Annotated in this window: 47 protein-coding genes, 1 rRNA gene and 1 pseudogene; 23 read left to right on the forward strand and 26 right to left on the reverse strand. The window is 67.3% G+C overall.

The window, feature by feature from the left end:
* Nucleotides 1–4: 4 nt before the first annotated feature.
* The 7 genes from BMZ19_RS17600 (at nt 5) to ubiA (ending at nt 6,156) form a co-directional block, all read left to right on the forward strand.
* A complete protein-coding gene (locus BMZ19_RS17600; protein ID WP_090312887.1) occupies nt 5–475 on the forward strand; it encodes an arsenate reductase ArsC in 471 nt (156 codons plus the stop codon).
* A gap of 22 nt (nt 476–497) precedes the next feature.
* Nucleotides 498–1,211: an arsenical resistance protein ArsH gene (gene arsH / locus BMZ19_RS17605; RefSeq protein WP_090312888.1), complete on the forward strand. Its 714-nt coding sequence runs from the start codon at nt 498–500 to the stop codon at nt 1,209–1,211.
* A 20-nt stretch (nt 1,212–1,231) separates the two neighbouring features.
* Entirely contained in the window at nt 1,232–1,729 is a 498-nt protein-coding gene (locus tag BMZ19_RS17610; RefSeq protein WP_090312889.1) for a phosphatase domain-containing putative toxin, read from the forward strand.
* A gap of 30 nt (nt 1,730–1,759) precedes the next feature.
* Nucleotides 1,760–2,767 carry an ArsJ-associated glyceraldehyde-3-phosphate dehydrogenase gene (locus BMZ19_RS17615; protein ID WP_090312890.1) on the forward strand — a complete coding sequence of 336 codons (1,008 nt, stop codon included), beginning with the start codon at nt 1,760–1,762 and terminating at the stop codon, nt 2,765–2,767.
* A 173-nt stretch (nt 2,768–2,940) separates the two neighbouring features.
* Nucleotides 2,941–4,170: an organoarsenical effux MFS transporter ArsJ gene (gene arsJ, locus BMZ19_RS17620; RefSeq protein WP_090312891.1), complete on the forward strand. Its 1,230-nt coding sequence runs from the start codon at nt 2,941–2,943 to the stop codon at nt 4,168–4,170.
* A gap of 65 nt (nt 4,171–4,235) precedes the next feature.
* Nucleotides 4,236–5,159: a cation diffusion facilitator family transporter gene (locus BMZ19_RS17625; protein ID WP_090312892.1), complete on the forward strand. Its 924-nt coding sequence runs from the start codon at nt 4,236–4,238 to the stop codon at nt 5,157–5,159.
* Between the two features lie 106 nt (nt 5,160–5,265).
* A complete protein-coding gene (ubiA, locus tag BMZ19_RS17630; protein ID WP_090312893.1) occupies nt 5,266–6,156 on the forward strand; it encodes a 4-hydroxybenzoate octaprenyltransferase in 891 nt (296 codons plus the stop codon).
* Between the two features lie 50 nt (nt 6,157–6,206).
* Here ubiA and BMZ19_RS17635 read toward each other — a convergent pair whose 3' ends face one another.
* Complete coding sequence (locus BMZ19_RS17635; protein ID WP_090312894.1) at nt 6,207–6,611, reverse strand: COG4315 family predicted lipoprotein; 405 nt, start codon at nt 6,609–6,611, stop codon at nt 6,207–6,209.
* Nucleotides 6,612–6,854: 243 nt separating this feature from the next.
* On the opposite strand from BMZ19_RS17635, the gene phoB reads away from it, so the two are divergent.
* The 3 genes from phoB to BMZ19_RS17650 all read left to right on the forward strand — a co-directional run bounded on the left by phoB (nt 6,855) and on the right by BMZ19_RS17650 (nt 10,360).
* Nucleotides 6,855–7,544: a phosphate regulon transcriptional regulator PhoB gene (gene phoB / locus BMZ19_RS17640; protein WP_090312895.1), complete on the forward strand. Its 690-nt coding sequence runs from the start codon at nt 6,855–6,857 to the stop codon at nt 7,542–7,544.
* Between the two features lie 69 nt (nt 7,545–7,613).
* Complete coding sequence (gene phoR, locus BMZ19_RS17645; protein ID WP_090312896.1) at nt 7,614–8,915, forward strand: phosphate regulon sensor histidine kinase PhoR; 1,302 nt, start codon at nt 7,614–7,616, stop codon at nt 8,913–8,915.
* Between the two features lie 110 nt (nt 8,916–9,025).
* Nucleotides 9,026–10,360 (forward strand): hemolysin family protein, encoded by a 1,335-nt coding sequence (locus BMZ19_RS17650; protein WP_090312897.1) that lies wholly within the window; start codon nt 9,026–9,028, stop codon nt 10,358–10,360.
* Between the two features lie 35 nt (nt 10,361–10,395).
* On the opposite strand, the gene BMZ19_RS17655 is transcribed toward BMZ19_RS17650, so the two are convergent.
* The 6 genes from BMZ19_RS17655 to BMZ19_RS17680 form a co-directional block, all read right to left on the reverse strand.
* Nucleotides 10,396–11,355, reverse strand: a complete 960-nt coding sequence (locus BMZ19_RS17655) for a peptidoglycan DD-metalloendopeptidase family protein (RefSeq protein ID WP_090312898.1) — start codon at nt 11,353–11,355, stop codon at nt 10,396–10,398.
* Between the two features lie 192 nt (nt 11,356–11,547).
* Nucleotides 11,548–12,276 (reverse strand): phosphate signaling complex protein PhoU, encoded by a 729-nt coding sequence (gene phoU, locus BMZ19_RS17660; RefSeq protein WP_090312899.1) that lies wholly within the window; start codon nt 12,274–12,276, stop codon nt 11,548–11,550.
* 142 nt (nt 12,277–12,418) lie between these two features.
* Nucleotides 12,419–13,252: a phosphate ABC transporter ATP-binding protein PstB gene (pstB, locus tag BMZ19_RS17665; protein ID WP_090312900.1), complete on the reverse strand. Its 834-nt coding sequence runs from the start codon at nt 13,250–13,252 to the stop codon at nt 12,419–12,421.
* An 88-nt stretch (nt 13,253–13,340) separates the two neighbouring features.
* Nucleotides 13,341–14,957, reverse strand: coding sequence for a phosphate ABC transporter permease PstA (gene pstA, locus BMZ19_RS17670; RefSeq protein WP_425287182.1), 1,617 nt, complete (start codon nt 14,955–14,957; stop codon nt 13,341–13,343).
* Between the two features lie 81 nt (nt 14,958–15,038).
* The gene (locus BMZ19_RS17675) at nt 15,039–17,324 is read right to left on the reverse strand and encodes an ABC transporter permease subunit (RefSeq protein WP_090312901.1); all 2,286 of its coding nucleotides are present in this window, start codon (nt 17,322–17,324) and stop codon (nt 15,039–15,041) included.
* 138 nt (nt 17,325–17,462) lie between these two features.
* On the reverse strand, nt 17,463–18,431 hold the full coding sequence (locus tag BMZ19_RS17680) for a phosphate ABC transporter substrate-binding protein PstS family protein (protein WP_090312902.1): 969 nt from the start codon (nt 18,429–18,431) through the stop codon (nt 17,463–17,465).
* Between the two features lie 216 nt (nt 18,432–18,647).
* Here BMZ19_RS17680 and BMZ19_RS17685 point away from each other — a divergent pair, with 216 nt between their 5' ends.
* On the forward strand, nt 18,648–19,049 hold the full coding sequence (locus tag BMZ19_RS17685; RefSeq protein WP_090312903.1) for an acyl-CoA thioesterase: 402 nt from the start codon (nt 18,648–18,650) through the stop codon (nt 19,047–19,049).
* 122 nt (nt 19,050–19,171) lie between these two features.
* On the opposite strand, the gene BMZ19_RS17690 is transcribed toward BMZ19_RS17685, so the two are convergent.
* Nucleotides 19,172–20,269 carry a TRAP transporter substrate-binding protein gene (locus BMZ19_RS17690; protein ID WP_090312904.1) on the reverse strand — a complete coding sequence of 366 codons (1,098 nt, stop codon included), beginning with the start codon at nt 20,267–20,269 and terminating at the stop codon, nt 19,172–19,174.
* A 205-nt stretch (nt 20,270–20,474) separates the two neighbouring features.
* Between BMZ19_RS17690 and BMZ19_RS17695 the strand changes: the two genes are divergently transcribed.
* Both BMZ19_RS17695 and BMZ19_RS17700 read left to right on the forward strand, forming a co-directional pair.
* Nucleotides 20,475–21,020 carry a TRAP transporter small permease subunit gene (locus BMZ19_RS17695; protein WP_090312905.1) on the forward strand — a complete coding sequence of 182 codons (546 nt, stop codon included), beginning with the start codon at nt 20,475–20,477 and terminating at the stop codon, nt 21,018–21,020.
* Entirely contained in the window at nt 21,013–22,389 is a 1,377-nt protein-coding gene (locus BMZ19_RS17700) for a TRAP transporter large permease (RefSeq protein WP_090312906.1), read from the forward strand. The genes BMZ19_RS17695 and BMZ19_RS17700 overlap by 8 nt, the downstream gene beginning before the upstream one ends.
* 48 nt (nt 22,390–22,437) lie before the next feature.
* On the opposite strand, the gene aguA is transcribed toward BMZ19_RS17700, so the two are convergent.
* The 3 genes from aguA to BMZ19_RS17715 all read right to left on the reverse strand — a co-directional run bounded on the left by aguA (nt 22,438) and on the right by BMZ19_RS17715 (nt 26,131).
* Nucleotides 22,438–23,544, reverse strand: a complete 1,107-nt coding sequence (gene aguA, locus BMZ19_RS17705; RefSeq protein WP_090312907.1) for an agmatine deiminase — start codon at nt 23,542–23,544, stop codon at nt 22,438–22,440.
* A gap of 134 nt (nt 23,545–23,678) precedes the next feature.
* Nucleotides 23,679–24,560, reverse strand: a complete 882-nt coding sequence (gene aguB / locus BMZ19_RS17710; RefSeq protein WP_090312908.1) for an N-carbamoylputrescine amidase — start codon at nt 24,558–24,560, stop codon at nt 23,679–23,681.
* A gap of 194 nt (nt 24,561–24,754) precedes the next feature.
* A complete protein-coding gene (locus BMZ19_RS17715) occupies nt 24,755–26,131 on the reverse strand; it encodes a glutamine synthetase family protein (protein WP_090312909.1) in 1,377 nt (458 codons plus the stop codon).
* Nucleotides 26,132–26,397: 266 nt separating this feature from the next.
* On the opposite strand from BMZ19_RS17715, the gene BMZ19_RS17720 reads away from it, so the two are divergent.
* The 8 genes from BMZ19_RS17720 (at nt 26,398) to BMZ19_RS17755 (ending at nt 35,440) form a co-directional block, all read left to right on the forward strand.
* Nucleotides 26,398–27,150 (forward strand): gamma-glutamyl-gamma-aminobutyrate hydrolase family protein, encoded by a 753-nt coding sequence (locus BMZ19_RS17720; RefSeq protein ID WP_090312910.1) that lies wholly within the window; start codon nt 26,398–26,400, stop codon nt 27,148–27,150.
* 37 nt (nt 27,151–27,187) lie between these two features.
* Nucleotides 27,188–28,546: a glutamine synthetase family protein gene (locus BMZ19_RS17725; RefSeq protein ID WP_090312911.1), complete on the forward strand. Its 1,359-nt coding sequence runs from the start codon at nt 27,188–27,190 to the stop codon at nt 28,544–28,546.
* Between the two features lie 41 nt (nt 28,547–28,587).
* On the forward strand, nt 28,588–29,946 hold the full coding sequence (locus BMZ19_RS17730) for an aspartate aminotransferase family protein (RefSeq protein WP_090312912.1): 1,359 nt from the start codon (nt 28,588–28,590) through the stop codon (nt 29,944–29,946).
* 167 nt (nt 29,947–30,113) lie between these two features.
* Nucleotides 30,114–31,211: a polyamine ABC transporter substrate-binding protein gene (locus tag BMZ19_RS17735; protein ID WP_090312913.1), complete on the forward strand. Its 1,098-nt coding sequence runs from the start codon at nt 30,114–30,116 to the stop codon at nt 31,209–31,211.
* A 117-nt stretch (nt 31,212–31,328) separates the two neighbouring features.
* A complete protein-coding gene (locus BMZ19_RS17740; RefSeq protein WP_090312938.1) occupies nt 31,329–32,408 on the forward strand; it encodes a polyamine ABC transporter substrate-binding protein in 1,080 nt (359 codons plus the stop codon).
* 56 nt (nt 32,409–32,464) lie between these two features.
* Entirely contained in the window at nt 32,465–33,613 is a 1,149-nt protein-coding gene (locus BMZ19_RS17745) for an ABC transporter ATP-binding protein (protein WP_090312914.1), read from the forward strand.
* Nucleotides 33,614–33,630: 17 nt separating this feature from the next.
* Nucleotides 33,631–34,512, forward strand: coding sequence for an ABC transporter permease subunit (locus BMZ19_RS17750; protein WP_170847803.1), 882 nt, complete (start codon nt 33,631–33,633; stop codon nt 34,510–34,512).
* 82 nt (nt 34,513–34,594) lie between these two features.
* Complete coding sequence (locus tag BMZ19_RS17755) at nt 34,595–35,440, forward strand: ABC transporter permease subunit (RefSeq protein WP_090312916.1); 846 nt, start codon at nt 34,595–34,597, stop codon at nt 35,438–35,440.
* A gap of 134 nt (nt 35,441–35,574) precedes the next feature.
* Here BMZ19_RS17755 and BMZ19_RS17760 read toward each other — a convergent pair whose 3' ends face one another.
* The 9 genes from BMZ19_RS17760 to coxB form a co-directional block, all read right to left on the reverse strand.
* Nucleotides 35,575–36,207, reverse strand: a complete 633-nt coding sequence (locus BMZ19_RS17760; RefSeq protein WP_090312917.1) for an SCO family protein — start codon at nt 36,205–36,207, stop codon at nt 35,575–35,577.
* 75 nt (nt 36,208–36,282) lie between these two features.
* Nucleotides 36,283–37,182 carry a heme o synthase gene (gene cyoE, locus BMZ19_RS17765; RefSeq protein WP_090312918.1) on the reverse strand — a complete coding sequence of 300 codons (900 nt, stop codon included), beginning with the start codon at nt 37,180–37,182 and terminating at the stop codon, nt 36,283–36,285.
* Nucleotides 37,183–37,223: 41 nt separating this feature from the next.
* Nucleotides 37,224–38,291: a COX15/CtaA family protein gene (locus BMZ19_RS17770; protein ID WP_090312919.1), complete on the reverse strand. Its 1,068-nt coding sequence runs from the start codon at nt 38,289–38,291 to the stop codon at nt 37,224–37,226.
* 164 nt (nt 38,292–38,455) lie between these two features.
* Nucleotides 38,456–39,049 carry a hypothetical protein gene (locus BMZ19_RS17775; RefSeq protein ID WP_090312920.1) on the reverse strand — a complete coding sequence of 198 codons (594 nt, stop codon included), beginning with the start codon at nt 39,047–39,049 and terminating at the stop codon, nt 38,456–38,458.
* The gene (locus tag BMZ19_RS17780) at nt 39,027–39,755 is read right to left on the reverse strand and encodes an SURF1 family protein (RefSeq protein WP_170847804.1); all 729 of its coding nucleotides are present in this window, start codon (nt 39,753–39,755) and stop codon (nt 39,027–39,029) included. Before BMZ19_RS17780 ends, BMZ19_RS17775 begins: the two co-directional genes overlap by 23 nt.
* A gap of 37 nt (nt 39,756–39,792) precedes the next feature.
* Nucleotides 39,793–40,698 carry a cytochrome c oxidase subunit 3 gene (locus BMZ19_RS17785; RefSeq protein WP_090312922.1) on the reverse strand — a complete coding sequence of 302 codons (906 nt, stop codon included), beginning with the start codon at nt 40,696–40,698 and terminating at the stop codon, nt 39,793–39,795.
* Between the two features lie 90 nt (nt 40,699–40,788).
* On the reverse strand, nt 40,789–41,340 hold the full coding sequence (locus BMZ19_RS17790; protein ID WP_090312923.1) for a cytochrome c oxidase assembly protein: 552 nt from the start codon (nt 41,338–41,340) through the stop codon (nt 40,789–40,791).
* A 25-nt stretch (nt 41,341–41,365) separates the two neighbouring features.
* Nucleotides 41,366–42,961, reverse strand: coding sequence for a cytochrome c oxidase subunit I (gene ctaD, locus BMZ19_RS17795; protein WP_090312924.1), 1,596 nt, complete (start codon nt 42,959–42,961; stop codon nt 41,366–41,368).
* Nucleotides 42,962–42,966: 5 nt separating this feature from the next.
* On the reverse strand, nt 42,967–44,091 hold the full coding sequence (gene coxB / locus BMZ19_RS17800; RefSeq protein ID WP_090312925.1) for a cytochrome c oxidase subunit II: 1,125 nt from the start codon (nt 44,089–44,091) through the stop codon (nt 42,967–42,969).
* A 311-nt stretch (nt 44,092–44,402) separates the two neighbouring features.
* On the opposite strand from coxB, the gene BMZ19_RS17805 reads away from it, so the two are divergent.
* Nucleotides 44,403–45,044 carry a hypothetical protein gene (locus BMZ19_RS17805; RefSeq protein ID WP_090312926.1) on the forward strand — a complete coding sequence of 214 codons (642 nt, stop codon included), beginning with the start codon at nt 44,403–44,405 and terminating at the stop codon, nt 45,042–45,044.
* A gap of 43 nt (nt 45,045–45,087) precedes the next feature.
* Here BMZ19_RS17805 and BMZ19_RS17810 read toward each other — a convergent pair.
* The 5 genes and pseudogenes from BMZ19_RS17810 to BMZ19_RS17830 all read right to left on the reverse strand — a co-directional run bounded on the left by BMZ19_RS17810 (nt 45,088) and on the right by BMZ19_RS17830 (nt 50,180).
* Nucleotides 45,088–45,811 (reverse strand): annotated as a pseudogene (locus tag BMZ19_RS17810) (carbonic anhydrase).
* 136 nt (nt 45,812–45,947) lie between these two features.
* Complete coding sequence (locus BMZ19_RS17815) at nt 45,948–47,144, reverse strand: ABC transporter permease (protein WP_090312928.1); 1,197 nt, start codon at nt 47,142–47,144, stop codon at nt 45,948–45,950.
* Entirely contained in the window at nt 47,144–48,355 is a 1,212-nt protein-coding gene (locus BMZ19_RS17820; RefSeq protein ID WP_090312929.1) for an ABC transporter permease, read from the reverse strand. Before BMZ19_RS17820 ends, BMZ19_RS17815 begins: the two co-directional genes overlap by 1 nt.
* Nucleotides 48,355–49,041, reverse strand: a complete 687-nt coding sequence (locus tag BMZ19_RS17825; protein ID WP_090312930.1) for an ABC transporter ATP-binding protein — start codon at nt 49,039–49,041, stop codon at nt 48,355–48,357. Before BMZ19_RS17825 ends, BMZ19_RS17820 begins: the two co-directional genes overlap by 1 nt.
* A complete protein-coding gene (locus BMZ19_RS17830; RefSeq protein WP_090312931.1) occupies nt 49,038–50,180 on the reverse strand; it encodes an efflux RND transporter periplasmic adaptor subunit in 1,143 nt (380 codons plus the stop codon). The genes BMZ19_RS17825 and BMZ19_RS17830 overlap by 4 nt, the downstream gene beginning before the upstream one ends.
* A 193-nt stretch (nt 50,181–50,373) precedes the next feature.
* Between BMZ19_RS17830 and BMZ19_RS17835 the strand changes: the two genes are divergently transcribed.
* Nucleotides 50,374–51,291, forward strand: a complete 918-nt coding sequence (locus tag BMZ19_RS17835; protein WP_090312932.1) for a D-hexose-6-phosphate mutarotase — start codon at nt 50,374–50,376, stop codon at nt 51,289–51,291.
* Nucleotides 51,292–51,469: 178 nt separating this feature from the next.
* Here BMZ19_RS17835 and rrf read toward each other — a convergent pair.
* Nucleotides 51,470–51,585, reverse strand: a 5S ribosomal RNA gene (gene rrf, locus BMZ19_RS17840).
* Between the last annotated feature and the right edge of the window lie 164 nt (nt 51,586–51,749).

A 51,749-nucleotide genomic window follows, 5' to 3' on the forward strand; every position in this document is an offset into this window, starting at 1 on the left:
TCCCATGAAGGTTCTGTTCCTGTGCACGGCCAACAGTTGCCGCAGCATCCTCTGCGAAGCCCTGTTCAATCATCTGGCTCCGCCCGGCCTGCGCGCCTACAGCGCCGGCAGCGAGCCGAAGGGCTTCGTCCATCCGCTGACGCTGAAGGCGCTGGAGCGGTCGGGGGTGGCCTGCGACGGTCTGTCCAGCAAGTCCACTGAAGCGCATGCCGAGCTGCAACCCGACCTGGTCATCACCGTCTGCGACAAGGCTGCCGGCGAGGTCTGCCCGGTGCTCTTCGGCCCGGCGCTGCGCGCGCACTGGGGGTTGGCGGACCCTTCCGAGGTGGTGGGCAGCGATGCCGAAATCGCCGCCGCGTTCGACGCCACGGTCGCCCGGATCAAGACCCGCCTCCAGGCCTTTCTCGCCTTGCCGTTCGATCAGCTGGATGCCGATGCCCTGAGGGCCGAGCTGGTCCGTATCGGCAGCCTGTAACCCCTTGCCCCGGATGAACGCCATGCACGACGACCTACCCAACATCGATCCCGAACTGCTCGACCTGCCCGACCTGGACATGCTCGGCCTGCCGGCGCAGCCGCAACATCCGCCGCGCATCCTGCTGCTCTACGGCTCCAACCGCGAGCGCTCCTACAGCCGCCTGCTGGCCCAGGAAGCCGCGCGCCTGCTCCAGCGCTTCGGCGCCGAGACGCGCATCTTCGACCCGTCCGGCCTGCCGCTGCCGGACGATGCACCGGAGGACCACCCCAAGGTCCGCGAGCTGCGCGAGCTAGTGCTCTGGTCGGAAGGCCAGGTGTGGTGCTCGCCGGAGCGCCACGGCGCGATGAGCGCGGTGTTCAAGGCGCAGATCGACTGGATCCCGCTGACCATGGGCGCGATCCGTCCGAGCCAGGGCAAGACCCTGGCCCTGATGCAGGTCTGCGGCGGCTCGCAGTCGTTCAACGCGGTCAACCAGATGCGCGTGCTCGGTCGCTGGATGCGCATGTTCACCATCCCCAACCAGTCCTCGGTGGCCAAGGCCTTCCTCGAATTCGACGAAGCCGGTCGCATGAAGCCATCCGCCTACTACGACCGGGTGGTCGACGTGATGGAGGAACTGGTCAAGTTCACCCTGCTGCTGCGCGGACGCGCCGACTACCTGGTCGACCGCTACTCCGAACGCAAGGAGTCAGCCGAAGAGCTGTCCCGCCGCGTCAACCTGCGCACCCTCTGAACCTCCAAGGAAAACCCATCGTGTCCCATCCCTACGACATCCTCGGCGTCCCCGGCTGCTCCGGCCGACTGATCTTCACCCCGTGCCCGGGCAGCAAGGACACCAGCGTGGCTGACGCCCTGGACACCCTGCGCGCGGCCGGCGCCGAGGCGCTGATCACCCTGATGCCGGCCAGCGAGCTGGAGCAGAACCAGGCCGCCGAGCTGCCGGCGCTGTGCGCCGCGCGCGACCTGGAGTGGTTCCACCTGCCGGTGGCCGACGAGCAGGTGCCGCTGGACGATTTCGCCGCCGCCTGGGCGCAGGCGCGCGCGCGCATCGATACTCTGTTGAACGAAGGCCACAGCATCGCCATCCACTGCAAGGGCGGCTCGGGACGCACCGGGCTGATCGCCGCGCGCATCCTCATCGACCGCGGCCTGTCGCGCGCCGAGGCCGTGGCGCTGGTGCAGGCCCTGCGCCCCAAGGCGATCCAGCATCCGGCCCACGCGGCCTGGCTCGCCCAGTTCGACGCCGCATAAATCTTCACCGGGAAGAGAGAGAACAAGACCATGACCATCAAGGTAGGCATCAACGGCTTCGGCCGCATCGGACGTCTGGCCCTGCGCGCGGCTTGGGGCTGGCCGGAGCTGGAGTTCGTGCAGATCAACGACCCGGCCGCCGACGCGGCGACCCACGCCCATCTGCTCAACTTCGATTCGGTGCACGGCCGCTGGCAGCACGAGGCGGGCAGCGACGGCGACTGCATCGTCATCGAGGGCAAGCGCATCCAGGTCAGCCACAACAAGGCCATCGCCGACACCGACTGGTCGGGCTGCGACCTGGTGATCGAGGCCAGCGGCAAGATGACCAAGGTGGCCCTGCTGCAGGGTTATCTGGATCAGGGCGTCAAGCGCGTGGTGGTCAGCGCGCCGGTCAAGGAAGCCGGTGCCCTCAACGTGGTACTGGGGGTCAACGACCAGCTGTTCGACCCGACCGTACACCGCATCGTCACCGCCGCCTCCTGCACCACCAACTGCCTGGCCCCGGTGGTCAAGGTGCTGCACGAGGCGCTGGGCATCCGCCACGGCTCGATCACCACCATCCACGACCTGACCAACACCCAGAGCCTGCTCGACCAGCCGCACACCGACCTGCGTCGCGCCCGCGCCTCGCTGATGAGCCTGATCCCGACCACCACCGGCTCGGCCACCGCCATCGCCGAGATCTTCCCCGAGCTGCGCGGCAAGCTGAACGGCCACGCGGTGCGCGTGCCGCTGGCCAACGCCTCGCTGACCGACTGCGTGTTCGAGATGGAGCGCGCTACTACAGCCGAGGAGGTCAACGCCCTGCTCAAGGCCGCCGCCAGCGAAGGTCCACTGGTAGGCATCCTCGGCTACGAGGAGCGCCCGCTGGTGTCCATCGACTACCGCACCGACCCGCGCTCGTCGATCGTCGACGCGCTGTCGACCCTGGTGGTCAACGGCACCCAGGTGAAGGTCTACGCCTGGTACGACAACGAGTGGGGCTACGCCAACCGCACCGTGGAGCTGGCGCGCAAGGTCGGCCTGGCCCAGTAAGTCAGCGGGCGCGCCAAGGGCGTGCCGACGCGCCAGCGTGGGCACGCGCAAGCCAGGTCGCCTTGCCTGGCAGGAGGCGCGCCCTCGCGGCGTTGCGGGCCACAGGCCCGCCAAGAACTTCGCCCCGAGGTCGGGCCTCCCACCAACACGCCGAGCCGCAACCGGACTTCCCCATGCACGCCCTGTCCCGTCTTTCTCCCGAAATCCGCCAGTACCTGCTGGTCACCGGCAACTACTGGGCCTTCACCCTCACCGACGGCGCTCTGCGCATGCTGGTGGTGCTGCATTTCCACGGTCTCGGCTACAGCCCGCTGCAGATCGCCGCGCTGTTCCTGTTCTACGAGATCTTCGGCGTGGTCACCAACCTGGTCGGTGGCTGGCTGGGCGCCCATCTGGGCCTCAACCGCACCATGAACATCGGCCTGGGTCTGCAGGTCGCGGCGCTGCTGATGCTCACCGTGCCGGCGGCCATGCTCACGGTGCCCTGGGTGATGGCGGCGCAGGCGCTGTCCGGCATCGCCAAGGACCTCAACAAGATGAGCGCCAAGAGCTCGATCAAGCTGCTGGTCGCCGACTCCCAGCAGGGCACCCTGTACAAGTGGGTGGCGCTGCTCACCGGCTCGAAGAACGCCCTCAAGGGCGTCGGCTTCTTCCTCGGCGGCGCGCTGCTGACGGCGCTCGGCTTTGCCGGCGCGGTGCTGGCGATGGCGGCGGTGCTGGCGCTGATCTGGCTGGCCAGCCTGGTGACGCTGAAGAAGGATCTCGGCAAGGCGAAGAGCAAGCCGAAGTTCCGCGACCTGCTGTCGAAGAGCCGGGCGATCAACATCCTGTCTGCCGCGCGGTTGTTTTTGTTCGGCGCCCGCGACGTGTGGTTCGTGGTGGCCCTGCCGGTGTACCTGGCCAGCAGCTTCGGCTGGGACTTCTGGCAGGTCGGCGGCTTCCTCGCCGTGTGGGTGATCGGTTATGGCTTCGTGCAGTCGTTCGCCCCGTACTTCACCGGCAAGCGCCGCGGCAAGCTGCCGGACGGCCGCGCCGCATTCGTCTGGGCGGCGCTGCTGGCCGGTCTGCCGGCGGCCATCGCCCTGGGCCTCGGCAGCGCTCTGCCGGCACAGACGGTGCTGATCGGCGGCCTGCTGCTGTTCGGTGCGCTGTTCGCCATCAACTCCTCGCTGCACAGCTACCTGATCGTCAGCTATGCGAAGGAGGACGGGGTGTCGCTGGATGTCGGCTTCTACTACATGTCCAACGCGCTGGGCCGGTTGATCGGCACCCTGCTGTCCGGCTGGGTGTTCCAGGCCTGGGGGCTGGAGGCCTGCCTGTGGGTGTCCAGCGCCTTCGTGCTGCTCGCCGCGCTGATTTCCATCGGCCTGCCGCGACATGCCGCGGCCGCTCAGGCATCCTGAACCCAGACCAGCGGAGAGCCTGGACAGCCGCGCCCTTGCCGGGCGCGCGGGAACGGAGACGGCACATGGCGCACGCACATCCTCACCACGAGCACCACGCTCACGGCCACGCGCCGCAGCGCTACGACCGCGCCTTCGCCATCGGCATCGCGCTGAACCTCGGCTTCGTGCTGGTCGAGGCCTTCTATGGCTGGCAGGTGAACTCGCTGGCCCTGCTCGCCGATGCCGGGCACAACCTCAGCGACGTCGGCGGGCTGATCCTCGCCTGGGCGGCCCTGGCCGCCACCCGCCTGCGCCCCAACGATCGGCATACCTATGGCTGGCGGCGCGGCTCGATTCTCGCCAGCTTCGTCAACGCCTCGATCCTGCTGGTGGCCATGGGCTCGCTGGGCTGGGAGTCGATCCAGCGCCTGCAGCAGCCCGAGGCGATTGCCGGCGAGGTGGTGATGCTGGTGGCGGGTATCGGCGTGTTGGTCAACGCGATCACCGCCGCCCTGTTCTTCTCCGGCAGTCGCAGCGACCTCAATCTGCGCGGCGCCTTCCTGCACATGGCCGCCGACGCCCTGGTCTCGGTGGGCGTGGTGCTGGCCGGAGCGTTGTACCTGTGGCAAGGCTGGAGCTGGATCGACCCGCTGGTCAGCCTGGCGATTGCCGTGGCGATCGTGCTCGGCACCTGGTCGCTGTTCCGCCAGTCGCTGCACCTGCTGTTCGACGGCGTGCCGGAACAGGTCGACCTGCCGGCGCTGCGCGAGTATCTGCTGGCGCTGCCCGGGGTCTGTGACGTGCATGACCTGCATGTGTGGGCGATGAGCACCGCCGAGGTGGCGCTCACCGCGCACATGGCCATGAGTCCGCTGCCGGAGAATGACCAGTTCCTGCAACGCATCGCCCGCGAACTGCACGAGCACTTCGGCATCGACCACGCCACCCTGCAACTGGAGCGGGATCTCGGCTGCCCGCTGGGCTGCGCGCGGCCGAGGGCCGGCTGAGGCGCACGCGGCGGCAGGCTTCAGACCGGCCGCCATCCGCAGCGCGGCCAGGCGGAGACGCCAGGCCGTATAATCCCGCCCTTCGTCGTTCAGAACGAGGCCCGCGATGTCACTCTCCCTGCTCAAGCCCCTGGCCCGCCTGCACCCGCGCGCCCAGGACTTCATCGACCTGACGCGCCTGAACCGGCCGATCGGCATCTACCTGCTGCTGTGGCCGACCCTCACCGCGCTGTGGATCGCTGCAGGCGGCGTGCCGTCGCTGGCCAACCTGCTGATCTTCACCTTCGGCGTGATCCTCACCCGCTCGGCCGGTTGCGCGATCAACGACTTCGCCGACCGCCGCGTCGACGGCCACGTCGAGCGCACCCGCGAGCGTCCGCTGGCCAGCGGGCGGGTCACCCCACGCGAGGCGCTGCTGGTGTTCGCCGCGCTGATGGCGGTGGCCTTCGTGCTGGTGCTGCTGACCAACGCCGCCACCGTGTGGCTGTCGTGCGGCGCCCTGGCGCTGGCCGCGCTCTACCCGTTCATGAAGCGCTACACCTACTACCCGCAGGTGGTGCTCGGCGCGGCCTATTCCTGGGGCATCCTGATGACCTTCACCGCCGAGGCCGGCAGCCTGCCGGCAGCGGCCGGCCTGCTGTATCTGGCCAACCTGCTGTGGACGGTGGCCTACGACACCTACTACGCGATCACCGACCGCGACGACGACCTGCGCATCGGCGTGAAGTCCACCGCCATCCTGTTCGGCGACGCCGACCGCCCGATCATCGTCATCCTCCAGGGCCTCAGCCTGCTGTGCCTGCTGATGGCCGCGACGCGCTTCGAGCTGGGCCTGTACTTCCACCTCGGCCTCGCCGTGGCGGCCGGCTGCTTCGCCTGGGAGTACTGGAGCACCCGCTCGCGCGAGCGCATGGCCTGCTTCCATGCCTTCCTGCACAACCACTGGGCTGGCCTGGCGATCCTCGCCGGCACCATCGCCGACTACGCCCTGCGCTGACGCGCATCCTCCGGCGCCACGCGGCGCCGGAGGTGGCCGGGCGGTCCGGCCTAGTAGCCGCCGCTTTTAGTTGCCGCTGCCGGCTTGGCGACGTGCCAGACGTCCATCTTGCCGTCACCTAGCATGTCGCCGGGCTTCTGGTCCTGCTTGAAGGTGTACAGCGGCTTGCCGCCATAGGCCCACTGCCAGCTACCGTCGTCGCGCTTGAACGTGCTCCATTGCATGTCGCCCTTGTCGTCGGCGCTGGCTGCCAGCGGCGGCCAGTTGTCGGCGCAGGCGTCGTTGCAGCTGGACTTGCCCATGCTGTCCCTGTCGTTGGTGTAGAGGGTCATGCCCCGGGCGTCGACCAGCATGCCGTCCTTGACCATCGCCGGCTCGGCCGCCTGGACCTGCCCCAGCAGCGCAAACAGCGCGCCACCGGCGAGGGCCAGCAGGGTGGGGGGAATTCTGAGCATTGCAGCTATCCTCGGGTAGGATGGAACGACCTGGCGAAAGCCAAGATCACCGCACGGGCCGGCCCAGCCGACCACACCTGCAGGAGAATGACCCACCAGGCACCGCTTGCCGGCAGCCGCCGACAACCCTTCCAGCATAGTCGAGGCTGCTCGAACGCTCGCCGGCCGGCTCGCATGTAACACCACTGCAATAATTCCGTTATGTAATGCCCGGCATACCCACGGAATACAGAGACCGCTCCCATGGTTGGCAAATCCATCCTCATCGTTGACGACGAAGCACCGATCCGCGAAATGATCGCCGTCGCCCTGGAAATGGCCGGCTACGAGTGCCTCGAGGCGGAGAACAGCCAGCAGGCCCATGCGCTGATCGTCGACCGCAAGCCCGACCTGATCCTGCTCGACTGGATGCTGCCCGGCACCTCGGGCATCGAGCTGGCGCGGCGCCTCAAGCGCGACGAGCTGACCGCCGGCACGCCGATCATCATGCTCACCGCCAAGGGCGACGAGGACAACAAGATCCAGGGCCTGGAAGTCGGCGCCGACGACTACATCACCAAGCCGTTCTCGCCGCGCGAGCTGGTCGCCCGCCTCAAGGCCGTGCTGCGCCGCGCTGGCGCCAGCGACGGCGAGGTGCCGATCGAGGTCGGTGGGCTGGTCCTCGACCCGCTCAGCCACCGCGTCACCATCGACGGCAAGCCGGCCGAGATGGGACCGACCGAGTACCGCCTGCTGCAGTTCTTCATGACCCACCAGGAGCGCGCCTACACGCGCAGCCAGCTGCTCGACCAGGTGTGGGGCGGCAACGTCTACGTCGAGGAGCGCACCGTCGACGTGCATATCCGCCGCCTGCGCAAGGCCCTCGGCGAAACCTGCGAAAACCTGGTGCAGACGGTGCGCGGCACCGGCTATCGTTTCTCCACCAAGAGCTGACGGCTACGCCGCAGACCGCAGAACCGCCTTTGCCGCCCGTCCGGGCGGCCGCTTTACAAGGATCGCAAGGTGAAACAAGACTGGCGCGGCATCCTCATTCGCCGCCTGCTGTTGCTGATCGGCGCCTGCCTGCTGCTCGGCCTGATCACCGGCGAGTACGCCTGGGCGCTGGTCGCCGGCCTGAGCGCCTACCTGTACTGGAACCTGCGCCAGTTGCTGCGCCTGCACCACTGGCTGCAGCGCTCCGGTCCCGACGAGCTGCCGCCGGAGAGCTCCGGGGTGTGGGGCGAGGTGTTCGACGCCATCTACCACCTGCAGAAGCGCAACCAGCGCGCCCGCGGCCGCCTGCAGGCGGTGATCGACCGCGTGCAGGAGTCCACCGCGGCGCTCAAGGACGCGGTGATCATGCTCGACCGCCAGGGCAACCTGGAGTGGTGGAACCGCGCCGCCGGCACCCTGCTCGGCCTCAAGCGCAAGCAGGACGGCGGCCAGCCGATCACCAACCTGGTGCGCCATCCGCGCTTCAAGGAGTACTTCGAGCAGGAGAACTACCGCGAACCGCTGGAGCTGCCCTCGCCGGTCAACGACCATGTCCGTCTGCAGTTCCAGCTGACCCTGTACGGCAACGGCGAGCACCTGATGCTGGTGCGCGACGTGACCCGCGTCCACCAGCTCGAGCAGATGCGAAAGGACTTCGTCGCCAACGTCTCCCACGAGCTGCGCACACCGCTGACGGTGATCACCGGCTACCTGGAAACCCTCCTCGACAACGTCGACGAGGTCAATCCGCGCTGGCGGCGCGCCCTGCAACAGATGCAGCAGCAGGGTTCGCGCATGCAGAACCTGCTCAACGACCTGCTGCTGCTGGCCCGCCTGGAGGCGGCCGACTACCCGGCCGACAACAAGCCGGTGGCGGTCGACCTGCTGCTGCTGAGCATCCGCAACGACGCCCAGGCGCTGTCCGGCACCCGCAACCACCGCATCAGCCTCGACGCCGACGCGACGGTGAAGCTCAAGGGCAGCGAGACGGAGCTGCGCAGCGCGTTTTCCAACCTGGTGTTCAACGCGGTCAAGTACAGCCCGGACGGCGGCGAGATCCGCATCCGCTGGTGGGCCGACGCCGCCGGCGCCCACCTGAGCGTGCAGGACAGCGGCATCGGCATCGAGGCCCGTCACCTGCCGCGGCTGACCGAGCGCTTCTACCGGGTCGACGCCAGCCGCTCGATCAACACCGGCGGCACCGGCCTGGGCCTGGCCATCGTCAAGCACGTGCTGATCCACCACCGCGGCCAGCTGCAGATCGACAGCGTCATCGGCAAGGGCAGCACCTTCAGCTGCCACTTTCCGCCCGCGCAGGTGGTGCGCCGCTGAGCCACCACGGGCGCCCGGCGTCGCCCACAACCGGGCGCGCCGCCGGGCGAACTTGAAAGACCCGCCGCAGCCTCCCATGCTATGGGCTTTCCCCCGCCGAAAAGCCCTCCATGGACCCTTCCCCCAGCTACACCGCCGCCAGCTACTTCGCCGACTTCGGCCTCGTCCTGTTCGCCCTGTTCCTCGTCCTGCTCAACGGCTTCTTCGTCGCCGCCGAGTTCGCCATGGTCAAGCTGCGCGCTACTCGCGTTGAGAGCATCGCCTCCGAGCACGGCTGGCGCGGGCACATCCTGCGCACCGTGCACAATCAGCTCGACGCCTACCTGTCGGCCTGCCAGCTGGGCATCACCCTCGCCTCGCTGGGCCTCGGTTGGGTCGGCGAGCCGGCCTTCGCCCACCTGCTCGAGCCGCTGCTGGGCTATCTGGGCATCGCCTCGCCGGCGCTGGTGCACGGCATCGCCTTCTTCACCGCGTTCTTCATCATTTCCTACCTGCACATCGTGGTCGGCGAGCTGGCGCCCAAGTCGTGGGCGATCCGCCAGCCCGAGCGCCTGTCGCTGTGGACCGCCGCGCCGCTGTACGCCTTCTACTGGGCCATGTACCCGGCGATCTGGCTGCTCAACGCCAGCGCCAACGCCATCCTGCGCATCGCCGGGCAAGGCGAGCCGGGACCGCACCACGAGCACCACTACAGCAGCGACGAGCTGAAACTGATCCTCCACTCCAGCCGCGCCCGCGACCCCAGCGACCAGGGTATGCGCGTGCTGGCCTCGGCGATGGAGCTCGGCGAGCTGGAGGTGGTCGACTGGGCCAACTCGCGCGAGGACCTGGTCTGCCTGCACGCCGACGCCAGCCTCGATGAGATCCTCGCCGAAATCCGCCTGCACAAGTTCAGCCGCTACCCGGTGCAGGACGCCGAGCAGCAGTTCGTCGGCGTGCTGCACATCAAGGACCTGCTGCTGGCCCTGCCCGCCCTTGGCCAGAGCAGCGCCTTCGACCTGCATGGCCTGCTGCGCCCGCTGGAGCGGGTGTCGCGGCACATGCCGCTGGGCCGCCTGCTCGAGCAGTTCCGCCAGGGCGGCGCGCACTTCGCCCTGGTCGAGGAGGCCGACGGCAAGGTGGTCGGTTTCCTGACCATGGAGGACGTGCTCGAGGTGCTGGTCGGCGACATCCAGGACGAGCACCGCAAGACCGAGCGCGGCCTGCTCGCCTACCAGCCGGGCAAGCTGCTGGTGCGCGGCGACACGCCGCTGTTCAAGATCGAGCGCCTGCTCGAGGTGAGCCTCGACGACGTCGAGGCCGACACTTTGGCCGGGCTGGTCTACGACACCCTCAAGCGCCTGCCCACGGAAGACGAAAGCCTGGAAACCCACGGCCTGCGCATCATCGTCAAGAAGATGAAGGGGCCGAAGATCGTCATCGCCAAGGTGCTCAGGCTGGGTTGATCGGCCGCGCGGCGGCCGCGGACTTGCGGGTACGCTCAGTCGCGCGCGGAGCTCGCGCCGACCCAGCGATCCTCGCCGCCGACAGCGAAGTTGGGCAGGCTGTCGACCGGCTGGGCGAACTGGAAGGGAATCGACTCCACCGCCAGGCCGACGTTGCGCTGCACCACGAAGTGCAGGTGCGGACCGCTGCTGCGCCCGGTGTTGCCGGAGCGGGCGATCGGCGCACCGGCGCGCACCCGCTGCCCCACACCGACCTGCACCGAGCCCTGCTGCAGGTGCAGGTAGACGCCCATGGTGCCGTCGTCGTGGAGGATGCGCACATGGTTGCCGCCGGGATTGGGCGCGGCGCCGGCCTGGTTGTTGAGGGTGGCCACCACCATGCCGTCGCGCGCGGCGAGAATCGGCGTGCCTTCCGGCATGGCGATGTCCACCGCATAGCGGCCCTTGGGCGTGAAATGGCTGTACTTGCCATTGGCGCCCTGGCTCTGGCGGTACGGCCCGCCGCGCCAGGGCAGCGGATAGCGGTGTGGCTTGGGCAGCAGGCGCGGATCGCCGAGGGCGTGGCTGAGCCTGGGCGTGTAGCGCAGCGGCTGGGCTGGATCGCGCGGTGCCAGGGTCAGCAGGCGGATCTGGCTGCGCGGCGGCAGGATCCAGCGCAGCGGCCGGTCCGGCACGCCCGAGGCGTTGGCGACATCCTCCAGGCGCAGCTCGATCTCCACCGGCGCGAACATCTCGTTGTGCACCCGCAGGGTTTCGCCGCCGGCGTGCTTGTGGGTATCCAGATGCACCCGGTAGTCCAGCGGATCGTCGAGCACCGGCAGCGCGCCCTGCGGGCGACTGCCGGGCGCGGCGAGCTGGAACACCCGCGCGCCAGGGCTGGCCTGGTCGCTGTAGGTGACCACGCCATTGGCGTCGACGTGCTTGTAGACGGTCAGCGCGCTGACCGGAGCGGCCAGGCCGAGCAGGAGGGGCAACAGGAGCAGACGGGCAGGCATTATGGCACGCTGTCAGCAGATCGGGATCGGGCAAGCCTACAGGCAGCGGCGCGCCGCGGCGAGTCGCGCAGGCGCGGGTTGTGACCGGCCTCGCGCCCGGTGGCGGGGCATTCTGGCCCTGGCTTGACCCAGGTCAAGCCAGGGCCAGCGGCCGGAGCCGCACCAGGCGCCGGCCGCTGGCGACGCGAGCTGTCAGGCCTTGTCGTCGGCCGCCGCGGCCGGGCCCTGCTTGGCCAGGCCGGTGTGGCGCACGTCGGTGCCGCGCACCAGGTAGATCACCAGCTCGGCGATGTTGCGTGCGTGGTCGCCGATGCGCTCCAGCGAACGCAGCGCCCAGATCACGCTGAGCACGCGGGAGATCGAGCGCGGGTCTTCCATCATGTAGGTGGCCAGCTCGCGCAGGGCGCTCTTGTACTCGCGGTCGACGATCTTGTCGTACTGGGCCACCGACAGGGCCAGGTCGGCGTCGAAGCGGGCGAAGGCGTCCAGCGCCTCCTGGACCATCTTGCGCACCTGCTCGCCGATGTGGCGGATCTCGACGTAGCCGCGCGGCGCCTGGCCATCCTCGCACAGCTCGATGGCGCGCTTGGCGATCTTGGTGGCCTCGTCGCCGATGCGCTCGAGGTCGATCACCGACTTGGAGATGCTGATGATCAGGCGCAGGTCGGAGGCCGCCGGCTGGCGGCGGGCGAGGATGCGCACGCACTCCTCGTCGATGTCGCGCTCCATCTGGTTGATCTGCGCGTCGACCTCGCGCACCTGCTGGGCCAGGCCGGAGTCGGCGTCGACCAGCGCGTTGACCGCGTCGGTGACCTGCTTCTCCACCAGGCCGCCCATGGCCAGCAGGTGGCTGCGGATCTCCTCCAGCTCGGCGTTGAACTGGGCGGAGATGTGATGGGTAAGGCTGTCCTTGTTGATCATGTGCGAACCCTCGATGAAGCCGAATACGTTGGTAGGTGAAGTGGCCCTTGGAAAATCGTGTCGGGCAAGGAGGCGACGCGCAGACAGTACAATCAGTACGGCAAGCGTCGCCGACGCAGCCCGGCGCGATTTGCCATGGCCACTAGCCGTAGCGACCGGTGATGTAGTCTTCGGTCTGCTTCTTCGCCGGGTTGGTGAACAGGGTATCGGTGTCGCCCAGCTCGATCAGCTTGCCCATGTACATGAACGCGGTGTAGTCGGAAACCCGCGCCGCCTGCTGCATGTTGTGGGTGACGATGACGATGGTGTACTTGCTCTTCAGCTCGTGGATCAGCTCCTCGACCTTGAGGGTGGAGATCGGATCGAGCGCCGAGCAGGGTTCGTCGAGCAGCAGCACTTCCGGCTGCACCGCCACGGTACGGGCGATCACCAGGCGCTGCTGCTGGCCGCCGGAGAGACCCAGCGCCGAGTCGTGCAGGCGGTCCTTGACCTCGTCCCACAGCGCGGCGCTCTTCAGCGCCCACTCCACGGTCTCGTCGAGCACGCGTTTCTGGTTGATGCCCTGCAGGCGCAGGCCGTAGACCACGTTCTCGTAGATGCTCTTGGGGAACGGGTTGGGCTTCTGGAACACCATGCCGACGCGGCGGCGCAGCTCGGCGACGTCGACGCTCTTGGCGTAGATGTTGTGACCGTCGAGGCGGATCTCGCCGTCGACCCGGCAGCCGTCGACCAGATCGTTCATGCGGTTGAAGGTGCGCAGCAGGGTCGACTTGCCGCAACCGGACGGGCCGATGAAGGCGGTGACGCGGTTCTTCGGGATGTTCAGGCTGACGTCGAACAGCGCCTGCTTGTCGCCGTAGAACAGGTTGAGGCCGGGCACCTCGAGGGCCACCGGCTCGCTGGCCAGGTCGAGGGTCTGCTTCTTGCGGCCGAGGGCGCCGATGTCGATGCCGTGGCTGTGGGATTCGTGTTGCATGGGGTGTGCTCCACCGTTAACTCGGGTTCACCCGCAGGAGCGAACACTGCGGGCCATTGCGCGAGCGTCGCCCGCGCCTGTGTCGGTCTTAGTGATCCAGCGCCTTGTACTTCTCGCGCAGTTGGTTGCGGATGTACACCGCGCTCAGGTTGAGCAGGGCGATCACCAGCACCAGCAGCAGCGCGGTGGCGTACACCAGCGGGCGGGCGGCCTCGACGTTGGGGCTCTGGAAGCCGACGTCGTAGATGTGGAAGCCCAGGTGCATGATCTTTTGGTCGAGGTGCAGGTACGGGTAGTTGCCGTCCACCGGCAGGCTCGGCGCCAGCTTGACCACGCCGACCAGCATCAGCGGGGCCACTTCGCCGGCGGCGCGGGCCACGGCGAGGATCAGGCCGGTCATCATCGCCGGGCTGGCCATCGGCAGCACCACCTTCCACAGGGTCTCGGCCTTGGTCGCGCCGAGCGCCAGCGAACCTTCGCGCAGAGCCCGCGGGATGCGCGCCAGACCTTCCTCGGTGGCGACGATCACCACCGGCACGGCGAGGATCGCCAGGGTCAGCGAGGCCCACAGCAGGCCCGGGGTGCCGAAGGTCGGTGCCGGCGCCGCCTCGGGGAAGAACAGCCGGTCGATCGAGCCGCCCAGCACGTAGACGAAGAAGCCCAGACCGAACACGCCGTAGACGATCGCCGGCACGCCGGCCAGGTTGTTCACCGCGATGCGGATGATGCGAGTCAGCAGGCCCTGCTTGGCGTACTCGCGCAGGTAGATCGCTGCCAGCACGCCGAACGGGGTAACAATCACCGCCATGATCAGGGTCATCATCACGGTACCGAAGATCGCCGGGAAGATGCCGCCCTCGGTGTTGGCCTCGCGCGGCTCGTCGCTGACGAACTCCCACAGCTTGGCGAAGTAGAAGCCCAGCTTGTCGAAGGTGCCCATGCCGTTCGGCTGGTAGGCGCGCACCACCTTACCCAGGCTCAGCTCCAGCTCGCGACCGTCGACGGTCTTGACCATGATGCTGTCGCGATTGAACTGCTGCTGCAGGTCGATCAGCTGGCTTTCCAGCACCTTGTATTCGGCATCCCACTGGGCGCGCTCGGCGTCCAGGTCGGCCTGGGCAGCGGCGTCCAGGCGACCTTCCAGCTCCAGCCGGCGGGTCTGCAGGCGCAGGCGCTCGAGGCCGGCGTTGATGCGGCCGATGTCCTTCTTCTCGAGGCGGGCGATCTGCGCGTGCAGTTCGTCGACACGCTGGATGCGCGCCTGCAGCTCGGCCCAGGCGGCGTCGCCCTCGGCCACCGGCTTGCCGCCTTCCTTGACGCCCAGCAGGTAGCCGTAGAAGTTGCCCCACTCGCGGCGCTCGAGCACCATCAGCTGTTCGGGGGTGTGCGACTCATGCAGCCACTCGCCGACCACCCAGTTGAAGTCGGCGCCGAACACCTCGCGGTTGCCGACCTTGAGCAGCTCGCGGGTCATGAACTCGCCGCCCGCGGCATCCACCGGCAGGCCGCTGGCCGCCAGACGGGCCCGCGGCACTTCCTCGGCCTGCACCAGCTCGCCGGCGATCAGCTTGGCCGCCTGGCCGGGCACACGGTATTCGGCTTCCAGCACGTCGGCCGGCCAGAAGTGGCCGAGACCGCGCACGGCAATCACCGCCAGCAGACCGAGGGTCATGATCACCGCGATGGAGACGCCACCGCCGGTCATCCACACCCAGGGCGTGCCGCTCTTGAACCAGGCTTTGAGGTTTTTCTGTTTCACGTTCACGGACGTCTACCTTCCCGAGTCTTAGAGCGAGGCGTATTTCTTGCGCAGGCGGGTGCGAATCAGCTCCGCCAGGGTATTCATCACGAAGGTGAAGGTCAGCAGCACCAGCGCGGCGAGGAACAGCACGCGGTAGTGGCTGCCGCCGACCTCCGACTCCGGCATCTCCACCGCCACGTTGGCGGCCAGGGTGCGCAGGCCTTCGAAGATGTTCATTTCCATGATCGGCGTGTTGCCAGTGGCCATCAGCACGATCATGGTCTCGCCCACCGCGCGGCCCATGCCGATCATCAGCGCCGAGAAGATGCCCGGGCTGGCGGTGAGGATCACCACGCGGGTCAGGGTCTGCCACGGCGTGGCGCCGAGCGCCAGGGAGCCGAGGGTCAGGCTCTTCGGCACACTGAACACGGCGTCTTCGGCGATCGAATAGATATTGGGGATCACCGCGAAGCCCATGGCCAGACCGACCACCAGGGCGTTGCGCTGGTCGAAGGGGATGCCCAGGTCGTTGGACAGCCACAGGCGCATGTCGCCGGCGAAGAACCAGTTCTCCAGGTGGCCGCTCATGCCCAGCGACAAGGCGCCGACGGCGATGATCACCGGAATCAGCAGCGCCGCTTCCCAGCCGTCCGGCACGCGCAGACGGATGCTTTCCGGCAGGCGGCTCCACAGCCAGGCGGCGAGGATGATGCCGACCGGGGTCAGCAGCAGCAGGCTGAAGATGCCCGGCAGGTGGCCCTCGACGTAGGGGGCGAGGAACAGGCCGGCGAAGAAGCCGAGGATCACCGTCGGCAGCGCCTCCATCAGCTCGATCACCGGCTTGACCTTGCGGCGCATCGCCGGGGCCATGAAATAGGCGGTGTAGATCGCCGCGCAGATCGCCAACGGGGCGGCCAGCAGCATGGCGTAGAAGGCCGCCTTGAGGGTACCGAAGGCCAGCGGCGCGAGGCTCAGCTTGGGTTCGAAGTCGGTGTTGGCCGAGGTCGACTGCCAGACGTACTTGGGTTCGTCGTAGCTCTCGTACCAGACCTTGTTCCACAACGCGCTCCACGACACTTCCGGGTGCGGGTTGTCGATCACGAAGCGCTGCAGCTGGCCGTTGCTCTCCACCAGCACGCGACTGGCGCGCGGCGACAGCGCGGCGACCGCACTGCCCTCGGCGACCCGCTCGGTGAGCAGGGTGCGGTGCGCGGTGCTGTGGAAGATGCCCAGGGTGCCCTCGGCGTCCAGGGCGAGGAAGCCCTTGCGGCGCTCCTCGGCGAGGATCTGGGTCACCGGGCTGTCGCCCAGCTGGAAGTCGCGGATGCGGGTCAGCGCCGCCTTGCCATCCTGGTCGCGGACCATGAACCACTGGGCGATGCCGCCCTTGGAGTCGCCGACCATCAGCGAGATGCCACCGAGCAGCGGGCTGGCCGCGGTGATTTCGGTGTCGCCGTCGCGGGCCAGGTTGTAGCGACCGTTCAGGCTGTTGCTGCGCAGGTCGAACACGTCGGCGGTGGCGCGACCGTTGAACACGTACAGCCACAGGTGGCGCGGGTCGATCTCCAGGGCGTGGATCGGGTCGGCGATCTGCGGCAGGGCGATGCGTCGCTCGCTGAGGCTGGTCTCGCCGGTGAACAGGTTTTCCTCGCGCTCAAGACCGAGCACGTGCAGCTCGCTGCCGGTGGAGGCGGCCAGCAGCAGGGTCGAGCCGTTGAGGCTGAGGCCGACCTTGTCCAGCGCGCGACCCTGCGGGTCGAGGGCGATCGGCTCGGCGCCGAACGGATAGTCGATCCCGGCGACGATGGTCTTGACGTTGTCCGGGTAGGAAACCTTGTAGTTGTGCTGCAGCACCAGCACCTGGCCATTGGACAGGCCCAGCGCCACCCGACGGCTGCCCGGCTGGTCCTCGGCGACCGAGATGACTTGGCTGCCGGCCGGCAGGGCCACGTTGACGCTGTTCAGCGCAGCGCCGCTCTGCAGGTCGAAGAACTGCACCTGGCCGCGGCGGTCGAGGCGCATGGCTACCTGGTTCTGCTCCTCGATGGCCAGCAGCAGCGGCTGCTCCTGCTGCGCCAGCCAGGCCGGCTGCTGCGCGTCGTGCGCCTCGAGCGAAGCGCCGCCGAACAGCGGAATGACCACGCTGGCCAGGTAGAAGAAGATCAGGGTGATGGCGCCGAGCACGGCGAGACCGCCAATCGACACGTACCAGTGTGCCAGGCGGTCCTTGAGTGCGCGCATGCGCCGCTTGCGTTGCAGCGCCGGCGTATTGAAATCCAGTCGTTGCGTTTTCAGGGAGGAAGTCATGGTTTCGTTGGCCAAGTCATTCATGCGCACACCCTAACGGTGATTTATGACACAAAGATTACAGGGTGGTGACGCAGCAGCGCCCGCCACTCTCGGGAGGGGCGGGCGCTGCTCTGGCTCGGGCTTACGCCCGCGGCATCCGTGCCACTGTCAGTCGTCGACTTACAGGCCAAGATCCTTCAGGGTCTTCGCGGCGATCTTGCTCGGCATCGGGATGTAGCCGTCCTTCACCACCACTTCCTGGCCCTGCTTGGACAGCACCAGCTTGATGAACTCGGCGTCCAGCGGGCTCAGCGGCTTGTTCGGCGCCTTGTTCACGTACACGTAGAAGTAGCGCGCCAGCGGGAACTTGCCAGCCAGGGCGTTGACTTCGTTGGCTTCGAAGGCTTCGCCGCCCTTCTTGGACAGCGGTACGGCGCGCACGCTGGAGGTCTTGTAGCCGATGCCCGAGTAGCCGATGGCGTTCAGGGTGCTGGAGATCGACTGCACTACCGAGGCGGAACCCGGCTGCTCGTTCACGTTGGCCTTGAAGTCACCCTTGCACAGGGCTTCTTCCTTGAAGTAGCCGTAGGTGCCGGACACCGAGTTGCGGCCGAACAGCTGGATCGGCTTGGCCGCCCACTCGCCGGTCATGCCCAGGTCGCCCCAGGTGGTGATGTCCTTGTCGCCACCGCACAGGCGGGTGTTGGAGAAGATCGCGTCGACCTGGGCGATGTCCAGCGACTTGATCGGGTTGTCCTTGTGCACGAACACGGCCAGGGCGTCGATGGCCACCGGCACGGCGGTCGGCTTGTAGCCGTACTTCTCTTCGAAGGCCTGGATCTCGTTGTCCTTCATGGCGCGGCTCATCGGGCCCATGTTGGCGGTGCCTTCGGTCAGCGCGGGCGGCGCGGTGGAGGAACCGGCAGCCTGGATCTGGATGTTCACGTTCGGGTAGAACTTCTTGTATTCCTCGGCCCACAGGGTCATCAGGTTGGCCAGGGAGTCGGAGCCAACGCTGGACAGGTTGCCCGATACGCCGCTGGCCTTTTCGTAGGTCGGCAGAGCCGGGTCAATGGCGGCAACCGCACTGGCAGTGGTGACGCCGGCGGCGACGAAGGTCATGGCCGCCATCAAACGCTTCAATTTCATGCCTTGCTCCTAACGGATTGGAATGGTTCTGATCGGGGGCCAGTATCGGCAGGCCGCATGAACACTCTATGAAGCGATTATGACAATTGCGTGACGGGCATTTCGCCGCAGGCCGCCGCTCGGCGGTCGTGTGCATTCGCCACTGTCGGTATACTCTGCACCTTGGCACAATTGCTGCACCGCACAATAACAAACCGCACCCGAGCCCCCTTCCCGATGAACGATTTCGAACAGGACGACCCCATCCCCCAAGGCGACCTCGCCCTGCAGATCATCGCCCTGCCGCGCGAAACCAATGGCTTCGGCGACATCTATGGCGGCTGGCTGGTCGCCCAGATGGACCTCGCCGGCACCGCCATGGCCAGCCGCATCGCCGGCGGCCGGGTCGCCACGGTGGCCATCGACCGCATGGCCTTCCTGGTGCCGGTGGCGGTGGGCGCCCAGCTGTCGTTCTACACCCAGACGGTGGATATCGGCCGCAGCTCGGTGCGCCTGCTGATCGAGGTGTGGAGCGACGACCCGCTGAACAGCGAATGGCGCAAGGTCACCGAGGCGGTGTTCGTGTTCGTCGCCATCGACAGCAGTGGCCGCACGCGCACCCTGCCGTCACGCAACTGAAACATTCGCGTCATCCCACTCTAGTGGAAAACTCCCCAAGCGCCAGACAGCACAACGCCAGCCCGAGGGCTGGCGTTGGCGTTTCTGCATCCAGTATCCGGCGCGCGTGAGCGCGCCGCAAATCAACTGCGGATGTTGTAGATCAGCTTCTCGTTGTCCTCGGCATAGGCGAGCAGGCGCTTGAAGTAGGCCTTCTGCTGCGCCCACACCTTGGCTGCCGCCGGATCGGCGGCGGCGCTGGCCTCGACCACCTCGGCGGCCACCTCGCGCAGACGGGCGATGACCGCGTCAGGCAGGCGGCGCACGTCGACGCCCTCGGCCTTGAGCTTCTCCATGGCCTCCATGTTGCGCGCGTTGTAGTCGTCGAGCATGTCGCCGTTGACGTCACGGGCGGCGGCGCGAACGATGGCCTTGAGGTCGGCCGGCAGCTTGTCCCAGGCGCCCTGGTTGACGGTCAGCTCGAAGGTGACGTTGGGCTCCTGCCAGCCAGGGGTGTAGTAGTACTTGGCCGCCTTGTGCAGGCCCAGGGCCAGATCGTTGTACGGGCCGATCCACTCGGTGGCGTCGATGGCGCCGGTCTGCAGGGCGGTGAAGATCTCGCCGGCCGGCAGATTGACCACGGTGCCGCCCATCTTGGTCAGCACCTCGCCGCCGAGGCCCGGGGTGCGCATCTTCAGGCCCTTGAAGTCGTCGACGCTGTTGATTTCCTTGTTGAACCAGCCGGCGGTCTGCACGCCGGTGGCGCCGCAGGCGAAGGGCACCACGTTGAACGGCTTGTACACCTCTTCCCACAGCTGCATGCCGCCGCCGTAGTGCAGCCAGGTGTTCATTTCCTGGGCGTTGGGGCCGAACGGCAGGGCGCAGAAGAACTGCGCGGCCGGCACCTTGCCCTTCCAGTAGTAGGGCGCGCCGTGGCCCATCTCGGCGGTGCCGCGCGACACCGCGTCGAACACCTCCAGCGCCGGCACCAGTTCGCCGGCCGCATAGATCTTGACCTGCAGGCGGCCGTTGCTCATTTCGTTGACCAGGCGGGCGAAGCGCTCGGCGCCAACGCCCACCCCGGGAAAGTTCTTCGGCCAGGAGGTGACCATCTTCCAGGTGAAGGTTTCGGCGGGAGCGGCCGCCTGGGTTTCCTTGCTTTCGTTCTGCTTCTGGCAACCGGCCAGTGCGGTGGCGGCCAGACCGACACCGGCAGCGGCGAGAATGTCACGACGTTTCATGCAGGACTCCTTGTTGTTTTACTGGCGCTACCGGCTGTTGCGGCAAGCCTGGCTCTTGGTTATCACAGTCTCGACTTTTATCTCAAGCCTAGTCGCAACGGCTAGACTGACAAACGGTAACTACCGCTCGTCTGCCGATTGCCGTCCGGCCCATCTGTTGCGAGAATCGCCGGCCTGACCAATTTACAACCACAAGGATCTGCCCATGTCGGATTCACCGCCTGCCTTGCTGAAACTGGCGCGCGCCATCGAGACGCTCAATGCGCGTTTCGGTCAGGCCTGCGCCTGGCTGACCCTGTTCCTGGTCTTCGCCACCGCCCTGGTGGTGGTGTTGCGCTACGGCTTCGGTATCGGCGCCATCGCCGTGCAGGAGGCGGTGATGTACGCCCACGCCCTGGTGTTCATGGGGGCCGCCGCCTGGACCCTGCAGCGTGGCGGCCACGTGCGGGTGGATATCTTCTACCAGAAGTGTTCGCCACGCCGGCAGGCGGTCATCGACCTGTTCGGCCACCTGTTCCTGCTGCTGCCGGTGTGCCTGTTCCTCGCCTGGAACAGCTGGGACTACGTCGCCTCCTCCTGGGCTACCCGCGAGGTCTCCAACGAGACCGGCGGCCTGGCCTTCGTCTACCTGCAGAAGAGCATCATCCTGGTCCTGCTGGTCAGCCTGATCCTGCAGGCCGTGGCCGACATCATCACCTGTGGCTACCGCCTGGCCGGCCGTCTGCCCTTCCCGGAGGTGCACCATGGTTGAGATGATGGCAATCCTGCTGTTCATCTGCATCTGCGTGGTGCTGATGGCGGGCTATCCGGTGGCCTTCACCCTCGGCGGCGTGTCGCTGCTGTTCGCCGGCATCGGCATGCTCACCGGCACCTTCGATGGCGGCTACCTGCACGCCCTGCCCAACCGCCTGTTCGGCATCATGAACAACCAGACCATGCTGGCGGTGCCGCTGTTCGTGTTCATGGGCGTGATGCTGGAGAAGTCGCGGGTCGCCGAGGATCTGCTGGAGTCGATGTCGCGGCTGTTCGGCACCCTGCGCGGCGGTCTGGCGATCTCGGTGTGCGTGGTCGGCGCGCTGCTCGCCGCCAGCACCGGCATCGTCGGCGCCACCGTGGTGACCATGGGTCTGCTGGCCCTGCCGACCATGCTGCGCCGCGGCTATGACCCGGCCGTGGCCACCGGCACCCTCGCCGCCACCGGTACCCTGGGGCAGATCATTCCGCCGTCGATCATCCTCGTGCTGCTCGGCGACGTGATGTCCAGCGCCTACCAGCAGGCGCAGCTGAAGATGGGCGTGTTCTCGCCGAAGACCGTGTCGGTGGGCGACCTGTTCGTCGGCGCGCTGATCCCCGGCCTGGTGCTGGTCGGCCTGTACATCCTCTACCTGATCGGCGTCGCCATCCTGCAGCCCAAGAAGCTGCCGGCGCTGTCCAAGGAGGAGCTGGGGCCGATCGAGTGGGGCAAGCTGTTCGGTGCACTGATCCCGCCGCTGGTGCTGATCGCGGCGGTGCTCGGCTCGATCCTCGCCGGCTACGCCACCCCGACCGAGGCCGCGGCGCTGGGCGCGGTGGGCGCCATGCTGCTGGCCCTGAGCAAACGCAAGCTGAACTTCACCCAGCTCAAGGAAGTGGCCTTCGGCACCGCCGAGATCAGCGCCATGGTGTTCCTGATCCTGATCGGCGCCTCGCTGTTCTCCCTGGTGTTCCGCGGCTTCGGCGGCGAGGTGCTGATCGAGGACATGTTCGCCCAGCTGCCCGGCGGCGTGCTCGGCGCGTTCTGCGTGGTGATGCTGGTGATCTTCCTGCTCGGCTTCATCCTCGACTTCATCGAGATCACCTTTGTGGTGGTGCCGATCGTCGGCCCGGTGCTGCTGGCCATGGGCCTCGACCCGGTGTGGCTGGGGGTGATGATCGCCCTCAACCTGCAGACCTCGTTCCTCACCCCGCCATTCGGCTTCTCGCTGTTCTACCTGCGCGGCGTCACCCCGCGCTCGGTGCCGACCAGTGTGATGTACAAGGGCGTGGTGCCGTTCATCATCATCCAGCTGCTGATGCTGGTGGTCGCCTACGTCTGGCCGGGCCTGATCACCTGGCTGCCCGAGGTGGTGTACGGCAAGTAAGTCTGAGCTGTAACGAGAAGGGCCGGTCACATGACCGGCCCTTGGCGTTTATGAGCCCCGCGGCGCCGGCTGCTGCTGGGTGATGCAGTGGATATTGCCGCCGCCGAGGAGGATCTCCCGCCCCGGTACCATCACCACCTCGTGCGCGGGGAACAGGCACTGCAGGATCGCCTCGGCCTCGGCATCACACGGATCGTCGAAGCTCGGCGCGACGATGCCGCCGTTGACGATCAGGAAGTTGACGTAGGAACCGGCCAGGCGGATCGACGGATCGCGTGGCTGGCTGCCGGGCACCAGGTCCACCCCGGCGCACTCCTCGGCGCTGGCGTGCAGCGGGCCGGGAATCGGCATGCGGTGCACGGTCAGCGCGCGGCCCTTGGCGTCGCGCGCCTGCTCGAGCACCGCCAGCGCATCCCGGCAGCGCGACCAGTTGGGATCGCGCTCGTCGTCGCTCCAGGCCAGCAGCACCTCGCCCGGGCGCACGAAGCAGCAGAAGTTGTCGACGTGCCCGTCGGTCTCGTCGTTGTACAGCCCGTGCGGCAGCCAGATCACCTTGTCCACCGCCAGATGGGCGTGCAGCACCGCCTCGATCTCGCCACGGGTCAGCTGCGGATTGCGGTTGGGGTTGAGCAGGCACTCCTCGGTGGTCAGCAGGGTGCCCTCGCCGTCGACGTGGATGGCGCCGCCCTCGAGCACGAAGCCCTCGGTGCGATAGCGCGCGCAGCACTCGATGTCGAGGATCTTGCCGGCCACCTGGTCGTCGTGGTTCCACGGCGCGTACAGGCCGCCGTCGAAGCCACCCCAGGCGTTGAAGGTCCAGTCCACCCCGCGCAGCTCGCCGCTGGCGTTGACCACGAAGGTCGGCCCGGTATCGCGCACCCAGGCGTCGTCGCTGCTCATCTCCACCACGCGGATGTCGCCATGGGCCAGGCGGGCGCGGGCGTTGGCGTACTGCCCGGCGCTGACGCACACCGTCACCGGCTCGAAGCGCGCGATGGCCTTGGCCACGGCGACGAAGGCGGCCTGCGCCGGCTTGGCGCCGAGCCGCCAGTTGTCCGGACGCTCCGGCCAGACCATCCAGGTCTGGCTGTGCGGTGCCCATTCGGCCGGCATGCGGAAGCCGTCGGCACGCGGGGTGGTGTTGAGGGTGGTCATGGGGTCACCTGAGGCAGAGGATAAGAACTCCCTCTCCCGCTGGCGGGAGAGGGTCGGGGAGAGGGTGGCCAGCCGAGGCACCCTCTCCCCCTGCCCCTCTCCCATGAATGGGCGAGGGGAGCATGGCCGTGCGCTTACTCGGACCTGTGTTCGCCATCCAGGGTTGCCAGCGGTCCATAGAGGTTCGGCCGGCGGTCGCGGAACACGCCCCAGGCGCTGCGCAGGTGCTCCAGCTGGTCGAGATCGAAGCTGTGCACCAGCACGCCCTCCTCGCCCTCGCCCAGTTCGGCGACCTTGGCCCCGAACGAGTCGGTGATGAACGACGATCCGTAGAAGTTGATGTGGTAGTCGTCCTGATCTTCGCGACCGATGCGGTTGCTGGCGATCAGCGGCATCAGGTTGGCGCCGGCATGGCCCTGCTGCACGCGCTGCCAGTGCTCGCGGGAGGTGATGGTCGGGTCGTGCGGCTCGCTGCCGATGGCGGTCGGGTAGAGCAGCAGCTCGGCACCCTGCAGGGCCATGGCCCGCGCGCACTCGGGGAACCACTGGTCCCAGCAGATGCCGACGCCGATCCTGGCGTAGCAGGTGTTCCACACCTTGAAGCCGGTATCGCCGGGGTTGAAGTAGTACTTCTCGTGGTAGCCCGGGCCATCGGGAATGTGGCTCTTGCGGTAGACGCCGAGCAGGCTGCCATCGGCGTCGATGATGGCGATGCTGTTGAAGCGCGCGCGCCCGGCACGCTCGAAGAAGCTGATCGGCAACACCACCGCCAGCTCGCGGGCGACCTTGCGAAAATGTGCGATGGCCTCGTTGGTTTCCAGCGGGGTGGCCAGCTGCAGGTAGTCCGGGTTGGGCTTCTGGCAGAAGTACGGGGTTTCGAACAGCTCCTGGAGGAGGATGATCTGCGCCCCCTGCGCCGCCGCCCGGCGCACCAGCTTCTCGGCGTTGGCGATGTTGGCGGACCGCTCCCAGGAACAGGCCATCTGGGTGGCGGCGACGGTGACGATGCGGGACATGGCGACCTCGTGACGACGCGGAAGGAAGTGCCTTCAAGCTGGCAGAGGATGGCGGCGGGGTCAAATGGCAGGGTGGATCAACCAGCGCGCGCTCGTGTGGGAGGCGCGCCCTCGCGGCGCTGCGGGCCGCTGGCCCGCCATGAACATTCGCGCATCACCCCGCGGCCGGACCGTCCACCGCGTAGCGCCAGCCATCACACCGTATGCAGGTACCAGTTGTACTCGAGGTCGGAGATCGAGTGCTCGAACTCCTCCAGCTCGTGTTCCTTGCAGGCGACGAAGATGTCGATGTAGTCGGGGTTGATGTAGCGACCGAGGATCTCGCTGTCGTCCAGCGCGCGCAGGGCGTCGCGCAGGTTGTTGGGCAGGCTCTGCTCGACCTGCTCGTAGGAGTTGCCCTCGATCGGCTCGCCCGGCTCGATCCGCTGGCTCAGGCCATGGTGCACGCCGGCCAGCAAGGAGGCCATCAGCAGGTAGGGGTTGGCGTCGGCGCCGGCCACGCGCTGCTCGATGCGCAGCGCATCCGGGTTGCCGGTGGGCACGCGCAGCGCCACCGTGCGGTTGTCCAGGCCCCAGGACGGCGCGTTGGGCACGTAGAACTGCGAGCCGAAGCGGCGGTACGAGTTGACGTTCGGGCACAGGAAGGCCATCGACGCCGGCAGCGCCTCGAGCACCCCGCCGATGGCGTGGCGCAGGGCGTCGTTCTCCAGCGGATTCTCGGCGGCGAAGATGTTCCTGCCTTCCTTGTCGAGCAGCGAGATGTGCACGTGCAGCCCATTGCCGGCCTGGCCCGGGTAGGGCTTGGCCATGAAGGTGGTGTCCATCTCGTGGTCGTAGGCGGTGTTCTTGATCAGGCGCTTGAGCAGCACGGCGTAGTCGCAGGCCGCGATCGGGTCGTTGACATGATTGAGATTGACCTCGAACTGCGCCGGCGCACTTTCCTTGACGATGGCGTCGGCGGGGATCCCCTGGATGTGGGCGCCGTCGAGGATGTCGCGCAGGCAGTCGGCGTACTCGTCGAGATCGTCGATGGAGTAGACCTGCACCGCCTGCGGGCGCTTGCCGGAGATCGGCGAGCGCGGCGGCTGCGGGCGGCCGTTCACGTTCTCCTGATCGATCAGGTAGAACTCCAGCTCGAAGGCCGCGCACACGGTCAGGCCCATGTCGGTGAAGCGCTGCACCACCTGGCGCAGCACTTCGCGCGGATCGGCGAAGAACGGCTTGCCGGCCATCTCGTGCATGGTCATCAGCAGCTGCGCGGTGGGCCGCCGCTGCCAGGGCTCCATGCACAGGGTGCCGGGAATCGGCAGGCACACGCGGTCGGCATCGCCGATGTCGAGGCCCAGCCCCGAGCTTTCCACGGTCGTGCCCTGGATATCCAGCGCGAACAGCGAGGCCGGAAGGTTGATGCCCTTCTCGTAGACCTTGAGCAGATTGCTGCGGTCGATGCGCTTGCCGCGCACCACGCCGTTCATGTCCGCAATAAGGAGGTCGATGAACTGGACCTCGGGATGTTCCGCAAGGAACTCGTTCGCTTCGTCGAGCAGAACGGCACTCGTAGCGGCCAACATGATGGGACACCTTATCTTTGTTAAAAATTTCAAGCACGTGCCGGTATGGTTTTGAGTCAATCCCAAAGGCCATAGGTTGTCAATAGGCCCAAATGTTGCACGCTGTTTGGGCACGGCGACCGATTTCGGGGCAGCGCAAGGTTGCCCAACGGGCGCGATCAGCGGCCATTTGTCGTCCGTGTTCAGGTAAATCGGCAACAGTTGTCGAAAAAATCGAACAAGGCTAATCTCGAATCAGACCCTCAACCGAAGACCACCGGTGCCCCATGTCCCGCCAGCCTCTGATCGGCGTCAGCGCCTGCAGCAAACAGATCGGCCCGCATCCCTTCCACATTGCCGGCGACAAGTACCTGCGCGCCGTGGCCATCGCCGCCGGCGGCCTGCCGCTGGTCATCCCGGCCACCCCCGCGCTGATCGACATTCCCGACCTGCTCGAGCGCCTCGACGGCCTGCTGCTCACCGGCTCGCCGTCCAACGTCGAACCGCACCACTACCAGGGCCCGGACAGCGCACCGGGCACCCCCCATGACCCGGCCCGCGACAGCCTGACCCTGCCGCTGATCCGCGCGGCGGTGGACGCCGGGGTGCCGCTGCTCGGCATCTGCCGCGGCTTCCAGGAGATGAACGTGGCCTTCGGCGGCACCCTGCACCAGCGCGTGCATGAGGTAGGCCCATTCATGGATCACCGCGACGATCCGGAGCAACCGCTGGAAGTGCAGTACGGCCTGCGCCACCCCTTGTACGTGCAGCCCGGCGGCCTGCTGGAGCAGCTCGGCCTGGGCCCGCAGTTCGAGGTCAACTCGGTGCATGGCCAGGGCGTCGAGCGCCTGGCGCCTGGCCTGCGCATCGAGGGCCTGGCGCCGGACGGCCTGGTCGAGGCTTTCTCCGTCGAGCGCGCGCGCACCTTCGCCCTCGGCGTGCAGTTCCACCCCGAGTGGCAGGTGAGCGAACACCCGGCCTATCTGGCGATCTTCCGCGCCTTCGGCGAGGCCTGCCGCAGGCGGGCAGAGCAACGCTGAGCCATGCTGTAAGGGATTACTGATTTGCGAGGTCACCATGGCAACCAAGCTGGACCGCCTGAGCAGCTGGCTGAAGGAGCGCAAGATCATCGAGGTGGAGTGCCTGGTCACCGATCTTAACGGTATTGCCCGCGGCAAGATCGCGCCAACCAGCAAGTTCCTCGCCGAGCGCGGCATGCGCCTGCCGGAGAGTGTGCTGCTGCAGAGCGTCACCGGCGACTACGTCGAAGACGAGATCTACTACGAGCTGCTTGACCCGGCCGACATCGACATGTTCTGCCGCCCGGACGAGCAGGCGATGTTCCTCGTGCCCTGGGCCGCCGAGCCGACCGCGATGGTGATCCACGACAGCTACGACAAGGTCGGCAACCCCACCGATTTGTCGCCGCGCAACGTGCTCAAGCACGTGCTCAAGCTGTATGCCGAGCGGGGCTGGCAGCCGATCGTGGCACCGGAGATGGAGTTCTACCTGACCCAGCGCTGCGACGACCCCGACTACCCGCTGCAGCCGCCGGTGGGCCGCTCCGGACGCCAGGAGACCGGCCGGCAGTCGTTCTCCATCGATGCCGCCAACGAGTTCGACCCGCTGTTCGAGGACATGTACGCCTGGTGCGAGGCCCAGGGCCTGGACCTGGACACCCTGATCCACGAGGAAGGCACCGCGCAGATGGAGATCAACTTCCGTCACGGCGACGCCCTGCAACTGGCCGACCAGATCTTCGTGTTCAAGCGCACCTTGCGCGAGGCAGCGTTCAAGCACGGCGTCACCGCCACCTTCATGGCCAAGCCGATGACCGGCGAGCCGGGCAGCGCCATGCATCTGCACCAGAGCGTGGTCGACCGGGTGAGCGGACGCAACGTGTTCTCCAGCGAGGACGGCAGCATGAGCGAGCTGTTCCTCAACCACATCGCCGGTCTGCAGAAGCTGATTCCCGAGGCGCTGCCGCTGTTCGCGCCCAACGTCAATTCGTTCCGCCGCTTCCTGCCCGACACCTCGGCGCCGGTCAACGTCGAGTGGGGCGAGGAGAACCGCACCGTCGGCCTGCGCGTGCCGGACGCCAACCCGCAGAACCGCCGGGTGGAGAACCGCCTGCCGGGCGCCGACGCCAACCCCTACCTGGCCATCGCCGCCAGCCTGCTGTGCGGCTACGTCGGCATGGTCGAGGGCCTGCACCCGACGCCGCAGGTCAAGGGCCGCGCCTACCAGCGGCGCAACCTGCGCCTGCCGCTCAACCTCGAGGCGGCGCTGGAGGCCATGGAGCAGTCGAAGACCCTCGAGCGCTACCTGGGCCGGCGCTTCTGCCGCGGCTACGTGGCGGTCAAGCGGGTCGAGAACGAGAACTTCAAACGGGTGATCAGCTCCTGGGAGCGCGAATTCCTGCTGCTCTCGGTGTGAGTGCAGACACCCAACCACCATTTTCATCAGGGGGAAGCGCAATGACCCAGCACCGCACCACCGCCGAGTGGCAGGCCCTCGGCCGCGAGCACCTGCTCGCGCCCTTCACCGACTACAAGCAGCTCGGCGCCAAGGGCGCACGCATCATCACCCGCGCCGACGGCGTCTACCTGTGGGACAGCGAGGGGCACAAGATCCTCGACGGCATGGCCGGCCTGTGGTGCGTCAACGTCGGCTACGGCCGCCGCGAGCTGGCCGACGTCGCCCACCGGCAGATGCTCGAGCTGCCCTTCTACAACCTGTTCTTCCAGACCGCCCACCCGCCGGCCATCGAGCTGGCGGCGGCGATCGCCGAGCTCACCCCGCCGGGCATGCAGCACGTGTTCTTCACCGGCTCCGGCTCGGAGGCCAACGACACCGTGCTGCGCCTGGTGCGCCACTACTGGGCGATCAAGGGCCAGCCACAGAAGAAGGTGATCATCGGCCGCATCAACGGCTACCACGGCTCCACGGTGGCCGGCGCCAGCCTCGGCGGTATGAAGGCGATGCACGAGCAGGGCGACCTGCCGATCCCCGGCATCGAGCACATCGCCCAGCCCTACTGGTACGGCGAGAGCGGCGCGATGGATCCGCAGGCCTTCGGCGAGTGGGCCGCCAACGAGCTGGAGAAGAAGATCCTCGAGGTCGGCGAGGAGAATGTCGCCGCCTTTATCGCCGAGCCGATCCAGGGCGCCGGCGGGGTGATCATCCCGCCGCAGAGCTACTGGCCACGGGTGCGACAGATCCTCGCCAAGTACGACATTCTGTTCGTCGCCGACGAGGTGATCTGCGGTTTCGGGCGCACCGGCGAATGGTTCGGCAGCCAGTACTACGGCCTGGAACCGGACCTGATGCCGATCGCCAAGGGCCTGACCAGCGGCTATCTGCCGATGGGTGGGGTGATCGTCCGCGATCATGTGGCACAGACCCTGAGCGAGGGCGGCGAGTTCTACCACGGCTACACCTATTCCGGGCACCCGGTAGCCGCCGCCGTGGCGCTGGAGAACATCCGCATCCTGCGCGAGGAGAAGATCGTCGAGCGGGTGAAGGCGGAAACGGCACCCTATTTGCAAAAACGCTGGCAGGAGCTGGCCGACCACCCGTTGGTGGGCGAGGCCCGCGGCCTGGGCATGCTCGGTGCGCTGGAACTGGTCAGGGACAAGAAGAGCCGCGCCCGCTTCGAGGGCGGCATCGGCATGCGCTGTCGCGAGCACTGCTTCCGCAACGGCCTGATCATGCGCGCGGTGGGCGACACCATGATCGTCTCGCCGCCGCTGGTGATCACCCCGGAGCAGGTCGACGAGTTGGTCAGCCTGGCGCGCAAGTGCCTGGATGCCACCGCTGCCGAGGTGCGCGGCTGACGCGCAGGGAGCAGCTCGCATCCTGGCCGCAGTTTTGCAGCGGACAGTTGAGCGCCACGGCAGTCCTTGCCAGACTCTGCCACCGTGCGCTGGCCAGACTCACCCGGGGTGCGGATGCCGACGGCGCTCCACAGGAAACCATTAGGAACAACAGGAAGAACAACCCGATGAAAGCATTCGCCAAGACCCTCCTCGCTGCCGCCCTGGCCGTCACCGTAGCCGGTGCAGCCCAGGCCGACGACAAGGTGCTGCACGTCTACAACTGGTCCGACTACATCGCGCCGAACACCCTGGAGAAGTTCGAGAAGCAGAGCGGTATCAAGGTCGTCTACGACGTCTACGACAGCAACGAAACCCTGGAAGCCAAGCTGCTGGCCGGCCAGTCGGGCTACGACATCGTGGTGCCGTCGAACAACTTCCTCGCCAAGCAGATCAAGGCCAAGGTCTACCAGCCGCTGGACAAGGCCAAGCTGTCCAACTGGGACAACCTCAACAAGGATCTGCTGAAGACCCTGGAAGTCAGCGACCCGGGCAACCAGTACGCCATCCCCTACATGTGGGGCTCGATCGGCATCGGCTTCAACCCGGAGAAGGTCAAGGCCGCGCTGGGCGAAAACGCCCCGGTGGACTCCTGGGATCTGCTGTTCAAGCCGGAGAACATCGAGAAGCTGAAGGGCTGCGGAGTGAGCTTCCTCGACTCGCCGACCGAGATCCTGCCGATCGCCCTGCACTACCTGGGCTACCCGACCGACAGCCAGGACCCCAAGCAGCTGAAGGAAGCCGAGGCGCTGTTCCTCAAGATCCGTCCGTCGGTGACCTACTTCCACTCCTCCAAGTACATCTCCGACCTGGCCAACGGCAATATCTGCGTGGCCGTGGGCTACTCGGGTGACGTCTACCAGGCCAAGTCGCGCGCCGAGGAAGCCGGTGGCGCGGTGAAGGTTTCCTACAACATTCCCAAGGAAGGCGCGGGCACCTTCTTCGACATGGTGGCCATCCCCGCCGACGCCAAGAACCCGGCTGGCGCCCACGCCTTCATCAACTTCCTGATGCAGCCGGAGATCATGGCCGAGATCACCGACGAGGTGCAGTTCCCCAACGCCAACGCCGCGGCGACCCCGCTGGTGGCCGAGGAGATCCGCAACGACGCGGGCATCTACCCGAGCGCCGAGACCATGAAGAAGCTGTACACCACCGTCGACCTGCCGGCCAAGGTGCAGCGCGACATGACCCGCAGCTGGACCAAGATCAAGTCGGGTCAGTAAGTACCACGGGGGCCGCGGCAGGCACTGCCGCGGACTGCCGGGTGCGCTTTCACCGGCCAGCGGCCACCGCCGCTGGCCGCCCACCAGGAGGACTCGCCCGTGCAGCCCCCATCCCCCATCGCCCTGCTGCTCGGCGCGGCCACCGCGCTGGTGCTCAGCGCCCCGCTGCTGGCGGCGCCGCGCGTGCACATCTACAACTGGTCTGACTACATCGGCGAGAACACCCTGCAGGAATTCCAAGAACAGACCGGAATCGTCGCCCAGTACGACGTGTTCGACGCCAACGAAACCCTCGAGGGCAAGCTGCTCGCCGGACGCAGCGGCTACGACGTGGTGGTGCCGTCCAACCACTTCCTCGGCCGACAGATCCAGGCCGGCGCCTTCCAGAAGCTCGACCGCAGCCAGCTGCCCAACTGGGACAACCTCGACCCGCAGCTGATGCAGCAGCTCGAGCGCAACGACCCGGGCAACGCCTACGCCGTGCCCTACCTGTGGGGCACCAACGGCATCGGCTACAACGTCGACAAGGTCAAGGCGGTGCTCGGTATCGAGCGCATCGACTCCTGGGCCGTGCTGTTCGAACCGCAGAACATCGAGAAGCTGTCCGCCTGCGGCGTGGCCTTCCTCGACTCGGCCGACGAGATGATCCCGGCCATGCTCAACTACCTGGGCCTCGATCCCAACAGCCAGAACCCGGAAGACTACGCCAGGGCCGAGGAGAAGCTGCGGGCGATCCGTCCCCACGTGACCTACTTCCACTCGTCCAAGTACATCGCCGACCTGGCCAACGGCGACATCTGCGTGGCCGCCGGCTTCTCCGGCGACGTGCTGCAGGCCGCCGACCGCGCTGAGGAAGCCGGCAACGGCGTGCAGATCGCCTACAGCATCCCCCGCGAGGGCGGCAACCTGTGGTTCGACATGCTGGCCATCCCGGCCGATGCGAAGAACGTGCGCGAGGCGCACCAGTTCATCAATTTCCTGCTGCAACCGGCGGTGATCGCCACGATCAGCGAGCATGTCGGCTACGCCAACCCCAACCTCAAGGCCGGCCCCCTGATGGATGCCGAAGTTCGCGGCAACACGGCCATCTATCCACCGCAAGAAGTGCTGGATCGCCTCTTTGTTTCTGCGCAATTGCCCGCTAATGTGCAGCGCCTCATGACCCGTAGCTGGACCCGCATCAAGTCCGGCCAATGACCCCCACTCACCCGGCCCCGCCAGGCGGCCGGGTTCGCCAGCTCTGGGAGTATTAGATGGCGACACCCCCCACTGCCCAAAAGAAAGCCGTGACCGACGCGCAAGCCAGGGAAATCCTCGTCAAGATCGACCGGGTAACCAAGAAGTTCGACGAAATGATCGCGGTGGACGACGTCTCGCTGAGCATCCACAAGGGCGAGATCTTCGCCCTGCTCGGCGGCTCCGGCTGCGGCAAGTCGACCCTGCTGCGCATGCTCGCCGGCTTCGAACGGCCCAGCGAGGGACGCATCCTCCTCGACGGCCAGGACATCACCGATCTGCCGCCCTACGAGCGGCCGATCAACATGATGTTCCAGTCCTACGCGCTGTTCCCGCACATGAGCGTGGAACAGAACATCGCCTTCGGCCTCAAGCAGGACGGCCTGCCCAAGGCCGAGATCGACGAACGCGTGGCCGAGATGCTCAAGCTGGTGCAGATGAGCCAGTACGCCCGGCGCAAGCCGCACCAGCTGTCCGGCGGCCAGCGCCAGCGCGTGGCCCTGGCCCGCTCGCTGGCCAAACGGCCCAAGCTGCTGCTGCTCGACGAGCCGATGGGCGCACTGGACAAGAAGCTGCGCTCGCAGATGCAGCTGGAACTGGTGGAGATCATCGAGCGGGTCGGCGTGACCTGCATGCTGGTCACCCACGACCAGGAAGAGGCGATGACCATGGCCGGGCGCATCGCCATCATGCACCAGGGCTGGATCGCCCAGGTCGGCACGCCGATGGACATCTACGAGACCCCGGCCAGCCGGCTGGTCTGCGAGTTCATCGGCAGCGTCAACCTGTTCGAGGGCGAGCTGGTGGAGGACGACCCCGACCACGCGATGATCGTCTGCCCGCAGCTGGAGCGGCCGATCTACATCGGCCACGGCATATCCACCCGCGCCGAGGAGAAGCACGTCACCTACGCCCTGCGCCCGGAAAAGCTGCTGCTGAGCATGGACAAACCCGAGCTGGAGCACGCCGACTACAACTGGTCGACCGGCAAGGTGCGGGACATCGCCTACCTCGGCGGCCATTCGGTGTACCACGTCGAGCTGCCCTCGGGTCTGGTGGTGCAGGCGTTCATGGCCAATGCCGAGCGCCACGTGCAGCGCCCGACCTGGGGCGACCCGGTGTACGTGTCGTGGATCGACGACAGCGGCGTGGTGCTGCAGTCATGAACCCGTCCAAGCGCCTGCTGCCCTCCGGCCGCCAGTTGGTCATCGGCGTGCCGTTCTTCTGGCTGCTGCTGTTCTTCCTGCTGCCGTTCGCCATCGTGCTGAAGATCAGCTTCGCCGAAGTCGAGGTGGCGATTCCGCCGTACAGCGAGATCGTCAGCTGGGCCGACAACCAGCTGAGCGTGCTGCTCAACCTCGGCAACTACGTGTTCCTCAGCGAGGACGAGCTGTACCTGGCCGCCTACCTCGGTTCGCTGCAGATCGCCACCATCAGCACCCTGCTGTGCCTGCTGATCGGCTACCCGATGGCCTACGCCATCAGCCGTGCCAGCAAGGAAATGCAGACGGTGTGGCTGCTGCTGATCATGATGCCGACCTGGACGGCGATCCTGATCCGCGTCTACGCCTGGATGGGCATCCTCAGCAACAACGGCCTGCTCAATGCCCTGCTGCAGGGCCTCGGCCTGATCGAGGCACCGCTGCAGATCCTCAACACCGACCTCGCCGTGTACATCGGCATCGTCTACGCCTACCTGCCGTTCATGGTGCTGCCGCTGTACGCCAACCTGGTCAAGCACGACGCCAGCCTGCTGGAGGCCGCCGCCGACCTCGGCGCGCGCCATCTGACCAGCTTCTGGAAGATCACCGTGCCGCTGTCGAAGAACGGCATCGTCGCCGGCTGCATGCTGGTGTTCATCCCGGTGGTCGGCGAGTTCGTCATCCCCGAGCTGCTCGGCGGCCCGGAGACCCTGATGATCGGCAAGGTGCTGTGGCAGGAGTTTTTCAACAACCGCGACTGGCCGGTGGCCGCCGCGCTGGCGGTGGTGATGCTGGCGATCCTGCTGGTGCCGATCATCCTGTTCAACAGGAACCAGGCCAAGGAACTGGAGGGCAAGGTATGAGGTATGCCAACGGCGTGGGCGGGCCATCCTGTTCAACCGGCTTTCCAACCAAAAGCAGGGCGAAAAAGCTGGAGGGACGGGCATGAAGCGCTTCAGTTTCTCCAGCAGCATGCTGATCGCCGGCATGCTGTTCATCTACCTGCCGATGCTGATCCTGGTGATCTACTCGTTCAACGCCTCGCGCCTGGTCACGGTGTGGGGCGGCTGGTCGCTGCACTGGTACGCCGGGCTGCTCGACAACCGCCAGCTCATGAGCGCAGTGGGCCGTTCGCTGGAGATCGCCTTCTATACCGCGATCGCCGCCACCGCTCTGGGCACCCTGGCCGCCTTCGTGCTGACCCGCATCCCGCGCTTTCGCGGCCGCACCGTGTTCGGCGGCATGGTCACCGCGCCGCTGGTGATGCCCGAGGTGATCACCGGTCTGTCGCTGCTGCTGCTGTTCGTGGCCATGGGCCAGCTGATCGGCTGGCCGGCCGAGCGCGGCCTGCTGACCATCTGGATCGCCCACACCACCTTCTGCACCGCCTACGTGGCGGTCATCGTCTCGGCGCGCCTGCGCGAGCTGGACCTGTCGATCGAGGAGGCGGCCATGGATCTGGGCGCACGGCCGTGGAAGGTGTTCCTGTTGATCACCATCCCGATGATCGCGCCGTCGCTGGCCGCCGGGGCGATGATGTCCTTCGCCCTGTCGCTGGACGACCTGGTACTGGCCAGCTTCGTCTCCGGCCCCGGCGCCACCACCTTGCCGATGGAGATCTTCTCCGCCGTGCGCCTGGGGGTGAAGCCGGAAATCAACGCGGTGGCCAGCCTGATCCTGCTGGTGGTGTCGCTGTTCACCTTCCTCGCCTGGTACTTCACCCGCCGCGCCGAGCTGCACCGCAAGCGGGCCATCGTCCAGGCCATGGAGGAGACCGTGAAAGGCAGCTGAGGCGCCTTTTCCCGACCGTAACGACAAGGGCCACCCGGCGGGGTGGCCCTTTTAGTTTCTGCGCTCCGGTAGGAGCGCATTCATTCGCGATCCGCAGGACATCCGATCACAGATGAATCGGCCCCTACTCAACATCACTCCTGCTTGAGCACCTGCGGCAGCTGCAGGGCCAGCTTGGCCGGGTTCAGCGGTGCGCGGATGAAGCCGCGCTGGCGGCCGTCCGGGCCGATCAACGCCAGATTGCCGCTGTGATCGACGGTGTAGTGCTGCTTGCTGGTATCGCCGGGGATGAAGGGGATGCTCACCGCGTTGGCCAGCTGCTGGATCTGCGCCAGCTCGCCGGTCAGGCCGGTGAAGCCGGCCTTGTAGTAGCCGAGGTACTGCCTGAGCTGCTCGGGGGTGTCGCGGTTGGGATCTACGCTGACCATGGTCACCGTGTAGCGCTCCAGCACCTCGGGCGGCAGCTGGTTCCTGAGCTGGCGCAGCTCGGCCAGGGTGGTCGGGCAGATGTCCGGGCAGAAGGTGTAGCCGAAGAACAGCAGGGTCCAGCGCCCCTTGAGCTGGTCCATGGCCTGCGCCTGGCCGTTCTCGTCGAGCAGGCTCAATGCCGGCAGGGCGCGACTCTGCGGCAACAGGATGATGCCGGCGTCGGCCAGCGCCGCCGGGTCGCTCTGCTGCGGCGCGTTGAGCACCTTGCTGACGGTCAGGCCGAGCACCAGGGCGATGACGGCGGCGAGGATGAGAACGGTCTTGTGGATACGGGTCATGGGCTCGGGTTCATGTGCAGAAGGGACAGGCGCGGCTCTGCCGGCCACGCCCGCTGCGGAAGGCTCGCCGCCGGATCAGAACGGCAGCGGCAGATAGTGATCCACCAGCAGCACGATGAACAGGGCGAACAGGTAGGTAATAGAGTACTTGAACGTCTTGATCGCGGCCTGCGGTCGGCTGTCACGGTACAACGCCCAGGCCCAGTCGAGAAAGCGCGCGCCGAGCAGCACGGCGCCGGCCAGGTACAGCGGGCCGCTCATGTGGATGACGAAGGGCAGCAGGCTGACGGCGAACAGGATCAGGGTGTAGAGCAGGATGTGCAGCTTGGTGTAGCGCTCGCCGTGGGTCACCGGCAGCATGGGGATCTCCGCCTTGGCGTAGTCGTCCTTGCGGTGGATGGCCAGCGCCCAGAAGTGCGGCGGGGTCCAGGCGAAGATGATCAGCACCAGCAGCAGCCCCTCGGCATCCAGCTGGCCGGTCACCGCGGTCCAGCCGAGCAGCGGCGGCGCCGCGCCGGCCAGGCCGCCGATGACGATGTTCTGCGGCGTGGCGCGCTTGAGAAAGCCGGTGTACAGGGCAGCGTAACCGAGCAGCGAGGCCAGGGTCAGCCAGGCGGTCAGCGCGTTGGTGAAGGTCAGCAGCAGCGCCTGACCGGCCAGCGCCAGGACCAGGGCGAAGGCCAGCGCCGCGCCCGGCGAGACGCGCCCGGCCACCAGCGGGCGCAGGCGGGTGCGCGCCATGATCGCGTCGATGCGGCGGTCCACCACGTGGTTGACCGCCGCCGCCGCGCCGGCGCACAGGCCGATGCCGAGGTTGCCGAACAGCAGCACCGTCCACGGCACGCCGCGGTCGGTGGCGAGGAACATGCCGACCAGCGCAGTGATAAGCATCAGCACCACCACCTTGGGTTTGGTCAGTTCCAGATAATCGCGCCAGCCGGCGTGGGCCTGGCGTTGCTGCACCAGAGTGGTCATGGCGTTCCCTCCCCTCGTTGTTGTTCTTCTGTCGCCGCCCGCTACGACCGCGAATACAGCCGCACCTCGTCGCCACCGCGGCCGATCAGGCGCAGCCCGGCATCCTGCTTGGCCAGCAGCGGCGCGCGCAGCCGGTAGTTGACCAGCACCAGCACCAGCAGCAGCGCGGCGCCGCCGAGGTTGTGCGCCACCGCCACCGCCAGCGGCAGGTGCCACAGCACGTTGCTGATGCCCAGACTCACCTGCACGCCCAGCGCCAGCAGCAGCAGCGCGGCCAGCCGGCCGAGGCCGCCGCGGTGTAGCTGCCAGGCGAGACCCAGCAACAGCGCGCTGACCAGCAATGCGCCGAGGCGATGACTCATGTGGATGGCGGTGCGCGCGTCGCTGTCGAGCTGGCCGCCGAGGTAGTTGGGGCCGATGTGCTGGGTCAGATGGAAGCCGTTGGCGAAGTCCATCGCCGGCCACCACTGGCCGTGGCAGGTGGGCAGATCGACGCAGGCCACCGCCGCATAGTTGCTGCTGACCCAGCCGCCGAGGGCGATCTGCCCGATCAGGGCGAGCAGCGCCAGCGCCGCCAGCACACGCAGGTGGCGCAACACGCCAGCCAGCGGCGGCAGCGCACCGGACAGGCGCAGGGTGAGCAGGAACAGCAGACCGAGGGTGGCGAAGCCGCCGAGCAGATGGGCGGTGACCACCTGCGGCCACAGCTTGAGGGTCACCGTCCACATGCCGAACGCCGCCTGCAGCAGCACCAGCGCCAGCAGGGCCAGCGGCAGCTTCAGCGGTTGTCCGGGAATCTCGCGACGGCGTAGCGCCTGCACGGCGAGCAGGAGGATCAGCAGGCCGAGGCTGCCGGCGAAATAGCGATGGACCATCTCGTTCCAGCCCTTCTCCGCCTCCACCGGGGCATCGGGGAAATGCCGCTCGGCATGGGCCAGCTGCGCCTCGCTCCGCGGCACGCCGAGAAAGCCGTAGCAGCCCGGCCAGTCCGGGCAGCCAAGGCCTGCGTGGGTCAGGCGGGTATAGGCACCGAGCATGACCACCAGCAACGCCAGCACGGTGGCGCACAGGGCGAGCCGGTAACCCGGTCTTCTTGTGGTTGTCGCCATGGCAGATCCTCCCCCCGGATTCCTGCACAGCCGGTAAAGCAGTCTCGGGTGAAGGCTCCCGCCTTTTCCGCACATTCACCCGTCGTGGCGGCGAGGTGAGTGGTTCGTTGTTTTTCCATCGCCTGTGTTGAATCTAGCAGGCGCCCGGCAAACCGCCCGTCCGCTCAGCCAATCTGCGACAGCTTGAGCAGATAGCGCAGGTCCTCGAGGATCTGCTTGCCGTTGCTGCCGGCGCCGTAGCGCAGGACCAGATTGCCGTGGGGGTCGACGATCCACAGCTGCGCGCCCGCCTTGGGCTCGGGATAGCGCTCGACGTCCAGCGCCAGACGCTGCAGCTGAGGATAGCCCGCGCGCAGCTCGGCGTCGTAGTCGGCCGGCAGTGCCGCCCCGTGGGCTAGGGCATGCCCGGCACGGCCCACCTCGCGATTGAGGCCGATGTGGATCTGCCGCGCGAGGTAGACCAGCGCCCGGCAATCGGCGCCGCAGTCGTCGGCGCTGGTCACCAGCAGCTGCCAGCGGCGCGGCTCGTCGCCGGCCTCGATACCCCAGCTGCCCGCCACGCCGAGGTCGCTCGGGGTCTGCCCGGTGGCGATCAGCTCGCCGTGATAGCTGCGCGTCTGCGGCACCCAGAACTGCCAGCGGTACATGGCGCTGGCCAGCAGCATGGGGCCTATCACCACGGCCAGCAGGCCGAGCAGCTGCCAGCGTCCGCGACCCTGCCGCCGCGGCAGCGGTTCAAACGTCAGTGTGGAACCCATAGCGCCTCTCCCTTGACTGCTTCACGCCCAACCACAGATACAAGCCCAGCAGGGTCGCCGCCAGGGCGAACCACTGCACCGCATAGCCCAGATGCTTTTCCGGTCCCACAGTTACTACCGCCCACTCGCCGACGTAGCTGGCCGGACCGGGCGCCAGGCGCAGCTCGGCGGCCAGTCCGTCGCGGCCCAGTTCGCGCCACAGCGCCGGCGCATCCACGGCATTGACCAGCCGCGGCCAGCCCTCGCCCGGGGCGCCGTCGCCGAGCAGGAAGGCCTCTCCCGCCGGCCGGTGGACCGTGGCCATCAGCTGCAGCTCGCCTTGCGGGGTATCGAACGCCGGCGGAATAGCCCGCTGCGGCCAGGGCAGCCAGCCACGGTTGACCAGCACCCAGCGTCCGCTGGGGCGGTCGAGAAACGGTTGCAGCAGCTCGATACCGACGCGCCCGCCGCGCTGGCGGTTGTCCAGCAGCAGGCTGTATTGGTCATCGAACTCGCCGATCAGGCGCACGCGGCGAAAGGACTGCTCGCCCGCGGCCTCCAGCTCGACCAGCTCCAGCGCCGGCTCCTGGCTGCGCGCGGCCTGCTCGGCGAGCAGCACGCGCTTGTCCTCGGCGCGTTGCAGCTGCCAGAAGCCGAGGCCCAGCAGCAGCGGCAGCAGGACCAGCACCAGCAAGGTCGGCAGCAGCCCCGGGCGAAAGCGCGACACTCGCGGGCGGACGGCAGGCACCGACATGCTCACGCCTTCACAGCACGTAGACGAAGACGAACAGGCCGACCCACACCACGTCGACGAAGTGCCAGTACCAGCTGGCCGCCTCGAAGCCGAAGTGCTGCTCCGGCGCGAAATGCCCACGCAGGATGCGGATCAGCATCACCAGCAGCATCAGCGCGCCGATGGTGACGTGGGCGCCGTGGAAGCCGGTGAGCATGAAGAAGGTGGCACCGTAGACGCCTGAACTCAGGGTCAGATCCAGTTCGGTGTAGGCATGCACGTACTCTTCGGCCTGCAGCACCAGGAAGGCCGCGCCGAGCAGCACGGTCAGCGCCAGCCAGGCCTTGAGCGCGCCGCGCTTGTCGTGGCGCAGGGCATGGTGGGCGAAGGTCAGGGTGAAACTGGAGCTGACCAGCAGCACGGTGTTGATCAGCGGCAGGTGCCAGGGGTCGATGATCCCCTGCGGCGCCGGGTAGGCCTGCGGGTCGGGGTTGGCGAGCAGCGGCCAGCTGAACTGGAAGTCCGGCCACAGCATGGCGCTGACGCCCTTGTCGCCGACACCGTCCAGCCAGGGGCCGACGAACACCCGCAGATAGAACAGCGCGCCAAAGAAGGCGGCGAAGAACATCACCTCGGAGAAGATGAACCAGCGCATGCCCCAGCGGAACGAGCGGTCCATCTGCCCGCTGTACAGGCCGCTGCGGCTCTCGTGGATGACGTTGCCGAACCAGCCGAACAGCATGTAGGCCAGCAGCAGGGCGCCGACGAAGAAGATCAGCGGGCCGACCGAGTCGGCGCGCGCGGCCTTGAGGTCGTTGAACCAGGTGCCGAGGCCGAACACCGTGACCAGCAGGCCGATGCTGGCGATGATCGGCCACTTGCTCTGTTCCGGGACGTAGTACTGCTCATGAACCTGGTTCTGCTCGTGGCTCGCCATGCTTGTTCTCCTCGACCGTGCCGGCGGCGCGGCCTGCTCGCTGCGTTGGGTGCGTCCTGCGCACCGTGGTCCTGTCCGGATGGCTCCCCGTCAGTTGGCGGCGTGCTGCGCCAGCGGCGGCTGCCGTTCGCTGATGTCGAACAACGTGTAGCCCAGGGTGAGGTGGCGCACATCGGCCGGCAGGTCGCGGTCGACGATGAAGCGCACCGGCATCTCGATGCGCTCGCCCGGTTGCAGCACCTGCTGGGTGAAGCAGAAGCACTCGGTCTTGTGGAAAAACGCTGCCGCCTTCGACGGCGCCACGCTGGGGATGGCCTGGGCGGTCATCGGCCGGTCCGTCGGGTTGTGGACGACGAACAGCATCTGGTTGCTGGCCCCGGGGTGCACGCTCAGCTCGTCCTGCTGCGGCGCGAAGCTCCAGACCATGCCGGCGGCGTTGGTGGCGAGGAACTGCACGCGCACGGTGCGCGCCTCGTCCACCTGCTGGCTGCCGCTGTACGCGCCGGCGGTCTTGCCGTTGATGCCGAAGGCCTGGCACATCACGTCGTAGATCGGCACCAGGGCGAAACCGAAGCCGAACATGACCGTCACCGCCAGCAGCAGGCGGAGAACCAGACGGCGGGTGTCGACGCTGTCGCTCATTGCCCTCTCCTCACGCCGGCCGCACTCAGTGCAGCCGGCTGCGCTCGTCGACTTCCGGCGGGGTCTGGAAGGTGTGGTAGGGCGCCGGCGAAGGCACCGTCCATTCCAGGCCATGGGCGCCGTCCCACGGCTTGGCCGCCGCCACCGGTCCACCACGCACGCACTTGATGACGATGAACAGGAACAGCAGCTGGGTGGCGCCGAACAGGAAGGCGCCGATGCTGGACACCATGTTGAAGTTGGCGAACATCAGGTTGTAGTCGGGGATGCGCCGCGGCATGCCGGCCAGGCCGACGAAGTGCATGGGGAAGAAGGCCAGGTTCATGCCGACGAAGCTCAGCCAGAAGTGCAGCTTGGCCAGCGTCTCGTCGTACATGTGCCCGGTCCACTTCGGCAGCCAGTAGTAGGCCGAGGCGAAGATGCCGAAGATCGCTCCCGGCACCAGCACGTAGTGGAAGTGCGCCACCACGAAGTAGGTGTCGTGGTACTGGAAGTCGGCAGGGGCGATGGCCAGCATCAGTCCGGAGAAGCCGCCGATGGTGAACAGGATGACGAAGGCCACGGCGAACAGCATCGGCGCCTCGAAGGAGAGCGAGCCGCGCCACATGGTGCTGGCCCAGTTGAACACCTTCACCCCGGTTGGCACGGCAATCAGCATGGTGGCGTACATGAAGAACAGTTCGCCGGTCAGCGGGATGCCGACGGTGAACATGTGGTGGGCCCAGACGATGAACGACAGGAAGGCGATGGCGCCGGTGGCGTAGACCATCGAGGTGTAGCCGAACAGCGGCTTGCGGCTGAAGGTGGGAATGATCGCGCTGACCGCGCCGAAGGCGGGCAGGATCATGATGTACACCTCTGGGTGGCCGAAGAACCAGAACACGTGCTGGAACAGCACCGGGTCGCCGCCGCCGGCGGCGCTGAAGAAGCTGGTGCCGAAGTGGATGTCCATCAGCATCATGGTCACCACCCCGGCCAGCACCGGCATCACCGCGATCAACAGGAAGGCGGTGATCAGCCAGGTCCATACGAACAGCGGCATCTGCATCAGGGTCAGCCCCGGCGCACGCAGGTTGAGCACGGTGGCGATGACGTTGATCGCGCCCATGATCGAGCTGATGCCCATCAGGTGCACGGCGAAGATGAAGAAGGTGACGCTCTCCGGCGCGTAGGTGGTGGATAGCGGCGCGTAGAAGGTCCAGCCGAAATTGGGTCCGCCACCCTCCATGAACAAGGTGCTGGCGAGCAGGCCGAAGGCCGCCGGCAGCAGCCAGAAGCTGAAGTTGTTCATCCGCGGCAGGGCCATGTCCGGCGCACCGATCATTAGCGGGATCATCCAGTTGGCCAGACCGACGAAGGCCGGCATCACCGCGCCGAACACCATGACCAGACCGTGCATGGTGGTCATCTGGTTGAAGAACTCCGGTTGGACGATCTGCAGGCCGGGCTGGAACAGCTCGGCGCGGATGACCATGGCCATGCTGCCGCCGAACAGGAACATGGCGAAGCTGAACACCAGGTACATCGTGCCGATGTCCTTGTGGTTGGTGGTCAGCACCCAGCGCATCAGGCCGCGGGCCGGGCCGTGGGCATGCCCGTGAGAGTCGATCACTGCGCTCATGTCCGTCACTCCTGTGCCTGCTTGAACGCCGCAATGTCCTGCGGCGTGACCAGGTCACCGACCTTGTTGCCCCAGGCGTTACGCTCGAAGGTGATGATCGCGGCCAGATCGACCTCGGACAGCTGTTTGCCGAAGGCGGCCATGGCGGTGCCGGGCTTGCCGTTGAGCACGATGGCCAGATGGCCTTCCTTCGGCCCGGTGGCGATGGCCGAGCCCTTGAGCGCCGGGAATACCGGCGGCATGCCTTCGCCGGTGGGCTGGTGACAGGCCGCGCAGTTGGTCTGGTAGGCCTGCTCGCCGCGCGCCATCAACTCGTCGAATGTCCACTCCTTGCCGGTCAGCTCCTTCTCCGCCAGCGCCACGGCCTTGCGCTCGGCCAGCCAGGCGGCATAGTCCTCGGCGGACTTGGCCTCGACCACCACCGGCATGAAGCCGTGGTCCTTGCCGCACAGCTCGGTGCACTGGCCGCGGTAGATGCCGGGCTGTTCGATGCGCGTCCAGGCCTCGTTGACGAAGCCGGGGATGGCGTCCTTCTTCACCGCCAGCGCCGGCACCCACCAGGAGTGGATCACGTCGGCGGCGGTGACCAGAAAGCGCACCTTGGCGCCGACCGGCACCACCAGCGGGTTGTCCACTTCCAGCAGGTAGTGCTCGTCCTTGGGTGCCTGGTTGTCGATCTGCGTGCGCGGGGTAGCGAGGTTGCTGAAGAACTCGACGTCCTGGCCCAGGTACTTGTAGTGCCACTTCCACTGGTAGCCGGTGATCTGGATGTCCAGGTCGGATTCGCTGTTGTCGTAGATATCGATCAAGGTGCGAGTGGCCGGCACCGCCATCAGCACGAGGATGACGAAGGGCACGATGGTCCAGAGGATCTCCACCCAGGTGTGCTCGTGGAACTGCGCCGGCTGCTGACCCTGGCTGCGCCGGTGCATGAGCATCGACCAGAACATCGCACCGAACACCACCACGCCGATGACCACGCAGATCCAGAAGATGGTCATGTGCAGGTCGAATACCGAGCGGCTGACCTCGGTAGCGCCCGGACTCATGTTCACGGCCCAGTTCGCCTGAGCTGGCAGGGTTGCCAGCCAAAGCGTGGCCCCCAGCCACAAACGCGGATGTCGCGACATTCCGGGTCCCCTTCCGTTCTTCTTATTCGTGCCGGCTTGTTGCCTGCAGCCAAGGGAAGGGACCACCAGACTACCCGCGGTCCAAATCGCCCCCTGCCCTGCTGGAACTCCCGCCGGTTCCATTCAGTGCCACCAGACGATCTGAGTATAGACAGGGTCCGGGGACTGGCAATTGCACCCGGCAAACCTTGCCGGGTGGCCAGCGGCTTGCGGGGATAAAGTCGTTAGCTTGTTACAGGTCAACTGGCGCAACAGGCGATATGCAACTATGTTGCGTGCAGTTCTCAACAACTACCGGAGCACCCCCTGCCATGAACATTGCCGCCCTGCGCGAACGCATCGATTCAGCCCTGCAACACGAAACCGAGCACGGGACTCTGGCCGCCGAACTCGCCGGCCGCATCGATGGCCTGCACCGGGCGATACGTCTGCCCTGCGCCGATGCGCCCGGCACCCTGCTGCGCTTCGTGCGCGCCTATGTCGACGAAGTGCCGGAGCTGGTGGAAGCGGCCGCGAGCGTGGCAACCGAGGCCGGCATCGATGCGCAGATCAAGCCGGTGCTGCGCCTGGCCGAGGAGTTCTTCCTCAATCCGCCGCAGATGATGGAAGGCCATGAAGGCCTGGAGGCGCTGCTGGACGAGGCCTACCTGGCCCATCGCCTGGTGGAGGAGGTCAACGACCGCTATATCGCCCATTTCGGCCAGCCGCTGATTCCGCTGGATACCACGGTGGCCAATCTGGTGGCTCACCAGCTGATCGGCGAGCCGTTCGCCAACCAGCTCGACGCGGCGGTGCACCATGCCAGCGAAACCCTGCTGGATCCGCAGATCTTCAGCAGCGAATCGGCGAACGTCTACCGCGCGCAGTTGACCAGCCCACAGCTGAGCGCCGCCTGGCACAACTGGCCGTGCCTGTCGCGCCAGCTGGGTGTCGAACTGCAGCTGAACCAATGACGAGGATGCCCCAATGCCGTGGGGCATCCTCCACCAGCCGGCCTCAGCCGTTGAAGCGCGAGCGCGGGGTAGCCATCGGCACCACCTCGCCATCGAGCGGCAGGAAGCGCCCGCTTTCCGCGTCATAGGCGATGATGGCGCTGGTCTCGATGTCGTAGACCCAGCCATGGATGAACAGCTTGCCGCTGGCCACCCGTGCCGCCACCGACGGGTGGGTCAGCAGGTGGTTGAGCTGGGCCACCACGTTCTCCTCGGTGAGCAGCTCCAGATGCTCCTGGCCGCAGTCGCAGCGGGCGAAATTCTGTTCCACCACCGTGCGCGCCACCTCGGCATGGCGCAGCCAGCCCTTTACCGTGGGCATGCTCTCCAGAGACTCGGGGTGGAGCACCGCCGTCATCGCCCCGCAGTCGGAGTGACCGCAGATGATGATGTGGCGCACTCCGAGGGCCACCACCGCGTATTCGATGGCGGTGGACACGCCGCCGTTCATCTGCCCGTAGGGCGGCACCACGTTGCCGACGTTGCGGGTGACGAACAGGTCGCCCGGCGAGCTCTGGGTGATCAGCTCGGGGACGATGCGCGAATCGGCGCAGGTGATGAACATCGCGCGCGGGTTCTGCGCGGTGGCCAGCTTCTTGAACAGCTCTTCCTGCGCGGGGAACACCTCGCGGCGAAAGCGCTTGAAACCTTGAACGATGCTGTCGAGGGCCTCGTCGGCACTTTCTCTCATTTCTTTCTCCTGCAACGGCTCTTTCACGATCAGATATCCGAACCTTCGTACGTCCACCCGGCTTGTGGCATGTGGACGCTTCACGAGTGTTGTAGACGACAGCGGCAGTCGCGGCGAAGTCACACTCTTTTGCTCGGACTTTGTAAGCGGATCGGGCAGAGCATGCCCACCCCTCACTCGCTGCGCAAGGCATCGACCGGATGCAGGCGCGCCGCCTGGCGGGCCGGAGCAAGACCGGCGAGGATGCCGATCAGCGCGGAAAGCAGCAACGCCAGCAGCAGAAACAGCGGCTGCGGGCGTAACGGCAGGTCCGCCAGCGCCAGATGCAGCGCACCCAGCAGCAGCGCCACCAGCAGCAGACCGAGCAGGCCGCCGGCCAGTGACAGCAAGGTCGCCTCGGCGAGGAACAGGCCGAGCACCTGGCGTGGGCTGGCGCCCAGCGCGCGCAGCAGACCGATCTCGGCGGTACGCTCGCCCACCGTGGTGGTCATGATGGTAAGGATGCCGACCGCACCGACCAGCAGGGAGATGCCGCCGAGCCCGGCCACCGCCGCGCTGAGGATGGCGAGGATGCGGTCGAGGCTGGCGAGCAGGTCATCCTGGGTGGTGAGGCTGAAGTCCTCGGCACCATGGCGCTCGATCAGCGTCTGGCGGATCTGCCGGGCCAGCGCCGCCGAGGTGGTGGCCGGACGGTACATCACGTTGATTTCCATCAGCCCCTCGCGGTTGAACAGACTCTCGGCCCAGTCCACCGGAATGTAGGCCACATCGTCGAGATCGAAGCCGAGCATCTGGCCCTTCTCCGCCATCACCCCGACCACGCGAAAGCGCGTGCCGCCGATGCGCACCAGCTCGCCGAGCGGGTTGGCGGCGCCGAACAGCTCGACGCGCAGCCTGTGGCCGAGCACCGCCTGCGGCGGCGAACGACCGTCACGCGGCGGCGGCAGGAACTGGCCAAGGGCCAGGCGAAAGCGCCAGGCCGCCGCCAGCTCGTGGCCGCTGCCGAGGATGTCGCTGCTGCGGCTGCGCGGGCCGAAGCGGATCGCGCCGCTGCCCTGGATGATCGGTACCACCGCCTCGATATGCGGCAGGCGGCGCAGGGCCTCGGCATCGGCGATGGAGAGCGGCCGGGCGCTGGCCAGCAGGCCGCCAATGCCGCCGGTCTGGGTGCGCCCGGGGTGGATGGCGACGATGCGGGTGCCGAATTGCGAGAAGGTATCCAGCACGTAGAAGCGCAGGCCCTCGCCGATGGCGGTGAGCAGCACCACCGCGGCGATGCCGATCGCCACGCCAAGCAGGGTCAGCACGCTGCGCAGGGGCCGCCCCAGCAGGGCGCCGGCGGTCAGCTGCAGGCCGTCGCGCAGGCGCATCAGCGGGCTCCCGGCGGGCGCAGCGCCGCCACCGGCTCCAGGCGCGCGGCGCGGGACGCCGGCAGCCAGGCGAACAGCAGGGCGACGCCGAACGCCAGCAGCAGTGCGCCAGCGCGTGCCCAGGCCGGCGCCGCCAGCGGCAAGTCCCAGAGCAGCCGGGCGAGCCACAGCAGCAGCTCGCCCAGCGCCAGGCCGGCCAACCCGCCGGCCAGGGCCAGCAGGCCGGCCTCGCCGACGAACAGCAGGCGCACCTGCGCCGGGGTGGCGCCGAGGGCCTTGAGCAGGCCGATTTCGCCGGTACGCTGGCTGACCGCGATCCAGGTCACGTTCATGATCAGCACCCCGGCCACCAGCAGGCTGACGGCGGCGATGCCGGCCAGGGCCAGCCCCAGCGCGCCGAGGATGTCGTCGAAGGCGGCGAGCATGGAGTCCTGGCTGATCAGGGTGACGTCCTCCTCGCCTTCGTGACGCTCCTTGATCAGGGCGAGGATCTGCCGCTTGCCCGGCTCCAGCTGTGCCGGGCCGCGCACCTCGGCGAACAGGCGGAACAGGCCCTCGCGGTTGAACAGCGCCTGGGCGCTGGCCACCGGGATCACCAGCAGTTCGGCGAAGTCCATGCCCAGCGACTCGCCGCGTTCCTCGAGAATGCCGATCACCCGGAAGCGGCGGTCGCCGGCGCGCAGCCATTCGCCCAGCGCCGGACGACTGCCGAACAGCTCGCGGCGCAGCGTGGTGCCGATCACGCAGACCGCTTCGGCCTGCTCCAGCGGCAGTTCCGGCAGCATCTGGCCCTGGCTGACGTCGAGCTGGCGCAGGGCGAAGAAGCTGCGGCTAGTGCCGAGAACGAAGGCCTCACGGCTGCGCCCTGCGCTGCTGACCTCGATCAGTCCGGCCTGCAGCGGCGCGACCCGGCGCACCGCCGGCAGGCGTGCAACCGCCTGGGCGTCCTGCAGGGTCAGGTCGCGCGGCGCCAGGCCAGTGAGCGGCGGCACCGCGCCGGTGGTTTCCTTGCGCCCGGGCAGGACGATCAGGGTATTGCGTCCGAGCAGGGAGAACTCGTCGAGGACGAAGCTACGCGCACCCTCGACCAATCCGGTAAGCAGGATCACCGCAAGCACGCCGATGCCGATCGCCAGCAGCAGCATCAGGCTGCGCGAACGGTGCCCGCGCAGGGCACCGAACCACAGGGCGACCGCATCGGCGGCGCGCATCAGGCCGCCCCGCCCTGCGCCGAGTCGGCGATGATCCGCCCATCCAGCATGCGCAGGGTGCGCGGCGCGCGGGCGCCGAGGGCGACGTCGTGGGTCACCACCAGCAGGGTCAGCCCCTCGCCATTGAGCTCCTCGAGCAGCTCCACCACCTCGGCGCCGGAGTGGCTGTCGAGATTGCCGGTGGGCTCGTCGGCCAGCAGCAGCGCCGGGCGCATGACCATCGCGCGGGCGATGGCAACCCGCTGGCGCTGCCCGCCGGACAGCTCGGCCGGGCGATGCGCGACCCGATCGCCCAGGCTCAGGCGCTCGACCAGCTCGGCACTGCGTCGGCGGCGCTCGCCCGGCTCGATGCCAGCCAGCAGCATAGGCAGCTCGATGTTCTCCAGCGCAGTCAGGCGCGGAATCAGATGGTAGGACTGGAACACGAAGCCGATGTGCCGGCTGCGCAGGGCGGCGCGGCGCACCTCGTCGAGGCCGGCGGTGGGCTCGCTATTCAGCCAGTACTCGCCGGCATCCGGCGCATCGAGCAGACCGAGCACGTTGAGCAGGGTCGACTTGCCCGAGCCGGACGGCCCCATCACCGACAGATACTCGCCGGCAGCGACCTCGAGATCCACCGCATCCAGGCCCATCACCCTCTGTTCACCGAGGTGAAAGCAGCGAGTCACCTCGCGCAGGCGAATCATGGTGGCGACTCCACCGGGGTCACCGCCACACCGTCGCCCAAGCCCTCCTGCTCGAGGCTGGGCAGGATGCGCTCACCTTCGGTAAGCCCCGCACGCACCTCGGTCCAGCGCCAGTTGGCCAGCCCGGCGTCCACCGTCTGCGCCCGCAGCACCCCGGCCTCGGCGTCGTAACGCAGCACCTGGCGGCCCTCCAGCAGGCTCTCGCTGGGCACCCGCAACACGCCCTCGCGCTGCTCGACGAGAATTTCCACGTCGGCGCTGTAGCCGGTGAGCAGGACCACCGCGGGCGGCGGCTCGACAAAGCGCACCTCGATATCGACGGTACGAGCCTGCTTCTCCAGATCGCGGACGAAGGGCGCGATGCGCGTCACCGTGCCGGCGAAGCTTTGCCCACGGAAGGCGTCCAGGCTGATGCGCACCGGCAGCTCGAGGCGCACGCGGGCGGCATCCACCTCGTCGATCGGCGCCTCGACGTACAGGCAGCTGTCGTCGATCAGGTCCACCGCCGGCGGGGTGGGAATCCCCGGCGGCGAGGGGGTGACGAACTCGCCGACCTCGCCGTTGATCTCGGCGACGATCCCGGCGAACGGCGCGCGCAGACTGGCCTGGTCGAGCAGGGCGCGCTGCAGGGTAAGCGCGGCCTCCGCCTCGCGGATCTGCACGGCTCCGGCCTCGCACAGCAGCTGCGACTGACGAGCCTGGTTCTCGGCCTGATCAAGGCGTTGCGCAGCCGCCAGCTGCCGTGCCGCAAGCTGGCTCAGGCGCTGGACCTCGCGGCGATCCAGACCCGCCTGCGTGCAGCGTTGCTCCCGGGCATTGCGCTGCACCTGCAGGCGCGCCTCAGTCTCGGCCAAGCGCGCCTTCAGGTCGTCCTGGCGCAACTGCATCAGCAATTGGCCAGCCACCACCCGGTCACCCTCGTTCACCAGCCGCGCGCTCACCGGCGCACCGAGCTTGAACGACAGTTGCGAGCGGCGACAGGCCTTGAGCGTGCCGGCACGACTATTGGCGACCAGCGCCTCCACCGTCCCGCGCTCCACCGGCCACAGCGTCACCGGCAATGGCTGCGGCCGCTGCCACCACCACAGCAGCGCTCCGAGGGCCAGAATAAGCACGGTCCCGATCAACCACTTGCGCATGCCCCGCTCCACCGTTGCCCGTCGCCTTCAGGGTAGTCGGCGAGGCTGCTGGCTGACGGACGAGTGAGCGGCAGGGGACCGGCAGCGCCTTTGAAGGGGCGGTGGCCGGACAATGCAGCCCGGCCTGATCCGAGGTTGGCGTCCAGCTACCTCGCGGGAATAATGGGCCATTCGCCTCATAAGGAACGCTCGCGTGACTCCAGCCACCGCTCCCCACATCAGCCGCACCCAATTCGACGAGCTACCCTGCTGGCGGGTACAGACCCCGCAGGCCGAGCTGCTGATTGCCGAACAGGGCGCACAGATTCTGCGCTACCAGCGCCTTGGCGAGCCGCCGCTGATCTGGCTCAGTGAACAAGCCACCGGCCAGCATGGACAATCGGTACGCGGTGGCGTGCCGGTGTGCTGGCCCTGGTTCGGCGATCTGGCGCGCAATCCCGCCCCCCTGCTCGCCCAGTACCGCGGCGACGCCGCCCCCTTCCACGGATTGGTACGCAATCTTCCCTGGGAGTGTCGCGAGAGTGTGATTGACGGAGATGAGGTGCGCCTGCTGTTCGCTTGTCCGCAACCCGAGGACGGGCTGCCCGGCTGGCCACATGCGGTCGACGTGGCGCTGGAAATCCGCCTCGGCGCACGCCTGCAACTGACTTTGCGCAGCCACAACCGCGGCCAGCGCCCGGTGTGGATCAGCCAAGCGCTGCACAGCTACTTTGCCGTCAGTGATATCCGCGACGTAAAGGTGCGCGGCCTTGAGGATTGCCGCTATATCGAGACCCTCGACGCGTGGCGCGAATGCCGGCAGAACGGCGCGCTGCGCTTTGCCGGCGAGACCGACCGCATCTACCTCGAGCTGCCCGCACAACTGGAACTCCATGACACCGGCTGGCAGCGCAAAATCTGCCTGCAGAGTCGGCAGTCCCACTCGGCAGTCCTGTGGAACCCCTGGATCGACAAGGCTCAGCGCCTGTCCCAGTTCGCCGAAGACGCCTGGCAACACATGCTGTGCATCGAGACCGCCAACGTCTGGAACGACTGCGTGCAACTCGCACCGAACGAGAGTCACGGCCTAGATCTGACTTTGTGGAGTGAAGCGATCAAGGCAGAGAAGTGAGTCGCGACCCTTCGCCTGCCGCTCTACGACGGGCATGAGTCCTGCGCCGGAGCTCATGCCCAACTGGGCAGCGGACTTTGAGGAGCGCAGGAGAGGCCGCCCGCGCAGCAGCCAGTTTCCCTGCACCGAAAAGCCGAAACCCCGACCAGCGTGTGCTGATCGGGGTTTCTGTATAGGTGCTTGACGATGACCTACTCTCACATGGAGAAGCTCCACACTACCATCGGCGATGCGTCGTTTCACTGCTGAGTTCGGGATGGGATCAGGTGGTTCCAACGCTCTATGGTCGTCAAGCAATTTGTTGGGGAATCGTTTTGAGTCGCTTCCCCTAATTGGGTATGTGATATCGGTGTATCTTCGGTAATTTCACGCGTTCTTGCAAGCTTTCGGCCTGTCACACGCAAACAACAAATTGTTTGGGTGTTATATGGTCAAGCCTCACGGGCAATTAGTACTGG

The organism is Pseudomonas linyingensis (assembly GCF_900109175.1).
GTDB classification, from domain to species: domain Bacteria; phylum Pseudomonadota; class Gammaproteobacteria; order Pseudomonadales; family Pseudomonadaceae; genus Geopseudomonas; species Geopseudomonas linyingensis.

What these genes read in the sequence shown, in the direction of transcription:
- BMZ19_RS17820 (WP_090312929.1), bottom strand. Translation starts at nt 48,355, where the DNA reads ATGCGCGCCGCCGATGCGGTCGCCCTGTGGTTCGGTGCCCTGCGCGGG.
- coxB (WP_090312925.1), bottom strand. Translation starts at nt 44,091, where the DNA reads ATGTCGCGACATCCGCGTTTGTGGCTGGGGGCCACGCTTTGGCTGGCA.
- BMZ19_RS17655 (WP_090312898.1), bottom strand. Translation starts at nt 11,355, where the DNA reads ATGCCTGCCCGTCTGCTCCTGTTGCCCCTCCTGCTCGGCCTGGCCGCT.
- phoU (WP_090312899.1), bottom strand. Translation starts at nt 12,276, where the DNA reads ATGATCAACAAGGACAGCCTTACCCATCACATCTCCGCCCAGTTCAAC.
- aguB (WP_090312908.1), bottom strand. Translation starts at nt 24,560, where the DNA reads ATGTCCCGCATCGTCACCGTCGCCGCCACCCAGATGGCCTGTTCCTGG.
- ubiA (WP_090312893.1), top strand. Translation starts at nt 5,266, where the DNA reads ATGTCACTCTCCCTGCTCAAGCCCCTGGCCCGCCTGCACCCGCGCGCC.
- BMZ19_RS17770 (WP_090312919.1), bottom strand. Translation starts at nt 38,291, where the DNA reads ATGGCGACAACCACAAGAAGACCGGGTTACCGGCTCGCCCTGTGCGCC.
- BMZ19_RS17755 (WP_090312916.1), top strand. Translation starts at nt 34,595, where the DNA reads ATGAAGCGCTTCAGTTTCTCCAGCAGCATGCTGATCGCCGGCATGCTG.
- pstB (WP_090312900.1), bottom strand. Translation starts at nt 13,252, where the DNA reads ATGCAACACGAATCCCACAGCCACGGCATCGACATCGGCGCCCTCGGC.
- BMZ19_RS17825 (WP_090312930.1), bottom strand. Translation starts at nt 49,041, where the DNA reads ATGATTCGCCTGCGCGAGGTGACTCGCTGCTTTCACCTCGGTGAACAG.
- BMZ19_RS17695 (WP_090312905.1), top strand. Translation starts at nt 20,475, where the DNA reads ATGTCGGATTCACCGCCTGCCTTGCTGAAACTGGCGCGCGCCATCGAG.
- phoB (WP_090312895.1), top strand. Translation starts at nt 6,855, where the DNA reads ATGGTTGGCAAATCCATCCTCATCGTTGACGACGAAGCACCGATCCGC.
- BMZ19_RS17815 (WP_090312928.1), bottom strand. Translation starts at nt 47,144, where the DNA reads ATGCGCCTGCGCGACGGCCTGCAGCTGACCGCCGGCGCCCTGCTGGGG.
- BMZ19_RS17830 (WP_090312931.1), bottom strand. Translation starts at nt 50,180, where the DNA reads ATGCGCAAGTGGTTGATCGGGACCGTGCTTATTCTGGCCCTCGGAGCG.
- BMZ19_RS17785 (WP_090312922.1), bottom strand. Translation starts at nt 40,698, where the DNA reads ATGGCGAGCCACGAGCAGAACCAGGTTCATGAGCAGTACTACGTCCCG.
- BMZ19_RS17625 (WP_090312892.1), top strand. Translation starts at nt 4,236, where the DNA reads ATGGCGCACGCACATCCTCACCACGAGCACCACGCTCACGGCCACGCG.
- BMZ19_RS17680 (WP_090312902.1), bottom strand. Translation starts at nt 18,431, where the DNA reads ATGAAATTGAAGCGTTTGATGGCGGCCATGACCTTCGTCGCCGCCGGC.
- BMZ19_RS17745 (WP_090312914.1), top strand. Translation starts at nt 32,465, where the DNA reads ATGGCGACACCCCCCACTGCCCAAAAGAAAGCCGTGACCGACGCGCAA.
- BMZ19_RS17635 (WP_090312894.1), bottom strand. Translation starts at nt 6,611, where the DNA reads ATGCTCAGAATTCCCCCCACCCTGCTGGCCCTCGCCGGTGGCGCGCTG.
- BMZ19_RS17725 (WP_090312911.1), top strand. Translation starts at nt 27,188, where the DNA reads ATGGCAACCAAGCTGGACCGCCTGAGCAGCTGGCTGAAGGAGCGCAAG.
- BMZ19_RS17760 (WP_090312917.1), bottom strand. Translation starts at nt 36,207, where the DNA reads ATGACCCGTATCCACAAGACCGTTCTCATCCTCGCCGCCGTCATCGCC.
- BMZ19_RS17805 (WP_090312926.1), top strand. Translation starts at nt 44,403, where the DNA reads ATGAACATTGCCGCCCTGCGCGAACGCATCGATTCAGCCCTGCAACAC.
- BMZ19_RS17730 (WP_090312912.1), top strand. Translation starts at nt 28,588, where the DNA reads ATGACCCAGCACCGCACCACCGCCGAGTGGCAGGCCCTCGGCCGCGAG.
- BMZ19_RS17775 (WP_090312920.1), bottom strand. Translation starts at nt 39,049, where the DNA reads ATGGGTTCCACACTGACGTTTGAACCGCTGCCGCGGCGGCAGGGTCGC.
- arsJ (WP_090312891.1), top strand. Translation starts at nt 2,941, where the DNA reads ATGCACGCCCTGTCCCGTCTTTCTCCCGAAATCCGCCAGTACCTGCTG.
- BMZ19_RS17735 (WP_090312913.1), top strand. Translation starts at nt 30,114, where the DNA reads ATGAAAGCATTCGCCAAGACCCTCCTCGCTGCCGCCCTGGCCGTCACC.
- pstA (WP_425287182.1), bottom strand. Translation starts at nt 14,957, where the DNA reads ATGACCGGCGGTGGCGTCTCCATCGCGGTGATCATGACCCTCGGTCTG.
- BMZ19_RS17790 (WP_090312923.1), bottom strand. Translation starts at nt 41,340, where the DNA reads ATGAGCGACAGCGTCGACACCCGCCGTCTGGTTCTCCGCCTGCTGCTG.
- BMZ19_RS17675 (WP_090312901.1), bottom strand. Translation starts at nt 17,324, where the DNA reads ATGAATGACTTGGCCAACGAAACCATGACTTCCTCCCTGAAAACGCAA.
- BMZ19_RS17600 (WP_090312887.1), top strand. Translation starts at nt 5, where the DNA reads ATGAAGGTTCTGTTCCTGTGCACGGCCAACAGTTGCCGCAGCATCCTC.
- BMZ19_RS17700 (WP_090312906.1), top strand. Translation starts at nt 21,013, where the DNA reads ATGGTTGAGATGATGGCAATCCTGCTGTTCATCTGCATCTGCGTGGTG.
- ctaD (WP_090312924.1), bottom strand. Translation starts at nt 42,961, where the DNA reads ATGAGCGCAGTGATCGACTCTCACGGGCATGCCCACGGCCCGGCCCGC.
- BMZ19_RS17685 (WP_090312903.1), top strand. Translation starts at nt 18,648, where the DNA reads ATGAACGATTTCGAACAGGACGACCCCATCCCCCAAGGCGACCTCGCC.
- BMZ19_RS17650 (WP_090312897.1), top strand. Translation starts at nt 9,026, where the DNA reads ATGGACCCTTCCCCCAGCTACACCGCCGCCAGCTACTTCGCCGACTTC.
- BMZ19_RS17690 (WP_090312904.1), bottom strand. Translation starts at nt 20,269, where the DNA reads ATGAAACGTCGTGACATTCTCGCCGCTGCCGGTGTCGGTCTGGCCGCC.
- BMZ19_RS17615 (WP_090312890.1), top strand. Translation starts at nt 1,760, where the DNA reads ATGACCATCAAGGTAGGCATCAACGGCTTCGGCCGCATCGGACGTCTG.
- BMZ19_RS17715 (WP_090312909.1), bottom strand. Translation starts at nt 26,131, where the DNA reads ATGTTGGCCGCTACGAGTGCCGTTCTGCTCGACGAAGCGAACGAGTTC.
- BMZ19_RS17720 (WP_090312910.1), top strand. Translation starts at nt 26,398, where the DNA reads ATGTCCCGCCAGCCTCTGATCGGCGTCAGCGCCTGCAGCAAACAGATC.
- aguA (WP_090312907.1), bottom strand. Translation starts at nt 23,544, where the DNA reads ATGACCACCCTCAACACCACCCCGCGTGCCGACGGCTTCCGCATGCCG.
- arsH (WP_090312888.1), top strand. Translation starts at nt 498, where the DNA reads ATGCACGACGACCTACCCAACATCGATCCCGAACTGCTCGACCTGCCC.
- cyoE (WP_090312918.1), bottom strand. Translation starts at nt 37,182, where the DNA reads ATGACCACTCTGGTGCAGCAACGCCAGGCCCACGCCGGCTGGCGCGAT.